The organism is Paracidovorax avenae ATCC 19860 (genome assembly GCF_000176855.2).
Taxonomy (GTDB): domain Bacteria; phylum Pseudomonadota; class Gammaproteobacteria; order Burkholderiales; family Burkholderiaceae_C; genus Paracidovorax; species Paracidovorax avenae.
This window is the reverse complement of the sequence record NC_015138.1, coordinates 4,646,486-4,701,149: the sequence shown is the minus strand read 5'-3', so window position 1 is coordinate 4,701,149 and position 54,664 is coordinate 4,646,486. Positions and strand designations below refer to the sequence as shown.

53 protein-coding genes (1 of these 53 only partly in view) are annotated in these 54,664 nt (G+C 69.4%); 18 read left to right on the top strand and 35 right to left on the bottom strand.

From position 1 onward, the window contains the following. From ACAV_RS20415 to ttcA, 4 genes are all read right to left on the bottom strand, one after another. Positions 1 to 52, bottom strand: the beginning of a protein-coding gene (locus tag ACAV_RS20415) for a DSD1 family PLP-dependent enzyme (RefSeq protein WP_013596479.1). The gene continues 1,130 nt to the left of window position 1, outside the view; the window shows 52 of its 1,182 coding nt (coding positions 1–52); its start codon is at positions 50 to 52; the stop codon falls past the left edge of the window. Further along, positions 36 to 677, bottom strand: a complete 642-nt coding sequence (locus ACAV_RS20410) for a histidine phosphatase family protein (protein WP_013596478.1) — start codon at positions 675 to 677, stop codon at positions 36 to 38. Before ACAV_RS20410 ends, ACAV_RS20415 begins: the two co-directional genes overlap by 17 nt. Before the next feature lie 7 nt (positions 678 to 684). After that, complete coding sequence (locus ACAV_RS20405) at positions 685 to 1,410, bottom strand: DUF4136 domain-containing protein (RefSeq protein ID WP_013596477.1); 726 nt, start codon at positions 1,408 to 1,410, stop codon at positions 685 to 687. 66 nt (positions 1,411 to 1,476) lie between these two features. Then, a complete protein-coding gene (ttcA, locus tag ACAV_RS20400) occupies positions 1,477 to 2,409 on the bottom strand; it encodes a tRNA 2-thiocytidine(32) synthetase TtcA (RefSeq protein WP_013596476.1) in 933 nt (310 codons plus the stop codon). Positions 2,410 to 2,572: 163 nt separating this feature from the next. Between ttcA and ACAV_RS20395 the strand changes: the two genes are divergently transcribed. The 4 genes from ACAV_RS20395 (at position 2,573) to ACAV_RS20380 (ending at position 7,151) form a co-directional block, all read left to right on the top strand. Beyond that, positions 2,573 to 4,009, top strand: coding sequence for a cache domain-containing protein (locus tag ACAV_RS20395; RefSeq protein WP_013596475.1), 1,437 nt, complete (start codon positions 2,573 to 2,575; stop codon positions 4,007 to 4,009). Beyond that, entirely contained in the window at positions 4,006 to 4,665 is a 660-nt protein-coding gene (locus tag ACAV_RS20390; RefSeq protein ID WP_013596474.1) for a response regulator, read from the top strand. The genes ACAV_RS20395 and ACAV_RS20390 overlap by 4 nt, the downstream gene beginning before the upstream one ends. Positions 4,666 to 4,821: 156 nt before the next feature. Next, positions 4,822 to 6,885 (top strand): carbon starvation CstA family protein, encoded by a 2,064-nt coding sequence (locus tag ACAV_RS20385; protein ID WP_013596473.1) that lies wholly within the window; start codon positions 4,822 to 4,824, stop codon positions 6,883 to 6,885. Positions 6,886 to 6,953: 68 nt separating this feature from the next. After that, positions 6,954 to 7,151, top strand: coding sequence for a YbdD/YjiX family protein (locus tag ACAV_RS20380; protein WP_041828234.1), 198 nt, complete (start codon positions 6,954 to 6,956; stop codon positions 7,149 to 7,151). A gap of 17 nt (positions 7,152 to 7,168) precedes the next feature. On the opposite strand, the gene ACAV_RS20375 is transcribed toward ACAV_RS20380, so the two are convergent. Both ACAV_RS20375 and ACAV_RS20370 read right to left on the bottom strand, forming a co-directional pair. After that, entirely contained in the window at positions 7,169 to 7,540 is a 372-nt protein-coding gene (locus ACAV_RS20375) for a dihydroneopterin aldolase (RefSeq protein WP_013596471.1), read from the bottom strand. A gap of 70 nt (positions 7,541 to 7,610) precedes the next feature. Further along, positions 7,611 to 8,396, bottom strand: a complete 786-nt coding sequence (locus ACAV_RS20370) for an SDR family oxidoreductase (RefSeq protein ID WP_041828834.1) — start codon at positions 8,394 to 8,396, stop codon at positions 7,611 to 7,613. On the opposite strand from ACAV_RS20370, the gene ACAV_RS20365 reads away from it, so the two are divergent. Next, positions 8,395 to 9,543 (top strand): class I SAM-dependent methyltransferase, encoded by a 1,149-nt coding sequence (locus ACAV_RS20365; protein WP_013596469.1) that lies wholly within the window; start codon positions 8,395 to 8,397, stop codon positions 9,541 to 9,543. The genes ACAV_RS20370 and ACAV_RS20365 overlap by 2 nt on opposite strands. A gap of 1 nt (position 9,544) precedes the next feature. Here the strand turns inward: ACAV_RS20365 and ACAV_RS20360 are convergent, their stop codons facing one another. From ACAV_RS20360 to ACAV_RS20340, 5 genes are all read right to left on the bottom strand, one after another. Beyond that, the gene (locus tag ACAV_RS20360; protein ID WP_013596468.1) at positions 9,545 to 10,633 is read right to left on the bottom strand and encodes an ABC transporter ATP-binding protein; all 1,089 of its coding nucleotides are present in this window, start codon (positions 10,631 to 10,633) and stop codon (positions 9,545 to 9,547) included. 156 nt (positions 10,634 to 10,789) lie between these two features. Next, positions 10,790 to 11,686, bottom strand: coding sequence for a carbohydrate ABC transporter permease (locus ACAV_RS20355; protein ID WP_013596467.1), 897 nt, complete (start codon positions 11,684 to 11,686; stop codon positions 10,790 to 10,792). After that, positions 11,673 to 12,623, bottom strand: coding sequence for a carbohydrate ABC transporter permease (locus tag ACAV_RS20350; RefSeq protein ID WP_013596466.1), 951 nt, complete (start codon positions 12,621 to 12,623; stop codon positions 11,673 to 11,675). The genes ACAV_RS20355 and ACAV_RS20350 overlap by 14 nt, the downstream gene beginning before the upstream one ends. A gap of 3 nt (positions 12,624 to 12,626) precedes the next feature. Continuing rightward, positions 12,627 to 13,964 carry an ABC transporter substrate-binding protein gene (locus ACAV_RS20345; RefSeq protein ID WP_013596465.1) on the bottom strand — a complete coding sequence of 446 codons (1,338 nt, stop codon included), beginning with the start codon at positions 13,962 to 13,964 and terminating at the stop codon, positions 12,627 to 12,629. A gap of 52 nt (positions 13,965 to 14,016) precedes the next feature. Beyond that, complete coding sequence (locus ACAV_RS20340) at positions 14,017 to 14,973, bottom strand: TauD/TfdA dioxygenase family protein (RefSeq protein ID WP_013596464.1); 957 nt, start codon at positions 14,971 to 14,973, stop codon at positions 14,017 to 14,019. 303 nt (positions 14,974 to 15,276) lie between these two features. Between ACAV_RS20340 and ACAV_RS20335 the strand changes: the two genes are divergently transcribed. From ACAV_RS20335 to ACAV_RS20310, 6 genes are all read left to right on the top strand, one after another. Further along, on the top strand, positions 15,277 to 16,197 hold the full coding sequence (locus ACAV_RS20335; RefSeq protein ID WP_013596463.1) for a TauD/TfdA dioxygenase family protein: 921 nt from the start codon (positions 15,277 to 15,279) through the stop codon (positions 16,195 to 16,197). Between the two features lie 62 nt (positions 16,198 to 16,259). Next, entirely contained in the window at positions 16,260 to 17,321 is a 1,062-nt protein-coding gene (locus ACAV_RS20330; RefSeq protein WP_013596462.1) for an ABC transporter substrate-binding protein, read from the top strand. Between the two features lie 80 nt (positions 17,322 to 17,401). After that, positions 17,402 to 18,415 carry an ABC transporter ATP-binding protein gene (locus ACAV_RS20325; RefSeq protein WP_434799806.1) on the top strand — a complete coding sequence of 338 codons (1,014 nt, stop codon included), beginning with the start codon at positions 17,402 to 17,404 and terminating at the stop codon, positions 18,413 to 18,415. Then, positions 18,412 to 19,335: an ABC transporter permease gene (locus ACAV_RS20320; protein WP_013596460.1), complete on the top strand. Its 924-nt coding sequence runs from the start codon at positions 18,412 to 18,414 to the stop codon at positions 19,333 to 19,335. The genes ACAV_RS20325 and ACAV_RS20320 overlap by 4 nt, the downstream gene beginning before the upstream one ends. A gap of 119 nt (positions 19,336 to 19,454) precedes the next feature. Then, entirely contained in the window at positions 19,455 to 19,649 is a 195-nt protein-coding gene (locus ACAV_RS20315) for a DUF2905 domain-containing protein (protein WP_013596459.1), read from the top strand. A gap of 115 nt (positions 19,650 to 19,764) precedes the next feature. Further along, complete coding sequence (locus ACAV_RS20310) at positions 19,765 to 20,676, top strand: amino acid ABC transporter substrate-binding protein (RefSeq protein ID WP_013596458.1); 912 nt, start codon at positions 19,765 to 19,767, stop codon at positions 20,674 to 20,676. Here ACAV_RS20310 and ACAV_RS23880 read toward each other — a convergent pair. From ACAV_RS23880 to ACAV_RS25150, 8 genes are all read right to left on the bottom strand, one after another. After that, a complete protein-coding gene (locus ACAV_RS23880; RefSeq protein WP_081463143.1) occupies positions 20,664 to 22,130 on the bottom strand; it encodes a pyridoxal phosphate-dependent decarboxylase family protein in 1,467 nt (488 codons plus the stop codon). The genes ACAV_RS20310 and ACAV_RS23880 overlap by 13 nt on opposite strands. After that, the gene (locus tag ACAV_RS23875) at positions 22,127 to 23,536 is read right to left on the bottom strand and encodes a diaminobutyrate--2-oxoglutarate transaminase family protein (protein ID WP_013596456.1); all 1,410 of its coding nucleotides are present in this window, start codon (positions 23,534 to 23,536) and stop codon (positions 22,127 to 22,129) included. Before ACAV_RS23875 ends, ACAV_RS23880 begins: the two co-directional genes overlap by 4 nt. Then, positions 23,533 to 24,906: a lysine N(6)-hydroxylase/L-ornithine N(5)-oxygenase family protein gene (locus tag ACAV_RS20300; RefSeq protein ID WP_013596455.1), complete on the bottom strand. Its 1,374-nt coding sequence runs from the start codon at positions 24,904 to 24,906 to the stop codon at positions 23,533 to 23,535. The genes ACAV_RS23875 and ACAV_RS20300 overlap by 4 nt, the downstream gene beginning before the upstream one ends. 164 nt (positions 24,907 to 25,070) lie before the next feature. Continuing rightward, positions 25,071 to 25,529: a GNAT family N-acetyltransferase gene (locus ACAV_RS20295; protein WP_013596454.1), complete on the bottom strand. Its 459-nt coding sequence runs from the start codon at positions 25,527 to 25,529 to the stop codon at positions 25,071 to 25,073. A 14-nt stretch (positions 25,530 to 25,543) separates the two neighbouring features. Then, positions 25,544 to 25,990, bottom strand: coding sequence for a VOC family protein (locus tag ACAV_RS20290; protein WP_011797231.1), 447 nt, complete (start codon positions 25,988 to 25,990; stop codon positions 25,544 to 25,546). Further along, complete coding sequence (locus ACAV_RS20285) at positions 25,987 to 27,693, bottom strand: non-ribosomal peptide synthetase (RefSeq protein ID WP_013596453.1); 1,707 nt, start codon at positions 27,691 to 27,693, stop codon at positions 25,987 to 25,989. The genes ACAV_RS20290 and ACAV_RS20285 overlap by 4 nt, the downstream gene beginning before the upstream one ends. Then, on the bottom strand, positions 27,690 to 28,661 hold the full coding sequence (locus ACAV_RS20280; RefSeq protein WP_013596452.1) for a 3-oxoacyl-[acyl-carrier-protein] synthase III C-terminal domain-containing protein: 972 nt from the start codon (positions 28,659 to 28,661) through the stop codon (positions 27,690 to 27,692). The genes ACAV_RS20285 and ACAV_RS20280 overlap by 4 nt, the downstream gene beginning before the upstream one ends. Positions 28,662 to 28,686: 25 nt before the next feature. Then, positions 28,687 to 29,154 carry a cupin domain-containing protein gene (locus ACAV_RS25150; protein ID WP_011797228.1) on the bottom strand — a complete coding sequence of 156 codons (468 nt, stop codon included), beginning with the start codon at positions 29,152 to 29,154 and terminating at the stop codon, positions 28,687 to 28,689. A gap of 821 nt (positions 29,155 to 29,975) precedes the next feature. Between ACAV_RS25150 and ACAV_RS20270 the strand changes: the two genes are divergently transcribed. Next, positions 29,976 to 30,911: an ROK family protein gene (locus ACAV_RS20270; protein WP_013596450.1), complete on the top strand. Its 936-nt coding sequence runs from the start codon at positions 29,976 to 29,978 to the stop codon at positions 30,909 to 30,911. 50 nt (positions 30,912 to 30,961) lie between these two features. Here the strand turns inward: ACAV_RS20270 and ACAV_RS20265 are convergent, their stop codons facing one another. From ACAV_RS20265 to otsB, 4 genes are all read right to left on the bottom strand, one after another. After that, a complete protein-coding gene (locus ACAV_RS20265; protein ID WP_013596449.1) occupies positions 30,962 to 31,222 on the bottom strand; it encodes a helix-turn-helix domain-containing protein in 261 nt (86 codons plus the stop codon). 24 nt (positions 31,223 to 31,246) lie between these two features. Beyond that, positions 31,247 to 32,626 carry an alpha,alpha-trehalose-phosphate synthase (UDP-forming) gene (gene otsA / locus ACAV_RS20260; protein WP_013596448.1) on the bottom strand — a complete coding sequence of 460 codons (1,380 nt, stop codon included), beginning with the start codon at positions 32,624 to 32,626 and terminating at the stop codon, positions 31,247 to 31,249. Between the two features lie 36 nt (positions 32,627 to 32,662). Beyond that, a complete protein-coding gene (locus tag ACAV_RS20255; protein WP_049791279.1) occupies positions 32,663 to 34,420 on the bottom strand; it encodes a glycoside hydrolase family 15 protein in 1,758 nt (585 codons plus the stop codon). 182 nt (positions 34,421 to 34,602) lie between these two features. Then, a complete protein-coding gene (otsB, locus tag ACAV_RS20250; RefSeq protein ID WP_013596446.1) occupies positions 34,603 to 35,340 on the bottom strand; it encodes a trehalose-phosphatase in 738 nt (245 codons plus the stop codon). Between the two features lie 123 nt (positions 35,341 to 35,463). Here otsB and trxC point away from each other — a divergent pair, with 123 nt between their 5' ends. Next, positions 35,464 to 35,919: a thioredoxin TrxC gene (gene trxC, locus ACAV_RS20245; protein WP_013596445.1), complete on the top strand. Its 456-nt coding sequence runs from the start codon at positions 35,464 to 35,466 to the stop codon at positions 35,917 to 35,919. Positions 35,920 to 35,946: 27 nt separating this feature from the next. Here the strand turns inward: trxC and ACAV_RS20240 are convergent, their stop codons facing one another. After that, positions 35,947 to 37,206, bottom strand: a complete 1,260-nt coding sequence (locus ACAV_RS20240; RefSeq protein ID WP_013596444.1) for a multifunctional CCA addition/repair protein — start codon at positions 37,204 to 37,206, stop codon at positions 35,947 to 35,949. A gap of 91 nt (positions 37,207 to 37,297) precedes the next feature. On the opposite strand from ACAV_RS20240, the gene ACAV_RS20235 reads away from it, so the two are divergent. Next, positions 37,298 to 37,759, top strand: coding sequence for a hypothetical protein (locus ACAV_RS20235; RefSeq protein WP_013596443.1), 462 nt, complete (start codon positions 37,298 to 37,300; stop codon positions 37,757 to 37,759). Between the two features lie 42 nt (positions 37,760 to 37,801). Here ACAV_RS20235 and ACAV_RS20230 read toward each other — a convergent pair whose 3' ends face one another. Then, the gene (locus ACAV_RS20230; RefSeq protein WP_013596442.1) at positions 37,802 to 38,488 is read right to left on the bottom strand and encodes a glutathione S-transferase family protein; all 687 of its coding nucleotides are present in this window, start codon (positions 38,486 to 38,488) and stop codon (positions 37,802 to 37,804) included. 155 nt (positions 38,489 to 38,643) lie between these two features. On the opposite strand from ACAV_RS20230, the gene ACAV_RS20225 reads away from it, so the two are divergent. Then, a complete protein-coding gene (locus ACAV_RS20225; protein WP_244875493.1) occupies positions 38,644 to 40,428 on the top strand; it encodes a sensor domain-containing diguanylate cyclase in 1,785 nt (594 codons plus the stop codon). A 169-nt stretch (positions 40,429 to 40,597) separates the two neighbouring features. Here ACAV_RS20225 and ACAV_RS20220 read toward each other — a convergent pair whose 3' ends face one another. Continuing rightward, positions 40,598 to 41,173 (bottom strand): 5-formyltetrahydrofolate cyclo-ligase, encoded by a 576-nt coding sequence (locus tag ACAV_RS20220; protein WP_013596440.1) that lies wholly within the window; start codon positions 41,171 to 41,173, stop codon positions 40,598 to 40,600. 14 nt (positions 41,174 to 41,187) lie between these two features. Between ACAV_RS20220 and ACAV_RS20215 the strand changes: the two genes are divergently transcribed. Continuing rightward, positions 41,188 to 43,170: a lytic transglycosylase domain-containing protein gene (locus tag ACAV_RS20215; protein ID WP_013596439.1), complete on the top strand. Its 1,983-nt coding sequence runs from the start codon at positions 41,188 to 41,190 to the stop codon at positions 43,168 to 43,170. Between the two features lie 70 nt (positions 43,171 to 43,240). On the opposite strand, the gene ACAV_RS20210 is transcribed toward ACAV_RS20215, so the two are convergent. Then, complete coding sequence (locus ACAV_RS20210) at positions 43,241 to 44,194, bottom strand: MBL fold metallo-hydrolase (RefSeq protein ID WP_013596438.1); 954 nt, start codon at positions 44,192 to 44,194, stop codon at positions 43,241 to 43,243. A 158-nt stretch (positions 44,195 to 44,352) separates the two neighbouring features. Here ACAV_RS20210 and ACAV_RS20205 point away from each other — a divergent pair, with 158 nt between their 5' ends. Then, positions 44,353 to 44,880 (top strand): DUF6622 family protein, encoded by a 528-nt coding sequence (locus ACAV_RS20205; protein WP_013596437.1) that lies wholly within the window; start codon positions 44,353 to 44,355, stop codon positions 44,878 to 44,880. A gap of 9 nt (positions 44,881 to 44,889) precedes the next feature. Here ACAV_RS20205 and rbsD read toward each other — a convergent pair whose 3' ends face one another. The 7 genes from rbsD to ACAV_RS20170 all read right to left on the bottom strand — a co-directional run bounded on the left by rbsD (position 44,890) and on the right by ACAV_RS20170 (position 52,972). Next, the gene (gene rbsD, locus ACAV_RS20200) at positions 44,890 to 45,282 is read right to left on the bottom strand and encodes a D-ribose pyranase (RefSeq protein ID WP_013596436.1); all 393 of its coding nucleotides are present in this window, start codon (positions 45,280 to 45,282) and stop codon (positions 44,890 to 44,892) included. Next, the gene (gene rbsK, locus ACAV_RS20195) at positions 45,279 to 46,259 is read right to left on the bottom strand and encodes a ribokinase (protein WP_013596435.1); all 981 of its coding nucleotides are present in this window, start codon (positions 46,257 to 46,259) and stop codon (positions 45,279 to 45,281) included. The genes rbsD and rbsK overlap by 4 nt, the downstream gene beginning before the upstream one ends. Next, positions 46,256 to 47,317, bottom strand: coding sequence for a LacI family DNA-binding transcriptional regulator (locus ACAV_RS20190; protein ID WP_013596434.1), 1,062 nt, complete (start codon positions 47,315 to 47,317; stop codon positions 46,256 to 46,258). The genes rbsK and ACAV_RS20190 overlap by 4 nt, the downstream gene beginning before the upstream one ends. A gap of 17 nt (positions 47,318 to 47,334) precedes the next feature. After that, positions 47,335 to 48,324 carry an ABC transporter permease gene (locus tag ACAV_RS20185; protein WP_013596433.1) on the bottom strand — a complete coding sequence of 330 codons (990 nt, stop codon included), beginning with the start codon at positions 48,322 to 48,324 and terminating at the stop codon, positions 47,335 to 47,337. Continuing rightward, positions 48,321 to 49,949: a sugar ABC transporter ATP-binding protein gene (locus ACAV_RS20180; protein WP_013596432.1), complete on the bottom strand. Its 1,629-nt coding sequence runs from the start codon at positions 49,947 to 49,949 to the stop codon at positions 48,321 to 48,323. The genes ACAV_RS20185 and ACAV_RS20180 overlap by 4 nt, the downstream gene beginning before the upstream one ends. 124 nt (positions 49,950 to 50,073) lie before the next feature. Beyond that, entirely contained in the window at positions 50,074 to 51,030 is a 957-nt protein-coding gene (locus ACAV_RS20175) for a sugar ABC transporter substrate-binding protein (RefSeq protein WP_013596431.1), read from the bottom strand. A 253-nt stretch (positions 51,031 to 51,283) separates the two neighbouring features. Further along, the gene (locus ACAV_RS20170; RefSeq protein ID WP_041828833.1) at positions 51,284 to 52,972 is read right to left on the bottom strand and encodes an AMP-binding protein; all 1,689 of its coding nucleotides are present in this window, start codon (positions 52,970 to 52,972) and stop codon (positions 51,284 to 51,286) included. Positions 52,973 to 53,201: 229 nt separating this feature from the next. On the opposite strand from ACAV_RS20170, the gene ACAV_RS20165 reads away from it, so the two are divergent. Beyond that, complete coding sequence (locus tag ACAV_RS20165) at positions 53,202 to 54,122, top strand: esterase/lipase family protein (protein ID WP_041828832.1); 921 nt, start codon at positions 53,202 to 53,204, stop codon at positions 54,120 to 54,122. A 30-nt stretch (positions 54,123 to 54,152) separates the two neighbouring features. Here the strand turns inward: ACAV_RS20165 and ACAV_RS24765 are convergent, their stop codons facing one another. Next, entirely contained in the window at positions 54,153 to 54,539 is a 387-nt protein-coding gene (locus ACAV_RS24765) for a hypothetical protein (RefSeq protein WP_013596428.1), read from the bottom strand. Positions 54,540 to 54,664: the final 125 nt, after the last annotated feature.

Below are 54,664 nucleotides of genomic sequence, written 5' to 3'. Positions count from 1 at the left end.
GCTGGCCGATGGTGGCGAGCAGCGCCGCGGCGGGATCAGGCATGGTTTTCATCGCGGGCGGCATCCTCGAGGTGTTGCGTGTCGGCCCAGCCCACCAGGGTGAGCCCGTCTTCGGTCCAGAGCAGGCGGTTGATGGCAGCGTTCGCCAGGAGCCAGGTGCGCGGCGCCTGCAGTTCCTGGCCGGTGGCGGCGCGGTAGAGCACGTCCATCACCCCTCCGTGCGCCACGAGGGCGATCAGCTCGCCCGGGTGGCGGCGGGCCAGGGCATGGGTGGCCGCGGTGATGCGCTCGCGGAAGGCGATCAGCGATTCGCCGCCTTCGGGCTCGAAATCCGGGTCGCGCTGCCGCCAGCGGCGGGCCTGTTCGGGCAGCTCGGCCTCGATCTCGCGGAAGGTGCGCCCCTCCATGAGGCCGAACGCGCGCTCGCGCAGCCGCACGTCGGTGGCCAGGGGCGCGCCCGTGGCATCGGCCACGGCCTGGGCCGTGGCATGGGCGCGCCGCAGGTCGCTCGCGTAGATCGCGGCCACGGGCTCGTCCGCGAGGGCCCGGCCCAGTTGCCGGGCCTGCCAGAGGCCGGTGTCGTTCAGGGGAATGTCGAGGTGGCCCTGGATGCGCGTGTCCACGTTCCAGGCGGTTTCCCCGTGGCGGATGGCGATGATGCGGGTGGCTTGCTGCATGCGGCGGTCAGGGGGCGCGGCCCGGCTCGGGGGACACGACCACCCCCGGCGTGGCGGGAGCGGAGGCGGCGGGTGCGGCGGAGCCCGGGGAAGGCCCCTGGCCGGCCGGGGCGAAGGTGGTGCGCACCTGGCGCGGCCCGGACGGCGGTGTCGGGAATCCGGTGAGCGCGGCGTCGAACAGGATGCCGAAGATGGCCGGATCGTTCACCCAGACATCTTCATAGACGGCCGAGGTTTCATAGACGATCTTCTGCGTGGCCGCGTCGCGCAGCACCAGGCTGGCCTCGCGGCGGTAGAGCGTGGGCGGGCGGTCCATCATCCAGCCGGTGCCCATGCCCCAGCCCCATCCGCCACGGCCGCCCCAGCCCACGCCCCAGCCCCATCCGGGGTAGGCGGGGCCATAGTAGGGCCAGGAGGCGGGCCAGGTGGTGCTGGCGCTGGCGCCGATCTGAAGCACCAGCCGGGCGTTGGCGTCGTCGCGCTGCAGGCCCACGCGCGCGAGCGATTGCTGGGCCAGGGCCTCGATGGGGGCGAACTGCGCGGCCTGCGCCTGCTGCGAGGGCAGGCGCTCCAGCCGGTAGGTGGGCGGGGAGGGCAGCCCCGGCAGGGTGGAGTAGGTGGACACGGTGCTGTCCACCGTGCGGGTGCTGGCGCAGCCGGCCAGCACGGCGGCGGCCAGCAGCAGCCAGAGGCAGCGGAAGAGCCGGGGCAGTCCGGCGGTGGCGGCGTTCATGGGCGGTCTCCTGGAATCCGGTACGAAGGGGGAGGCTTCACGGGTCGCTCGCAGGGCCGCGGCGTGTCAGGAAATCTGCACCACCTGCAGGCCCGGCAGGGCGGGCGCCGGGGGGAATTCCTCCGCGTCGAAGGCCTTGTCGCCGTCGTCGCTCGGAACGCCCGTGGCCTTCAGATGCTGGAAGTCGTGCAGCGTTCCGTCCAGCAGGTGGGACGGCACGATGTTCTGCAGGGCGTTGAACATGTTGTCCACGCGGCCGGGGAAGCGCTTGTCCCAGTCGCGCAGCATCTCGCCCACCTGCTTGCGCTGCAGGTTCTCCTGGCTGCCGCAGAGGTTGCAGGGAATGATCGGGAACTGCTGCTGCTGCGCCCAGCGGGTGGTGTCCTTCTCGGTCACGTAGGCCAGCGGGCGGATCACCACGTGGCGGCCGTCGTCGCTGACCAGTTTCGGGGGCATGGCCTTCAGCTTGCCGCCGAAGAACATGTTGAGCAGCAGTGTCTGCAGGATGTCGTCGCGGTGGTGGCCCAGCGCGATCTTGGTGCAGCCCAGTTCGTCGGCCACGCGGTAGAGGATGCCGCGGCGCAGGCGGCTGCACAGGCCGCAGGTGGTCTTGCCCTCGGGCACCACCCGCTTGACGATGCTGTAGGTGTCCTGGTTCTCGATGTGGAAGGGCACGCCGGTGGTGGCCAGGTACTCGGGCAGGATGTGCTCCGGGAAGCCCGGCTGCTTCTGGTCGAGGTTCACCGCCACCAGGTCGAAATGGATCGGCGCGCGTTTCTTCAGCTTGATGAGGATGTCCAGCAGGGTGTAGCTGTCCTTGCCGCCGGACATGCACACCATGACCTTGTCGCCCTCCTCGATCATGCGGTAATCGACGATGGCGCGGCCGACCTCGCGGCACAGGCGCTTCTCGAGCTTGTGCGCCTCGCGTTCGATCCGGGCCTGCGCGGGGCGGGCGGCGTCGGCGGTCCAGTCGGTGTCTTGGGGCAGGGCGGTCATGGGAGGGGGGACAATCGGGTCCGCGGAAGCAGGAAGGGCACGGCGCGGCTGCGCGGCGCCTCCCGCTTGCCGCGCGGCGCAGCCGTGCGGCGGCGCCCGTTCAAGGGGCGGGTGACCGCCGATTTTACGGCGGGAACGCATTTCCGGGACGGATGGAAGGCGCATGGGAACAGGCAAGGACGTATTTCGCGGGGCCCCGCCGGACGGCGCGCCCGCGGCCGGCGCGGCGGACCCCGCGGCCCGCCTGCGCACGAAGATCGTGGCGCTGGCGGTGGTGCCGCTGCTCGTCACCCTGGCGCTGGTGACGGCCCTGGTGCGCCACCAGGCACAGGACCTCGCGCGGCGCGAGCGCGCCCTGGTGGAGCAGTCGTACCTGGAGCAGCGCCGCAGCGAGCTGCGCAGCTACGTGGACCTGGCGGTGAGCACCGTGCGGCCGCTCTACGAGGCGGGCGGCGACGACCCGAAGGCGCGGGAGGAGGCCATGCGCCGCCTGGCCGCGCTGGACTACGGCAGCGACGGCTACTTTTTCGTCTATGACCTGCAGGGCCGCTCCCTCATGCACTCGCGCCAGCCGGAACTGGTGGGCCGGATGCTGTGGGACCTGCGCGATCCCCAGGGGCGGCCGACCATCCAGCAGCTCATCGCGCAGGCCCAGGCCGGCGGCGGCTTCGTGGAGTATTCCTGGCCCAAGCCGTCCCTCGGCGGGCAGCTCGCGCCGAAACTGGGCTACGTGATCGCCCTGCCGCACTGGAACTGGATGGTGGGCACGGGGCTGTACCTGGACGACATCGAGGCCACGCAGGCCGGCCTGGAACGGCAGGTGGGCTCCAACGTGGGCACCACGATGTGGTGGATCGCGGGTTTCGCCGCCCTGGGCTTCGCGGCGATCAGCGCCTGCGGGCTGCTGCTCAACCTCAGCGAGCACCGCCTGTCGGAAGCCCGCCTGCGCCTGCTCGCGCGCCGCGTGGTGCAGTCGCAGGAGGAGGAGCGCGGCCACCTGGCGCGCGAACTGCACGACGGCACCAGCCAGACCCTGGTCTCCGCCAAGCTGCTCATCGAGTCGGCAGTGGAGGAGATCGAGCGCGAGCGTCCGGCGCCGGCCACCCTCGGCACCGCGCTCCAGCACCTCAACGAGGCCCTGGGCGAGGTGCGGCGCCTGTCGCACGAGCTGCGCCCGGCGCTGCTGGACACCCTCGGCCTGCCCGCCGCGCTGGAGCACCTGGCCCGCGCCTTCGGCGAACATGGCCCGGTGGCGGCGGCCGCCGACGTGGCCCAGCCGCCGGGGCCCCTGCCGCAGGACGTCACCACCGCGCTGTTCCGCGTCGCCCAGGAAGCGCTCACCAACGTGCGCAAGCATGCCCAGGCGCGGCAGGTGCACGTGACGCTGGAGTGCGTGGGCGGCGGCGTGCAGCTGGAGGTGCGCGACGACGGGCGGGGCTTCGATCCTGCGGCGCTGCAGCACGATCCGCGGCGCGGCATCGGCCTGCGCAACATGCACGAGCGCATGGCGGCCATCGGCGGCCGGCTGCAGGTGCGCTCGGGGGCGGGCGGCACGCGCGTGGTGGCCGAGGTGCCCGCGGATAGGATGGAGCCTGCATGACCGCTGCCGCCAGTGCTCCCCTGGAGCGCCCCGTCCGCCTGTTCCTCGTCGATGACCATGCCCTGGTGCGCGACGGCCTGCGCGCGCGCCTGGGCAGCCTGCCGTGGGTGGCGATCGTGGGCGAAGCCTCCGGCGCGGACGAGGCGGAGCCGCTGATCGCGCGGCTCGCGCCCGGCATCGTCCTCATGGACGTGGGCATGAAGGACGTGAGCGGGCTGGACCTCGCCGCCCGCCTGCTGGCCGGCAGCGGCGCCCCGCGGGTGCTCATGCTCAGCATGTACGACAACCCCGAGTACGTGCAGCGCGCCCTGCAGGTGGGCGCCAGCGGCTACGTGCTCAAGGATGCGCCGGCGTCCGAACTGGTCGCGGCGCTGGAGGCGGTGGCTGCGGGCGGCACCTTCCTCAGCCCGGCTGTGTCGCAGCGGCTCTTCCGCAACCAGGCCCCGAAGCCGCTGCTCACCCCGCGCGAGAGCGAAATCCTGGCGGCGCTGGGCCGTGGCGCGTCCAGCAAGCAGATCGCCTGCGATCTCGGCCTGAGCGTGCGCACGGTGGAGGCGCACCGGCAGAACATCCGCCGGCGGCTGGAGCTGGGCAGCCTGGCGGAGCTGATTCGCTATGCCGTCGAGCACGCGAAGCGCTTCGACACGGGTCGCTGACACCCTGGCGCCTGCCGGCCGTCCCTAGGGTTGTCCCTTACGAAATTCCACCCGGCCCGCCTACGTGGCAGGGCGGATGCGCGCGGCGCCCCTGGCCGGGATACTGGCCTGCCCCCGGACCACCGGGGCCCTTCCCGCATCCAGGAGACAAGTCCCATGCCCCTCATCCGCCGCCACCTGGTGTGGCTCTGCATCGCCGTGCTCGGCGCCTGGGCGCTCGGCACCGTCGCGCTGACGCGCGGCGAGGCCGTCAGCGCGCTCTGGATCGTCGTCGCGGCGGTCTGCGTCTATCTGATCGCCTACCGCTACTACAGCCTGTTCATCGCCCAGCGCGTGCTGGGGCTGGATGCCAAGCGTTCCACGCCGGCCTGGCGCCACAACGACGGGCTGGACTACGTGCCCACCAACAAGCACGTGCTGTTCGGCCACCACTTCGCCGCCATCGCGGGCGCGGGGCCGCTGGTGGGCCCGGTGCTGGCCGCGCAGATGGGCTACGTGCCCGGCCTCTTGTGGCTGCTGGCGGGCGTGGTGTTCGCGGGTGCGGTGCAGGATTTCATCGTGCTCTTCATCTCCACGCGGCGCGACGGCCGCTCGCTGGGCGACCTCGTCAAGCAGGAGATGGGCACCGTGCCGGGGCTGATCGCGCTCTTCGGCACCTTCATGATCATGATCATCATCCTGGCCGTGCTGGCGCTGATCGTGGTGAAGGCGCTGGCCGAATCGCCCTGGGGCGCGTTCACCGTGGCGGCGACCATCCCCGTGGCGCTCTTCATGGGCGTGTACCTGCGCTTCCTGCGCCCGGGCCGCATCGCCGAGGTGTCCGTCATCGGCTTCGTGCTGCTGATGGCAGCGATCTTCGGCGGGCAGGCCGTGGCCGCGCACCCCACCTGGGGGCCGATATTCACCTTCTCGGGCACCACGCTCACCTGGATGCTGATCGGCTATGGCTTCGTCGCCGCCTCGCTGCCGGTGTGGCTGCTGCTCGCGCCGCGCGACTACCTCTCCACCTTCCTGAAGATCGGCACCATCGTGGCGCTGGCCATCGGCATCGTGGTGGTGGCGCCCACGCTGGAGATGCCGGCCATCACGCAGTTCGTGCAGGGCAACGGCCCGGTCTGGGCGGGCAGCCTGTTCCCGTTCCTCTTCATCACCATCGCCTGCGGCGCGGTGTCGGGCTTCCACGCGCTGATCTCCTCGGGCACCACGCCCAAGATGCTCGAGAACGAAACCCACGCGCGCTACATCGGCTACGGCGGCATGCTGGCCGAATCCTTCGTCGCCGTGATGGCGCTGGTGGCCGCCTCGTGCATCAACCCCGGCATCTACTTCGCGATGAACAGCCCCGCGGCGCTCGTGGGCACCACGCCCGAGGCCGTGGCGCAGACGCTCTCCACCTGGGGCTTCGTGATCACGCCCGACATGCTGGTGCAAACCGCCAAGGACGTGGGCGAGCACACCATCCTGGGCCGTGCCGGCGGCGCGCCGACGCTCGCGGTGGGCATGGCGCACATCCTGCACCAGGTGGTGGGCGGGCCGGCCATGATGGCCTTCTGGTACCACTTCGCGATCCTGTTCGAGGCGCTCTTCATCCTGACGGCGGTGGACGCCGGCACGCGTGCGGGCCGCTTCATGCTGCAGGACCTGCTGGGCAGCTTCGTGCCCGCGCTCAAGCGCACCGATTCGCTGCCGGCCAATCTGGTCGCCACCGCGCTGTGCGTGGGTGCCTGGGGCTACTTCCTCTACCAGGGCGTGGTCGATCCGCTGGGCGGCATCAACACGCTGTGGCCGCTGTTCGGCATTTCCAACCAGATGCTGGCCGCCGTGGCGCTGATGCTGGGCACCGTGGTGCTGTTCCGCATGAAGCGCGAGCGCTTCGCCTGGGTGACCATCGCCCCGGCTGCCTGGTTGCTGGCCTGCACGCTCACGGCCGGCTGGCAGAAGATCTTCTCGGCCGACCCGAAGATCGGCTTCCTGTCGCACGCCGCGAAGTACGCCGAAGGCATCGCCCAGGGCACCGTGATCGCGCCGGCCAGGACGGCCGAGGCCATGTCGCGCATCGTGCTCAACGACCGGATCAACGCCGGGCTGTGCGCGCTGTTCATCTTCGTGGTGCTGAGCGTGCTGGTCTACAGCGTGCGGGCCTGCCTGCAGGCCCGCGCCGCGAACCGCCCCACGGCGCAGGAAACGCCGTTCGAGGCCCTGCCGGAGGGTGCTCGGTGAAGCCGGCGGCCGACGGCAGCGGCGCCAGCAGCGCCGCGGGCCGGCCGCTGCAGGCCGCGCGGGGCGCCGTGCAGGCCGTCGCTACGGGCGGGCGCTACCTCGCGCAGTCGCTGCGCCTCATGGTGGGCCTGCCCGACTACGACGCCTATCTGACCCACCGCGAGCGCACGCATCCCGGGGAACCGGTCATGAGCTATGCCGAGTTCTTCCGGGAGCGCCAGGACGCGCGCTACGGTGGCAACGGGCGCATCGGGCGCTGCTGCTGAAGATCAGGCCGCAGGAATCACCACTCCCCGCATTCCATCCGTATCGCCACCTCGCAGTCGTCGAAGATTTCGAGCTTGGCGATCTTCACGCGCACGCCGATCACACCCGGCAACTGCATCAGGCGGCGCGTGAGCTTGCCGATCAGGCTCTCCAGCAGGTTCACGTGCTCGGCCGTGCATTCGTCGATGATGATCTGTCTCACCTTGCGGTAGTCCAGCACGTGGCCGATGTCGTCGTCGTGCGGCAGCAACGGCTGGCGGCCCTGGTTGAGCTCCGCATCCACCTGGATGGGCTGGGGCGCGGTTTTCTCGTGGTCGAGGATGCCCAGGTTGGCATCGAAGCGCAGTCCGGTGAGCGTGAGGATCTGCAGGCCGCCGTCGTGGTGCATGGACATGATGGCTGTGGGAGGAAAGAAGGGAAGGAAAAGGTGGAGCGGGAAAGGAGCGCGCGGGCCGGCGTCACATGAGCGAGAAGTCGCGCTCGAAGCGCATCAGGTGCTGCCCGCCGTCCACGAGCAGCGTGGTGCCGGTGATCGAGCGGTTCTCCAGCGCGAAGCGCACGGCCGCGGCCACGTCCTCGGGCGTGGAGGAGCGGCCCAGGGGGCTCTGCCGGTGCAGTTCGCGGAATTTCTCGTCGGACAGCATGTGGCTGGTGAGCGTGAGGCCGGGCGCCACGCCCACCACGCGCACGCGCGGGGCCAGGGCCTGCGCGAGCAGGGTGGTGGCCGATTCGAGCGCGGCCTTGGAGAGCGTGTAGCTCAGGAAGTCGGGGTTCGGGTTCCAGAGCTTCTGGTCGAGCAGGTTCACGACCACGCCCTGCGGGTGGTCGGCTGGTGCGCCGTCGCGCGAGGCCAGGTGCGCATGCAGCGCCTGCGCCAGCAGGATCGGCGCGGCGGTGTTGCTGCGCAGGTGCTTCTCGAGAGCCGCGAAGCCGAAGCTCTCCACGTCGTCGTGCTCGAAGAGCGAGGCGCTGTTGACCACGGCATCCACCGTGCCGAGCGCCTCGGCCACCCGCGGCAGCAGGGCGCGCACGGCGGCCTCGTCGTGGAAGTCCGCATCGAAGGCGGCGCTGCCCGGAGTGAGCGCGGCGCAGTCGGCGGCCGTGCGCAGGGCGTCTTCGCGCGAGCCGCGGTAATGCACGGCCACGCGCCAGCCCGCCGCGGCGAGCGCCAGGGCGATCTCGCGGCCGAGGCGCCGGGCGGCGCCGGTGACCAGCACGGTACGGGGGGAAGCGGAAGAGGGCATGGGGGACAATCGGGCCGTGACGACGACAGAACAGCACCCCAGTTTATCGAGCGCCCTGGCCCGGCGCATCGCCGATGGTATCGCCGAGGCCGGCGGCTGGATCGGTTTCGACCGGTTCATGGAATGGGCCCTCTACACGCCCGGCCTGGGCTACTACGCCAACGCGCTCCCGAAATTCGGCACCCTGCCGCAGTCGGGCAGCGACTTCGTGACCGCGCCGGAACTCTCGCCCGTGTTCGGCCAGGCGCTGGCACGGCAGGTGCAGGACGCGCTGGACGCCACGGGCACCGACGATGTGTGGGAGTTCGGCGCCGGCTCCGGCGCGCTCGCCGCGCAACTGCTGGAGGCGCTCGGCGACCGCGTGCGGCGCTACACCATCGTGGACCTGTCGGGCAGCCTGCGCGAGCGCCAGCGCGAGCGGCTAGCCCCGTGGGGCGACCGCGTGCAGTGGGCCCAGGCCCTGCCGGAGCGCATCGAGGGCGTGGTGGTGGGCAACGAGGTGCTCGATGCCATGCCGGTGCAACTGCTGGCCCGCCACGGCGGCGCGGAAAGCAGCACGTGGCACGAGCGCGGCGTGGTCGTGGAGCCCGGTGACGGTGGCGAGCCCCGCTTCGCCTGGCGAGATCGCCCCACGCCTCTGCGCCCGCCCGTCGAGCCCGAAGGCCCGCAGGACTACCTCACCGAGATCCACGCGCAGGGCGAGGGCTTCCTGCGCATGCTGGGGCAGCGCCTGGCGCGCGGCGCGGCCTTCCTGATCGATTACGGCTTTCCCGAGGCCGAGTACTACCACCCGCAGCGCCACATGGGCACGCTGGTGTGCCACCGCGCCCACCAGGTCGATTCCGATCCGCTCGTCGACGTGGGGGCGAAGGACATCACCGCGCACGTCAACTTCACCGCCATGGCCGTGGCCGCGCAGGAGGCGGGGCTGGACGTGCTGGGCTACACGACGCAGGCGCACTTCCTCATCAACTGCGGCCTGCTTGCGCTGCTGGAGCCGCTGCCGCAGGCGCAGCGCGCGCAGGCCGCCAAGCTCATGATGGAGCACGAGATGGGCGAGCTGTTCAAGGTGCTGGCCGTGGGCGCGGGCGTGCCGGCCTGGACGCCGATCGGCTTTACGCGCGGGGACCGCACGCACCGCCTTTAGGCTAGTTCAGCCGCGCGCCGCTGGCGGCATCGAACACATGCGCCTGCGCCGCCTGGGGCCGCAGCCAGAGCGGCTCGCCGGGCCGCACCGTGATGCGGTCGCGGAACGCGGCCAGCACGTCGTGGCCGCCGTGGCCCACCGACAGCGTCACCTGCGTCTCGGCACCCGTGGGCTCCACCACCACCACGCGGGCGGGCAGGGCGCCGTCCTCGTCATCTTCGCCGCTCGCCAGCGCGAAGTGCTCGGGCCGCGCGCCGTACAGCACGCGGTCGCCCTGGCGCGCGCGCGGGGCGCGGGGCAGCGGCAACTGCAGGCCGTCGTCGGTCACCACGCGGGGGCTGCCGTCCAGCTCCAGCCGGCCGGGGATGAAGTTCATCGAAGGCGATCCGATGAACCGCGCGACGAAGGCGTTGGCCGGGCGGTCGTACAGCTCCAGCGGCGCGCCGGCCTGCTCCACGCGGCCATCCTTCAGCACCACGATGCGGTCGGCCAGCGTCATCGCCTCGACCTGGTCGTGCGTCACGTAGACCGTGGTGGTGCCCAGGCGCTGGTGCAGCGCCTTGATCTCTGTACGCACCTGCACGCGCAGTTGCGCATCCAGGTTGGAGAGCGGTTCGTCGAACAGGAAGGCGTCGGGCTGGCGCACGATGGCGCGGCCCATGGCCACGCGCTGGCGCTGGCCGCCCGAGAGCTGGCGCGGGGTGCGGCCGAGCAGCGCCTCCAGCCCCAGGATGGCCGCCACCTCGCCCACGCGGCGCCGGATGGCATCGCGCGGCTGGCCCTGCAGCTTGAGCGCGAAGCCGAGGTTCTCGGCGACCGTCATGTGCGGGTAGAGCGCGTAGTTCTGGAACACCATCGCGATGTTGCGGTCGCGCGGCGGTGTGTCGTTGACCAGGCGCCCTCCCAGGCGGATCTCGCCGCCGGTCACGGATTCGAGCCCCGCGATCATGCGCAGCAGCGTGGACTTGCCGCAGCCCGAGGGGCCGACGAGGGCCACGAATTCGCCATCGCGGATGCCGATGTCCACGCCGTGGATGACGGGCGTGTCGCCGTAGTGCTTGGTGATCTGATGCAGCGTGAGCGCAGCCATGGAGGGTTTCTCTCTCTCTCTCTCTTTGCGAAGGAAGGGATTTAGAGCGGCTAACACGACCCAGCGAAGCGGTTCTGGCTAGGCGCCGCATCGCAGGCAGTACGAGTAGTACGACAAGATGCGGCAACAACGCCAGAAGGGTCGTGTTAGCCGCTCTTAGTCCTTGACGCCGCCCGCCGTGAGGCCGCGCACGAGGTACTTGCGCACCAGCACGGTGAACACCACCACCGGGAACATCACCAGCGTGCCGCCCGCGGCGATCTTGGACCACTCCCAGCCCTCGTACTGCAGGAAATTGACGATGGCCACGGGGGCCGTCACCGCCTGCGTGCGGGTGAGGATGAGGGCGTAGAAGAAGTCGTTCCACGCGAAGATGAAGCACAGCACCGCCGTGGCCGCCACGCCCGGCGCGGCCAGCGGCAGGGTGATGCGCCAGAACGCCTGCCACACGCCGCAGCCGTCGATGTAGGCGGCTTCTTCGAGCGCGGTGGGCACCGCTTCGAAGAAGGTCTGCATGAGCCAGATGACGATGGCGAGGTTGAAGGTGAGGTACACCAGCGCAAGGCCGAAAATGGTGTCCTGCAGTCCCAGCCAGCGGTAGGCGAGGAAGAACGGAATGGTGAAGGCGATGGGCGGCGCCATGCGCGTCACCAGAATCCACAGCGCCACGTGCCGGCGCCCCGGGAACTGCCAGCGCGTGAGCGCATAGGCCGCGGGCACGCCGATGGCCAGCGACATCGCCGTGGAGAGCGTGCTCACCGCCAGGCTGTTGAGGAACGACCGCGGGAAATTGCCTTGCAGCAGGGCGCGGAAGCCGTCCAGCGTGGGTACGAACAGCAGGCTGTCCTCGAACAGGTCGGCGGCCGGCTTGAAGGCCAGGTGCACCAGCCAGAGGAACGGGAACAGCGTCAACGCCAGCAGCACCAGCGCGGCGGCGGTGCGGCCGTGGCGGCGCAGCCAGCCCGTGCGCGTGTGCGTGCGCGTGTGTGCATGGTGCTCGGCGGGGGCATCGTCCCGCGCCGCGATCGGCAGGGCTGCGTCAGTGCTTGCCATGGTCGTTCCACCCCAGTCGCCCCACCAGCCAGCTCAGGCCGAACACGCCCGCCAGGATCACGGTGGCGATGGCGCTGGCGTAGCCCCAGTAGGAGAAGTTGAAGGCCTGGATGAAGCCGTAGTAGTTGGTCACCTCGGTCACCGTGCCGGGGCCGCCGTCGGTCAGCACGAAGATCAGCGGAAATGCCTTGAAGCTGTCGATCAGCCGGAACAGGCCGCACACCACCAGCACCGGGCGGATGTGCGGGAACACGATGTAGCGGAACAGCTGCCAGCGGTTGGCGCCGTCGAGGCTCGCGGCCTCCAGCGGGTCGGCGGGCATCATCTGCAGCGCCGCCAGCACCATCAGCATGGTGAAGGGGAACCACTGCCAGGTCTCGGCGAAGGCGATGGCCCAGAGGGCGGTGTCCGGGTTGGCAATGAGGGAGCGCACCGGCCAGCCGGCGGCCTCCAGCGCGCGGTGCAGCGGGCTCACGTCGGGCGTGAACAAAATCTTCCAGATCAGCGCCACCACGATGGGCGGCAGCACCATGGGAATCAGGAAGGCCCCGCGCACGGCGCCCAGCACGCGGGACGGACCGTTCAGCAGCAGAGCCAGCCCCAGGCCCACGGCCAACTGCAGCACCACGCTGGCGGCCGAGAGCTTGAGCTGCGTGGCGATGGAGCCGAGGAAGCGCGCGTCTTCCAGCAGATGCCGGTAGTTGCCCAGCGGATCGCGGAAGTGGAAGGTGCCCGCCGGGTCGGTGAGGCTCAACGGCGTGAGGCTGGCCACCACCAGCGCCGCGGCCGGCACCAGGGTGATGGCCAGCAGCACGACGAGCGCCGGCGCCAGCCCGAACGCGAAGGCGCGCCGGCGCGCGGCCTGCCAGCCCCGGGAAGCGGGCGATGCCTGGGGCCCCGGCGTTGCGGGTGCGGCGAGTGCGTTGGCGGCGCCCATGGCTCAGATCTTCTGGCCCGCGCGGCGCAGCTCGGCGATGGACTGCGCCTGCGCCTGCTGCATCGCCTGCCGCGCATTCGCCTGGCCCGAGGCGATGAGCGCAATGGCCTTGTTGAGCTGCTGGTCCACCTGCGGATAGACCGCCACGGTGCGGTACTTCATGTGGCCGGTGCGCTCGGCCTGGCTGATCGAGTCGAGCGACAGCTGGGCGAGGTCGCTGCCGTTGATGCGCTGGCGGCTGCGGAATTCGGGCGAGTCGATGTCGGAGCGGCGCGCGGGCGAGCCGTAGCCGGCCGCCACGGCGCGCCGCGTGGTCTGTTTGGAGAGCGCCCACTGGATGAAGGCCCAGGCGGCCTCCTTGTTGCGCGACCCGGCGGGAATGCCCAGGCCGTGCACGGCGGTGCCCGGGAACCGCCCGGCGGGGCCCTTCGGCACGAAACCGAATTTCACCGTCTTGAGCGTCTTGCTGGTGGCCGCGTCGCCCAGTTGCGCGAGGTGCAGCTGGCCCGCGTCGGAGAAGTTGACGCGCCCGAGCTTGAGCGCCTGCGTGACCTGGTCCGGCTGGTAGGTGATCGCACCGTCGGGGCCGAACTCGCGGATCAGGTTCGCGTAGTAGTCGGCGGCGGCCACGGCCTCGGGCGTGTCCAGCGTGGGAAAGAGATCGTCGGGCGCCTTGCGGAACACGTCGCCGCCGAAGGCGTGCAGGTAGGGCACGAAGGTCCAGCCGTAGTGGTTGTCGGACACGAAGCCCGCCACGCGCTCCTTCTTGTTCACGGCGCGCAGCACCTTCACGAGGTCGTCGGTGGTGTCGGGGAAGGCCAGGCCCGCCTGCTGCACGAGATCGAACCGCGACGACACCGACAGCAGCGCCTCGGCCGTCCACGGGATGCCGTAGAGCTTGCCGTCGCGGCCCGTCTCCGGCGCGCGCGCTCCGCTCAGGAAGTCGTTCACGTCCCAGTCGTCCGGCGTGTGCTGCGGGCTGGCGATGAATTCGTCCAGCGGCGTGAGCCAGCCGGAATCGATCCAGCGGCTGGAGTAGATGAAGGTCACGTTCACCACGTCGTACGCCGAGCCCTTGGTGGACAGCTCCAGATCGGCGCGCTGGTTGTAGACCGGGAACGAGGGCGCGTCGAAATTCACCTTCGCTCCCGACAGCGCCTCGAACTCCGGCAGCCACTGCTGCAGCAGCTTGGGATAGGCGGCGCTGAACGTGGAGACGTTCAGTGTCGTGCCCTGGAAGCGGCGCGCGCCGCCGGGCTGGGCGTGGGCAGCGAGGCCCGGCAGCAGAAGGGAGGCCCCGATGCCGGTGGCGGCTTGCAGGAGGTGGCGGCGTTGCGTCATGGATGCGGTCGTGGTGGCGGGAGGGGAGGAAGGCCGGGCGAAGGCGCGCGGTTCAGGCGGTGGTCGCGATCAGCGTGTCGATGTGCGCGTCGTTCGTCGCCTCGGGGCGGCGGCGCGTGCGGCTCTTGCGGCCGTCCACCGCCACGGCGGGGTCGCCGTGCACGGTCACCCGGCGCACCACGCGCGGCTGCCGGCCGTAGTCGTTGACGGCGATGTGCTGCGTGGCGCGGTTGTCCCAGATGGCCACGTCGTTCTGCCGCCAGCTCCAGCGCACGGTGTTCTCCAGCCGCGTCACGCGGTTCTGCAGCAGTTCGAAGAGCCGCGCCGATTCGGTGGACGAGAAGCCCTGGATGCGCTGGATGAAGTGGCCCAGCAGCAGCGCGCGCTCGCCCGACACCGGGTGCACGTGCACCAGCGGATGCTCGGCTTCGTACACCTCGGAGGCGAACACGTCGCGGTGGTGGCGCAGGCGCGTTTCGTCGACCACCAGGCGGTCTGCGCCGTAGTCGTAGTTGTTGCTGTGCACGGCCCAGAGGCTGTCGGCCAGGCGCTTGAGGTCTTCGGGCAGGCGCTCGTAGGCCGCGGCGGTGTTGGCCCAGACGGTGTCGCCGCCATAGGCCGGCACGGTGACGGCGCGCAGGATGCCGTACTTGGGGAACGCGTCGAGGAAGGTCACGTCGGTGTGCCAGGAATCGGCGCGGCCGCCGCCCTTGGAGGCATCCAGCTCGAAGATGCGCGTGCCTTCGCGCGCCGGCACCGTAGGGTGCGACACCGTCCGGCCCAGGCGCTCGCCGAACGCCTGGTGGCGCGCATCGTCGAGCTGGTGCTGGCCGCGGAAGAACAGTACCTTGTGGCGCACGAGCGCGGCGGTGAGGTGGCCGATGGTGGCGTCGTCCAGGCCGGCGGACAGCTCCAGGTCCAGCACCTCGCCGCCCAGGGCGCCCGCCACGCGGCGGATGCGCAGGTCGCCGAAAGAGGCATCGATCGATTCGTCGGAAACAAGGCTCACGGAGGGCTCCAGAAAAGAGGGGGTGGATGGATTCTGGAAGCCGGTGTGTGCGGTGCGAAGCGCGTTTTTCGTCAAAGCAAGCGCGCAAAACTTGGCGGCACAAGCTCATGCGTTCGGCATCTGAAGCGACCGGGCAGTCCGCGGCAGGCCAGGCGAAGCGACCATTGCTTAGCTGTTTTGGTAGTAAACAACTGACAAACCATTCGTTCCGGATATGAGCGGTCGTGCATAGAGTGGACACAAGCCCCCCGCCATCCGCCGTCCCGTGTGTTCCCGGCCGGCGCCACCTGGAGATCCCGAGCCATGTCCGCAGTCCTGTCTCGCACCGCCGAAGCCTTCCCGCCTCCACAGAACGACGCGCCGCCGCAAGGCTTCGAAATCCGCCCGCTCCCTGGTGCACCGCTGGGCGCCGAGGTGCTGGGGCTGGACCTGTCTCGCCCGCTCGGCGATGCGGACTTCGCCCGCCTGCACCAGGCGCACCTCGACCACCACGTGGTGGTGTTCCGCGACCAGCGCATCACGCCGCGCCAGCACATCGATTTCAGCCGCCGCTTCGGGCCGCTGCAGATCCACGTGCTGAAGAACTTCCAGCTGGCGGACCATCCGGAAATCCTCGTCGTCTCCAACATCAAGGACGCGAGCGGCCAGCCGATCGGGCTGGGCGATGCCGGCCACTACTGGCATTCGGACCTGTCGTACAAGGAGCGGCCCAGCCTGGGCTCGCTGCTGCACGCGCAGGAGCTGCCCGGCGAGGGCGGCGACACGCTGTTCGCCGACCAGCACGCCGCCTACGACGCGCTGCCCGCGGCCCTGCGGCGCGTGATCGGCCCCCTGCGCGCGGAGCACAGCTACCTGGCCAGGTACGAGGAGCTGCGCGCGCGCAGCCCCTGGCGCCCCGCACTCACGCCCGCGCAGATCGCCGAGGTGGCGCCCGCAGTCCATCCCGTGGTGCGCACGCACCCGGAGACGGGGCGCCGCGCGCTGTTCGTGAACGAGCACTTCACCACCCGCATCGTCGGCCTGCCCGAGGACGAGAGCCGGGCGTTGCTGGCCGAACTCTTTGCCGCGGCCGTCAAGCCGGAGTTCGTCTACCGCCATGTGTGGCAGCCGCACGACCTGGTGTTCTGGGACAACCGCTCCGTGCAGCACCTGGCCGCGGGCACGCCGGACAGCGAGCGCCGCAAGCTCTACCGTACGACCGTGGAGGGGGATCTCCCCTTGTAGAGCGGGAACTCCCCTGTGGCGCTGCGCGCCCTCCCATTTCAGAACCCATCAGAAGACCCCCCATGCCACGTTCCCGTCCCACCGCTGTCTCCCTCCTGCGCCGCGCCTTCGTGCGCAAGGCCGCCACCCTCGCCACGGCGGCCGGCCTGGTGGCCGCGGGTCTGGTGGCGCCCGGCATCGCCCAGGCCGAGGAGGGCAGGCTGCGCATCGCCCAGCAGTTCGGCATCGTCTACCTGCTGCTCAACGTGGCGCAGGACCAGAAGCTGATCGAGAAGCACGGCAAGGCCGCGGGCGTGGACATCCAGGTGGAGTTCCTCCAGCTCTCGGGCGGCTCCGCCGTGAACGATGCGCTGCTCTCGGGCGGCATCGACATCGCAGGGGCCGGCGTGGGCCCGCTCTTCACGCTGTGGGACCGCACCCGCGGGCGCCAGAACGTCAAGGGCGTGGCCTCGCTCGGCAACTTCCCGTACTACCTCGTCAGCAACAACCCGGCCGTGAAGACCATCGCCGATTTCACCGACAAGGACCGCATCGCGCTGCCGGCGGTGGGCGTGTCGGTGCAGTCGCGCGTGCTGCAGTTCGCTTCCGCCAAGCTGTGGGGCGACAAAGAATTCAACCGGCTCGACAAGATCCAGGTCGCCGTGCCGCACCCTGATGCCGCCGCCGCGATCATCAAGGGCGGCACCGAGATCACCGGCCATTTCGGCAACCCGCCGTTCCAGGAGCAGGAACTGGCCGGCAACCCGAATGCCCGGATCGTGCTCAACTCCTACGACGTGCTGGGCGGCCCCGCGTCCGCCACGGTGCTCTACGCCACCGAGAAATTCCGCAAGGAGAGCCCCAAGACCTACCAGGCCTTCCTCGCCGGGCTTCATGACGCGGCCCAGTTCGTCGCCGCCAACCCCGAAAAGGCCGCCGACATCTACCTGAAGGTGACGGGCGCGAAAACCGACCGTGCGCTGCTGCTCAAGATCATCCGGAACCCCGAGGTGCAGTTCAAGGTGCAGCCCGAGAACACGCTCGGCCTGGGCCAGTTCCTGCACCGCGTGGGCGCGATCAAGAACAAGCCCGAAGCGCTCAAGGATTACTTCTTCGACGACGCGCTGACCGCACGCGGCAGCTGACCGGTGGCGATTCCGGGAGACGCAGCATGAAACGCATGGGAAGCTTTTCTTCCGCGCTGCTGGCGCGGGTGCGGGACGAGATGGGTGGCGGCGGCCTCTGGTCCGAGCCCCGAGGAGCGGAAGGCACGCTGGCAGATCCCCCGTCGGCGCCTGCGCCTGTCCGGGCACGTGCGCTCGCGTCGGTGCCCGCTTCCGTGTCCGGCCCCGTGCGCCCGCTCCCCGCCTCCGCGCCGCCGTTGCTGCGGGTGGACGGCGTGAGCATCGACTACCGCACGCCGCAGCGCGCCGTGCGCGCCACGCACCGCGTGGGCTTCGACGTGCACGAGGGCGAGCGGCTGGTGCTGCTCGGCGCCTCGGGCTGCGGCAAGTCCACGCTGCTCAAATCCATCGCGGGCTTCATCGCGCCGAGCGAAGGGCGCATCCTGCTGGACGGAAAAGCGGTGACGAAGCCCGGCCCGGACCGCGTGGTCGTCTTCCAGGAGTTCGACCAGTTGCCGCCCTGGAAGACGGTGCGCGAGAACGTGATGTTCCCGCTGCTCGCCGCGCGCCGCACGGGCCGTGCCGAGGCCGCCGACCGCGCGGCGCTCTACCTGGACAAGGTGGGCCTCTCGAAGTTCGCCGACGTGCACCCGCACCAGCTCTCGGGCGGCATGAAGCAGCGCGTGGCCATCGCCCGCGCCCTCGCCATGCAGCCGCGCGTGCTGCTGATGGACGAGCCCTTCGCCGCGCTGGACGCGCTCACGCGCCGCCGCATGCAGGAAGAGCTGCTGGCGCTGCGGGAGGAGTTCCGCTTCACGCTGATCTTCGTCACCCACTCCATCGAGGAGGCCCTGGTGGTGGGCAGCCGCGTCGCCATCCTCTCGCCCCATCCGGGCCGGCTGCGCGCCGAGATCAACAGCCACCCATTCAATCTGAACAGCCTGGGCGGCGCGGAATTTCAGGCCACGGCGCAGCGCATCCACCGCCTGCTGTTCGACGAACCCGCCCCGGAAGGGGGCGATGCGGCCGCACCCGGACTCGCGGGCGCCCATGCCGCTGCGCCTGCGCGACGGCAGCCCGCCGGCACCCTGCTGCCCTTCCGGATCGCCGTATGACCCAGCCGACCCCTCTCCATCCCGCGGCGGCGCATGCCGTGGCTTCGACGGCCGGTCGCCGCGAGCCGCCCTACCGGCCGGACGTCGAACATGTGCTGCCGCCGCTGGACGGCATCGCCCCCGAACAGCCGCTGCCCTGGGCCACCCGCGTGTGGCAGCAGGGTGCCGTGCGCCGCCTCGCCATCCTGGCGGTGCTGGCCGTGCTGTGGGAACTGGCCGCGCGCTGGCAGGACAACGACCTGCTGCTGCCCACCTTCCTGCAGACCGCACGGGCGCTGGGCGAGGGCCTCGCGTCGGGCGAGCTGGTGGCGAAGACGGCCATCTCGCTGTCTGTGCTGCTCAAGGGCTACCTGGCCGGCATCGCGGGCGCCTTCGTGCTGACTACGCTGGCCGTCTCCACGCAGTTCGGGCGCGATCTGCTGGGCACGCTCACCTCCATGTTCAACCCGCTGCCGGCCGTCGCGCTGCTGCCGCTGGCGCTGCTGTGGTTCGGGCTGGGGCAGGGCAGCCTCGTCTTCGTGCTGGTCCATTCGGTGCTGTGGCCGCTGGCGCTCAACACCTATGCGGGCTTCCAGGCCGTGCCCGAGACGCTGCGCATGGCCGGCCGCAACTATGGCCTGACCGGCATCCGCTACGTGCTGCAGATCCTCGTGCCGGCCGCGCTGCCCGCCATCCTCTCGGGCCTGAAGATCGGCTGGGCCTTCGCCTGGCGCACGCTGATCGCGGCCGAACTGGTGTTCGGCGCCTCGTCGGGCCAGGGCGGCCTGGGCTGGTACATCTTCCAGAACCGCAACGAGCTCTACACCGACAAGGTGTTCGCAGGCCTCGTGCTCGTGATCCTGATCGGCCTGTTGGTGGAAGGACTGGGGTTCCAGACGCTGGAGCGGCTGACGGTGCGGCGCTGGGGTGTGCAGCGGTAGTTGCGAGCGGCCTGCTCGCTGTAGAGCATTCCTGCCCACGGAACGCCCGGCCCCATCCATCCGTTGTCCCGGCGCACCGGGGGGATGCGGCGAACCGGCTCTGCACCTACACTCGCGGCATGCTGCGCTGGCTGATCGTCGTCTTCCTCGCCCTGGTGCTGCTCCAGGGGCTGGCGCCGTTCCTGCAGCGGCTCGGCGTGGGGCGCCTTCCGGGGGATTTCCATTTCCGCCTGTTCGGGCGCGAGTGGCACCTGCCCCTGGCCAGCACCCTGCTGCTCAGCGCGGTGGCCAGCCTGATCGCCCGGTGGATCTGAGCACGGGCAAGGGCGTCACATGCACGGCGTTTTTCCCTGGCACAGTGATTGCCTCGCTTTTTGCCACCGTCCCTTTCCCTTCCCTTTCTCCTCCTCCTCGATCCGGTCCTCTCCCATGATCCGCCGCTCTTTCCGGCTGCTGGCGCTCGCCGCGGCCTTTTCCGCCCTTTCCGCTCCCGCCCTGGCCCAGGCGCCTGCCGACACGATGGCCCGCATCCAGCAGACCCGCACCATCACCCTGGGGGTGCGCGAATCGGCCTGGCCCTTCTCGTTCGTGGACGCCCAGAACGGCGGCAAGGCGGCCGGCTATTCGGTGGACCTCTGCCAGGCGGTGGTCGAGGACATCAAGAACACGCTCAAGCTCAAGGACCTGGAGGTCAAGTACCGCCCGGTGAGCGCCGCCGAGCGCATCCCGAAGCTGGAAGCGGGGGAGATCGACCTGGAATGCGGTTCCACCACCAACACCAAGGCGCGGCAGGAGCGGGTGGCCTTCGGCCCCACCATGTTCGTGGCGGGCATCCGCGTGCTCGTGCCCAAGGGCACCAAGGCCGACACGGTGCAGGACCTCGCCGGCATGACGGTGGCCGTGAGCAAGGGCTCCACCTCCGAGAAACTGCTCACCCAGCTCACGGCGAACGAGGTGAAGGCCACGGTCAAGGTCTTCGACAACAACGACGAGGCGTTCAAGGCCCTGCGCGCCGGGACGGTGAAGGCGTTCGCCCAGGATGACTCGCTGCTGCTCGGCCTGGTGGCCCGCAACAAGGCGCAGGATGCCCTGGCGCTCAGCAACTTCGTGCTGTCCGTGGAGCCCTACGCCATCATGGTGCGCAAGAGCGACACCGCGCTCATGGCCGTGGTGGACCGCACGCTCGGCAAGCTCTACACCAGCCGCGAGATCGATCCCATCTACAAGAAGTGGTTCCTGAACGACCAGATCTCCATCCCGGTGGGCCGCCTGACGCGCGAGAGTTTCAGCCGCCCCAACAAGGAGGCGGGTGTGGCGATGATGCTCGGCTACTCGCTGTAGACGCGGGCTGCGAAGGCGGCAATGTTGTCCAGGAGGCTGTCGAAGTCCTCCGCGGCAAGGCAGGGGTTCAGCAGAGTCAGCTTCAGCGCAGCGCGCTGCTGGACAGTCGTCTCCCCCAGTACGGCTATGCCGTGCTTGAGAAGTCCGGCGCGAAGCCTGCGGTTGAAAGCGTCGATATCAGTACCGGGCATGGGGCCGGTGTACCTGAAAAGAATGGTTGTCAGGCTCGGCTCGGCCAGAAGCTCGAACATCCTGCGGCGTCGGATGGCCTCGGCAACCTCGCGCGCCTGTCCAAGCAGGTGGTCGATCATCTCTCCCAGCACTTCGGTGCCGACCGCCCGTAGCATCATGTAGACCTTCAAGGCGTCGAAGCGTCTCGTCGTGGAGATCGTCTTGTCCACGAGGTTGGGAAGATCATCGGTCTCGCGGTTCAGGTATTCAGCCTGGTAGAGCAGGTGCCTGAAGCGTTCCCCTTCGCGGAACAGCAGGGCCCCGCAACTCACGGGCTGAAACCACAGCTTGTGGAAATCGGCCACCATCGAATCGGCCTGCTCGATACCGGCGAGCCGGTGCCTGTGGCGGCCCAGCACCAGGGCAGAGCCGTAGGCGCCATCCACATGGAACCATAAGCCGTGCGCCCGGGAGATTTCGCCGATGCGCTGCAGATCGTCGATGGCGCCATGGTCCGTGGTGCCCGCCGTTCCCACCACGGCGAAGGGGATCAGACCCTCCTGCCGCAGAGACTCGACCGTTGATGCCAGCTCCTCCATGTCCATGGCACCGTCGTTTCCGGTCCGCACCTTCACCACGCCGCGCTGTCCCAGCCCCATGATGAAGGCTGCCTTGTCCACCGTGAAGTGGCTCTTGGCCGAGGCGATGATCCTCAGCCTGGGGAAAAAATCGGGCATGCCGTCACGCCTGGCCCGGTGCCCGTGGTGCGTCCACAGGAACCAGTCCCGTGCCGTGAGCAGGGCCATGATGTTGCCCTGGGTGCCTCCGCTGGTAAACACACCGTCCGCCTCGGGGAGATATCCGAACAGTGTGCAGAGGTGGTCCACGACCCGCTGCTCGACAAAAGTGGCGGAGCCCGATTGGTCCCAAGAATCCATCGAAAGGTTCTGTGCCGCGATGAAGCTTTCCGCAGCGATGCCGCTCAGGAGTGGTGGCGTGTGCAGGTGGGCGATGCAATGCGGGTGCTGGACGATGATTGCATGCGCAGCGATGTCCTGGCGTACTTCCCGGATCACCTGCTGCAGCGGTGCTACCGCTTGCACTCCGAGGTCACGCAGGAAGACCTGCTCGCGCAGATCGGACGGCTCCCTGCCCGAATAGGGGCGCACCGCAGTCTCGAAAAGACTCGACAGTTCCTCCACGCAGGACTCCATCACGGCACGATAACGATCAGCACCTCCGCAGCCCGTCCGGATGAAGTGCTCTTTCCACGATTCCGTCACCGTGCCTGCTCCGTGGCCTGCATGGCGTGTGTGAAGGCCCGGGCCGCGAAATCGATCTGATCATCCGTGATGTTCAAGGGGGGGAGAAAGCGCAAGACCGCGCCATGCCGTCCACCCTTCTCTATCATCAGGCCATGCCGCAAGGCCGCGGCCTGAATCCGGGCCGCGCGCTGCCCGTCGGCAAGCGGTTGACCCAGCGCATCCACGCGTTTCGGGTCAACGATTTCAATGCCCAGCATCAAACCCTTGCCGCGGATTTCCGCAATACATGGATGGTCCTGCCGTAGCGCTGCCAGCCTGCCGCTCAAGCTGGCTCCCATGCGGTCCGCATTCAGGGCCAAGCCATCGCGCTGGATGATCTGCAATGTTCTGGTGCCGGCAACCATGGCCCACTGGGTGCCCCGGAAGGTGCCCGCGTGCTCCCCCGGGGTCCAGTTGTCGAACCGCTTCTTGAACACCAGGCACGAAAGGGGGAGCCCGCCCCCGACAGCCTTCGACAGCACGAGGATGTCCGGTTCCACGCCTGCGTGTTCGAAAGCGAAGTGGCGTCCGGAGCGAGCTACTCCGCACTGGATTTCGTCGAAGACGAGGACGATACCCAGTTCGGATGTGATGCGTCGGATCTCCCGCAACCAATAGTCCGAGGCCGGTAGAACCCCTCCTTCGCCCTGAATGGGTTCCAGAATCATGGCGGCGGGCTTGACCATACCGCTTTCCTGGTCGTGCAGCACGGATTCGATGTACCTGATCGATGCCCGTTCACCGGCCTCTCCGCCGAGGCCGAACTTGCAGCGCAGGCCGTAGGGAAATGGGAAGAAATGCACATCGGGCATCAGCCCGGTGCGCCGCTGCTTCGCACCCAGGTTGCCCATCAGGGCCTGCGCACCGTTCGTCATGCCATGGTAGGCGCCATGGAACGCGGCGATGTTGTGGCGTCCCGTGCATTGCTTCGCCAGTTTGATGGCAGCCTCCACGGCGTCCGATCCCGACGGACCGCAGAACTGAATGCAGGAGTCCTGGGCGAAGCTGGCAGGAAGAAATCCCATAATTTCCTGTATGAGCGCGTCCTTGGAAGGTGTCGCCACGTCAAGTGCCTGCTGGGGAATGCCCGACTGGATCGCCGCCACCACCGCTCCTGTCACCTCGGGGTGGTTGTGCCCGAGTGCCAGTGCTCCGGCTCCGGCCAGGCAATCCAGATAGCGCTGGCCCAGCGTGTCTTCAACGATGGCTCCCTGGGCCCTGCGGATTGCCATGGGAAAGCGCCGCGGGTAGGACCGCACCTCCGATTCCAGACGCTCCTGGTTCCTCAGTTCCACTCCCTGCTGGAACCGGCGCTGAGGAGTGGGTTCAAGGGGACCGCCGATGTCCTGCGGTGCCGGGAGGGTGAAATCGAGAGGTTTGTTCATGATGCTGTGCCTGCCATGGTGGGCTGCCGGCTGGATGCTTCGTCCTTCCAGCGATCTTCGATGCCGAAGGTCTGGAAGGCGGTCTTGCGGGATGTGGGGTAGCGCGGGAACCCCAGCAGGCCGTTGACGATGGCGGCATTGCGATGGGCTCCGAGTCCGAGATCCGGAGCGGCGATACCGTGGGTGTGCATTTCAGCGTTCTGGACGAAGATCCGGCCGGAACCGGTCCACCTGGCCTCCAGCGTGTAGTCGCGCCGAACGGCCGGGCGGCCTTGCCCGTCGAAGGCGAGCAAGGGCTTGAGGCTGTCCATGCAGGGGGGGAACACATACCGGTAGCCCGACCCCAGCACCACGGCCTCGGTATGGAGCTCGAAATTTTCCTGGAGATCGAGGTGCCGGAATGAAAGCTTCCAGCCGTTGCGGGTGCCGGATGCTGCGAGAAGCTCGCTCCGGGCCTGCAGGACAGTGCCTGTTTCCGCGCCGTCCGCCGATCGCTCGTACATGCGGTCGTAGATGGCCGCGATGGTGCTGAACGAGATGCCCTTGTACCAGTGGCCCTGCTTCGAGAGTATTTCCTTGCGCTTCGCCTCGTGCAGTCCGAAAAAATGCTCGATGTAGTCCGGCGAGAAATGCTCCAGTCCCAGCTTCGAGTACTCCATCGGGAGAAAGCCGCTGCCACGGGTGAGCCAGTTCAGTTCGTATCCGAACTGCTTCTGGCCTTCCAGCAGGTCCAGGAAGCATTCTGCGGCGCTTTGCCCGCCCCCTATGACCGTGATGCTCCGCTTCGCATGCAGATGGGGCTTGGCGAAGGCGTACTGCGACGAGTGGATGAAATCCGTACCGTTCAGCAGGGCCGAAAGTGCATCCGGCGTCGAAGGGACCGTGCCTACGCCCAGGACGATGTTCTTCGCGAGATGCCTCGAGAGTGCCCGGGTCGCCGTGTTCCTTACCGTCACGCGGAACAGCGAATCCCGTGCCTCGATGTCCACGACTTCCATCGAGAACCGCAGGCTGCAGAGCTGTTCGGCAACCCATCGGCAGTACCTGCTGTACTCCGTGCGGGCGATGTGGAACCTCTCGTAGAAGTAGAACTGGTAGAGGCGCCCGTGCTCCTTCAGGTAGTTGAGAAAGCTGAAGGGGCTGGTGGGATCGACCATGGTGACCAGGTCCGCCATGAAAGGAACCTGGAGGTAGCAGTTATCCAGCAGCAGTCCTTCATGCCAGACGAATGTGTCCCTGGTGTCAAAAAATCGCGCCTTCACGGCATCGATGGGGTGCAGCAGCGCTGCCAGACCCAGATTGAACGGACCTATACCGATCCCGATGAGGTCGAGTATGTCTTCGGCTTCTTGCCCATCGCTCGTATTCATGGCACTTCCTGCGCATCTGCAATTCGTGTTCGATTGCCGCCGGCTCGCGCAATAACCTGCACTGGCCGCTGGCTGAAGGGCCGGCGAATCCTCGCCGTCTTCTCATCTGGCTTTACCTGCTGGAGCACGGGAGGCAACCAGCGCCCCTTGCGGGTGCGGAATGCTTACGCGGCCGGGCGCTTGAGCATCTGGTGATAGGTGATGTAGACCTCCTCCCGCTCATATCCCAAGGATTCATAAAGGCGCTGGGCGATCTGGTTGGTCGTGGCGGTGTCCAGCGTCAATCGCTGGGCGCCTTCGCGCGCGAAGTGGTCGGTGATGTAGTTCATCAGGTATCGCGCGTACCCTTGCTGCCGCGCGGCCTTGGCGATGTAGAGATCCGAAAGGTAGTAATAGGGCCGCATGGCCAGAGAGCATGTGGCCGGATAGAGCTGCGAGAAGCCGACGGGATTGCGGTCCCCGTCGAGCAGCAGAAAGATCTTCGAGCGTTCTTTCTCGAGGTTGGACTGGATGAAGGAACGAGAGGCCGCGAGGTCGTCTTCCTGTTCGTAGAAGATCCGGTAGTCGTTGAACAGGCCTGCCAGAACGTCGAGTTGTTCCAGGGTGCATTGGATGACTTGCATGTTGATTCCGTGCGTTAGTGGACTTGTCCGATTTCGACCTGGACACCATTGAGGTCCCGGAAGAAAAATGCCTTGTAGCCTCCCAGCTCGTGGGCCGTGTAGGGCTCCGGCGTGGTGGGGTCGATGCCCAGCGCCTTCACCCGTTGGAAAACGCCTTCGATGTCCTCGACCATGAACGCGAGATGGATGCCGCAGACGTCGCTGTGGGATGCCAGGAGATGCCGCCCCTTGGAGGAGTGGTGTTCGATGAGTTCGAAATTGCGCTGGCCTATGCGGGCCATGCACGAGTGGTAATCCGGCTTCTCGACCCGAATGATCTGCCCCACTCCGTCGCCGCTGATGTGGACCGGCTCCTCGTAGATTTCGACCGTGGTGATCTGTCGATAGAAGGCAATCGTGTCCGCGATGCTGTGGACTGTCAGGCCAATGTGGTTCAGCTGGGGGAGCAGGGGCGTTGTCATGGATGAGGTATCGCGTTGTACAGAAAATGGGGCGTGGGGTTATCGAGGAACTCCGAGAACCGGATGCGCACTCCGAAGCGTTCCTCGATGGCGCTCAGCAGGCGGATCGCCTTGATGGAGGTCCCGCCGGCCTCCTGGAAGTCGGAATGGGCATCCAGCGAACCCTGCGGGAGATCCAGGATTTCCTCCCAGAGGGACAGGATGGGTTCGCAGGGCCGGCTGGAAGCACCCGCCGCAAGCCGTGGCGTGGTGGCTGGCAGGGCATCGAAATCTACTTTGCCGCTGGCCTTGAGGGGAAGCTGCTGTATCGGTATGAAGCACTGCGGGACCTTGTAGTCGCTCAAATACTGGGCAAGCTGCTGGCGCAGTGCGTCCAGCCCTATCTGCGGCGGCAGCACGACATAGGCGACCAGCTGCCCGTCCGGCGACAGCCTGACCGCCGCCTGCAGACACCCCGACTGCACCAGGGCGCCTTCGACTTCCTCGAGTTCCACGCGAAATCCTCGGACCTTCACCTGCCGGTCCAGACGTCCCAGGAAATGAAGATCGCCGCAGGCATCCCGTTCGACGATATCTCCGGTTTTGTAGAGGCGGCCTTCATCCACTTCGGGGCAAAGGACGAACTTCCGCGTGGTCGCCAGAGAGTCGCCCATGTACCCCTGTGACACCATCGGGCCGGCGACGTGCAGTTCTCCCCGAACTGCCGGCTGCATCTGTTCATCCAGGACATGCAACCGTGCGCCGTCGATAGCCTGCCCGATGTTGGTCCGCGCCTGACATGCCTCCATGCGCTTGAACGCCACGAGGACAGTGCACTCCGTGGGGCCGTAGAGGTTGTAGAACCGCCGCTCCGCCGCCCACGCCTGGATTACCGCAGGACTGCAGGCTTCTCCGCCCGTGAGCAGGGTCTCCAGGGTCGGGAACTGCTGCGGGTCGAGCACGGAGAGCATGGCCGGCGGCAGGAACGCCTGATGGATCCTGTGGCGCGCGCAGAACTCCGCGAGCCCGGTGGCGGACAGCCGCTGGTCGTCGCGGGGAATGCAGAGGGTGGCACCTGCCAGGAGCGCAGGGAAGATGTCCAGTACCGAGGCGTCGAAGTTGATCGTGGAGTACTGCAGTACCCGATGGGATTCCTTCAGCGCTATCTCGCGGAGCATCCAGTCGACGAGGTGCAGTACGCCGTCGTGCCGGATTTGCACGCCTTTCGGGCGCCCGGTGGATCCGGACGTGAAGATGGTGTAGCAGCGGTCCTGCCCCGTTGCACGACATGGGAATGCCCACGCTGCGGACTGCGATGGATGGCTGTCGGCGGCTTCGCCAGGCGGGGCAACGCATACCCCGGAGACCGGGAGCCGGGTGTCGGGCGCCGCCAGAACCAGCCTGCATCTGCAGGTCTCCAGGATGTGCGCCTGCAATTGCGCAGGGAGCAAGGGATCGACAGGAACATAGCTCGCGCCTGTGGCGAGGATGGCCAGGATCGACGCATAGAGATCGGTGCTTTTTCCCATGCAGATGCCGATGGCGTCGCTGCTGCCCGCTTCGCGGCCGAGGTGCGTCAGGAACCAGATGTCGATCGATCGGGCGATTTCTGCAATGCGCACGCCCAGGTCCTGGTAGCTGACCGTTTGTGCATCGGAGATGAGCGCTGCAGCTCGAGGCTGCCGACGCACGATTTCCGAAAGCCGGTGCATCACATTGGTCATGCACCCTCCCCGAAAACGTTGGTTCTTTCGAGGACGCAGGCGCCCCACTGGAACGGGCCGGCACTGAAAAGCATGGTTTTCTGGCCTGTGCCGACCGTTGTCAGGCGACCGGCGTGATGGAGGTTGATGAGGTTGTCCGAGCCGAAACAATGCGCGTGGCTGCCGATGGTGTGCGTGAATGCCTTCGCATAGTCCAGCCCGGCGATCTGGCAGTAGAGGCGGCTGATGTCGAGCGAATAGTTGTTGGAGATGAGCAGGTCTATCTCGTCGGCACGCATCGCCGCGCTTTCGAGGGTATCTTCGATAAGGCGGGCAATGCAGCGGATTTCTTCTTTGAAGGACGTCCGGATGGCTTGTCGTCCATCCCACTTGTTGATGATGCGCCCGACCAGTCGGTAATCCAGTGATGCCGGAGAACTGCTGAAGATGCATGCTGCGGCCGCATCGCCGGTGAGGTAGGGGAAGTCCGGGTTCTCCGCGTAGAGGCGTTGCAATCCGTCCTGTGCCTTGTCGAAACTGGCGACAAGAATGTGATCGCACTGTCCCGATTCGATCAGGCCCGTTGCGAGCTTCGCGGCCCAGTGAAAGCCCGCGCATCCAGCCATGCCCAACTGGTAGTGCGGAGCATGGCAAAGGTCCAGGCGGGCATCCAGGACGCCCAGCCAGCTTCCATCCAGGTTGTCCCGGGCGTCCAGCCCGTTGGATGTGAGGAAGACGGCGTCGATTTGCGATGCCTGCCGGCCGGCCGATGTCAAGCACTGAGTGATGGCAGATTCCGCCAGATCGGCGATGTCGTGGTCCCACTGGGGGAACGTGTCTGAACCGTGGTTCGGATTGCGCAGCCTGGCCCGCATGGCCTCGTCGCTGATCGCTTCTTCGAGAGGCACCAGCGGTCCCGCCGCGTAGCAGGCCGCTCCGATATGGACGGGTCTGCGTGGGACGGCGTTGTGTGAACGAGCCACCGTCATGCTGCTGTTTCCTGGCAGGGCACCTTCATTCCTTCCAATACAGCGGCTGCCGTACGGCGACCTTGAGGAGCTTCCGGGTCTGCCTCCACGTACCCTTGAATCCTTGAGGCAGCACGATGATGTCTCCGGCCGAGTAGGTCTTGCCCAAGCCATCTGTTCCGGTGACGGTCACCATGCCCTGAATGATGTGGATCACCTCTGTTTCCGGCCACGACAGGATTTCCAGATCCACTGGCTCGATTTCGCAGACCTCGATGGCTGCCACCTGGCCCGGAAGGGTGTAGGGAACGTGGCACCTGTATGTGAAGTGCGTGCCGTTTCGGGTGATGTAGTGCGGATCCCTGTCTGAAGCCTTGACGGCACGAGCCGTGGCGGGGACGGACTTCGAAACCAGTACCACCGGGCGTAAATCCGGTGCCGCTGCCGGGGAGAATGCGGGCGCTGCCTTGGCTCCTACGGCCAAGCGGACCGGTATCCCGGAATTCGCGGCCATGGCCGCGGGCGATCCCGCCAGGGATGAGCAAACAAGAAACAGGTACGTCACCGTGGCAAGGCGGGATTGAATTAAATGCATGTGCGGTAGGTTTTGAGGGGTCGCCAGGCAATGGGGGAAATCCGAGAAATAACTGCCAAAGCTTTTGATGTCGGGTATCGGGGTGAGTGGAGGTTTCCCCGGCAGATAGCGTCGGCGTGTGTCAGTGAGCTGCGGATTCAGGATGCGCGACTGCAGTATCCCTGGCTGGAGCGTCTGTCGAATCAGGAGGTGGAATGATTTTTTGACAACACATGGTGCGTATCACGGCGAGTCGAGTCGAAATGCCGGAGTGGCCGGTAGATGCGGTTCACAAGAAAAACACCTCGCGGACCGATAGCACGCACATGCATCGATTCGGAGGCGTGGATTTTCAGTCAATGCCCATTGGTATTTTTTGATTTTTCTGGTAATGCATCGTGGATTCGCTGCCATTTCTTGCAGCCAGAGAATACAACGGAATTATTAATCTGTCGCCTTGGTGACAATGGCAATAATATTGATTAAGTATAAAAATGATTATAAACGAAATATTGGGTGCGGCATGCAAGGACTGCCTGATTGCACGGGGGACTCGCAGGAAACTGGGGCAGGACCGGCCTGTGGCTGGCAGTCCGCGTGATCTCCGGGCAGGCCTTGCGCTGCGATGGCGGCCGCATTCCGCACCTGCGACGCCCCCGGCCTACACTGCAGACACGCCGGTTGCCTCCATACTGCCGGCTCGATGTTTCGCGGCGGGCGCCGGCATGGCGCGCCGCCTTTTCCGATCGACCGAGGTGGCGATGAGAGCTTGTATCGACATAGGGGGAACGAAGGTCGCGGTGGCGCTGGCGCCCGCGGGAACGGACCGGGCAACGCTCGTGGCGCGCCGCACCGAGCCGACCGTGAAGGAGGGGCCGCCCGACGCGCTGGCGCGCCAGTGCCTGCGCATGGTGGACGAGGCCTGTGCCGAGGCCGGCATATCGCGCGCGCAGCTGCAGTCCACCGGCGTGGCGAGCTGCGGGCCCTTCGTCCTGCAGGACGGCATGGTCGAGGTCTCCACCCCCAACATCTGCGGCGGCCTGCCGGGCGCCGACCGCAGCCTGCTGCCCAACGACTGGACGCGCATCCCGCTGCAGGCCCCGCTGGCCGAGGTGCTGCAGAACGTGAACGTGCAGAACGATGCGGTGGCCGCGCTCGTGGCCGAGCGCCGCTGGGGCGCACTGCAGGGGCTGGACCACTGCGCTTATGTCACCTGGAGCACGGGTGTCGGCGTGGGCCTGTGCGTGGATGGCATCGTGCTGCGCGGCAAGAACGGCAATGCGGGCCACGCGGGGCACAGCTTTTCCAGCGATGGCCCGCAGGACGCAACCTGCGGCTGCGGTAACGTGGCCGACGTGGAATCGCTGGTCGCGGGCAACGCGATTCCCCGGCGCTGGGGCCGCGATGCGGGTGGCCTGATCGGCGCCGCGCGCGAAGGCGATGCCGCCGCCGCCGAGGCCGTGTCGCAGATGTGCCGCGTGCTCGGCCGCATGCTCTACAACCTCGTCGCCATCCTGGACCTGCAGCGCATCAGCATCGGCGGGAGCGTGTTCCTGCACCACCAGGATTTCCTGCTGCCCCGGCTGCAGGCCGAAGTGTCGGGACACCTGCCCGCGCTCACGGGCGGCGTGCTGGTGGTGCCGGCCGGACTGGGGCACCAGATCGGGGATTACGCGGCGCTCGCCATGGCCGGCTGAGCGCAAGCCAGGGGCTGCCTGGCCGCAGCGGGCACCGTCCGCAGCCGCGGTCAGGGCCTGGCGGACGGGGTGCTGGCGGCCACGGCGACGCCGTAGAGCGCCAGCAGGCCCATGACGTGCCCGATGGCGACACCGGGCTCGCCCGATTCGATCCGGCCGATCGTCTGCACATGCACTCCGAGCCGCGCCGCGGCCGCGGCCTGGCCGTCGCCTGCCGCCAGTCGCGCCTGCTTCGCCGCCGCGCCCAGGGCGCGGATCACCTGCAGGGCGTCCTCGGAGATGTCAACGGAGATGCGTTTGCCTTGGGCCATGCGCGCATTGTGCCCGTGCCGGCTCTAGTCCTGGGCTTTTTCCAGGGCGTCCAGGAAGGTGCGCCGCCACCAGTGGATGTCGTGCCGGCGGATGCGGTCCATCAGGGCCTGGTGGCGCTGCTGGCGCTCCGCGAGCGGCATGCGCAGCGCGGTCTGGATGCAGTCGGCCATGCCCTGGGTGTCGTACGGGTTCACCAGCAGTGCTTCCTTCATCTGCTCCGCCGCGCCTGCGAAGCGCGAGAGCACGAGCACGCCGGGGTCTTCCGGGTCCTGCGCCGCCACGTATTCCTTGGCCACGAGGTTCATGCCGTCGCGCAGCGGCGTGACCAGCCCCACGGCCGAGGCCCGGCACAGCCCGGGCACGCGCTTGCGGGCCACGGTGCGGTGGATGTAGCGCACGGGCATCCAGTCCAGGTCGCCGTGGTCGCCGTTGATGGCCCCGCACAGTCCCTCGAGTTCGTGCCGCAGGTCGGCATAGGCGTTCACGCTGTCGCGCGTCGGGGACGCGATCATGATGAGCGTGGCGCTGTGCTGGTTCTCGGGATAGCGCGCCAGCAGTTCGCGGAAGGCCCGCACCCGTTGCGGAATGCCCTTGGAGTAATCCAGCCGGTCGATGCCCATCAGCAGGCGCCGCCGCGAATACTCGTCCTTCATCGCCTCGTAGGTCTGCACCGCGTCCGGCGCGGCGGTGAGGCGCGCGAACTCGTCCACGTCGATGCCGATCGGGAAGGCACCCACCTGCACCGTGCCGCCGAAGGCGCGCAGCCGCTGCGGGCCCACGCTCTCGGCGCCGCCCTCGTTGCTCAGGTACTGCGTGAAGTGGGACACGTCGGCCTCGCTCTGCAGGCCCACGAGGTCGTAGGCGAACAGCGAGCGCATCAGCCACTCGTGCTGCGGAATGGCCGCCATGATGAGCGGCGGCGGCACGGGAATGTGCAGGAAGAAGCCGATGCGCTGCTTGCAGCCGAGTGCGCGCAGCTCGGCCGCCAGCGGGATCAGGTGGTAGTCGTGCACCCAGAGGATGTCGTCCTCCTTCAGCAGCGGCAGCAGCTTGCGCGCGAACATCTGGTTCACGCGCCGGTAGCCCGCGATGTAGCCCGCATTGAAATCGGCCAGGTCCAGCCGGTAGTGGAACACCGGCCACAGCACGCTGTTGCTGTAGCCCGCGTAGTAGCTGTCGTGGTCCTCCTGGCACAGGTCCACCGTGGCCAGCGTCACGCCGCCGGCCTGCCGCGTCTGCAGCTTGCCCTCGCCGGGCACGCCGTCCTCGGTGATGGTGCCGCTCCAGCCGAACCACATGCCGCCCGTGCGGCTCAGCGTCTCGCCCAGGGCCACGGCCAGTCCCCCTGCGGCGGGTTTGCGGGGATCGGCGATGCGGTTGGAAATGACGACGAGTCGGCTCATGGGAATTCCTTGTTGTTCAATCCAGGCGGGGTGCCGTCAGATCACGCTGTCCCAGGGCGCCGACAGGCGCATGGCGGCATTGATGATGCCCACCATGGAATAGGTCTGCGGGAAGTTGCCCCACATCTCGCCCGTCTGCGCGTGCGTGTCTTCCGACAGCAGGCCCAGAGGGTTGCGGGCGGCGAGCATGGCCTCGAAGATCTCCCGGGCCTGGCTGCGGCGGCCGATGCGGGCCAGCGCGTCGATGCGCCAGAACGTGCAGATGTTGAAGGCCGTGTCGGGCTTGCCGAAGTCGTCCGCCGCCTCGTAGCGGCGCATGTAGGGGCCGTCGCAGAGCGTCTGCTCCATGGCGTCCACGGTGCTCACGAAGCGCGGGTCGCGCGGGTCGATCAGGCCCACCTCGGCCATGAGCAGCACGCTGGCGTCCAGCTCGCTGCCGCCGAAGCTTTCGGCAAAAGCCTGGCGCTTGTCGCTCCAGGACTTCTCCAGGATCTCGTCCTTCATGCGCCGTGCGTGGCCGTGCCAGTAGCCGGCGCGGTCGGTCAGCTGCAGCGAGTCGGCGATCTTGGCCAGGCGGTCGCACGCGGCCCAGCTCATGAGCGCGGAAGAGGTATGCACCCGCGCGCGCGTACGCAGCTCCCACATGCCGGCGTCGGGCGTGCCGTACACCTTCACCGCCAGCTCGCCGATCTGCTCCATGCGCGCGAACTCCGCCGGCCCGGCCGGATGCAGCAGGCGCCGGTCGTGGAAGGCCTGGGCGGCGCCGAGCACGATGTTGCCGTACACGTCGTGCTGGAAGTGCTCCGCCGCCTGGTTGCCCACGCGCACCGGGCCCATGCCGCGGTAGCCGGCCAGTTGCGGCACGAAATACTCGGGCAGCTCGCGCTCCAGCCCGATGCCGTAGAGCGGCTGGATGTGGCCGCTGCTGGTCTCCACCACCACGTTGCTCAGCCAGCGCAGGTAGTCCTCCATCGTGGCCGTCTCGGACAGGCTGTTGAGCGCGCGCACCACGAAGAATGCGTCGCGCAGCCAGCAGTAGCGGTAGTCCCAGTTGCGGCCGCTGTGGGCGGACTCGGGGATGCTCGTGGTCATGGCCGCAACGATCGCGCCCGTGTCCTCGTAGAGCGAGAGCTTGAGCGTGATCGCCGCGCGGATCACGGCGTCCTGCCATTCCAGCGGCACCGCCAGGCGCTGCGTCCATTGGCGCCAGTAGGCGACGGTTTCCTGCTCGTAGGAGCGGGCGGTGTCCGCGATGCCGTAGGGCAGCGATTCGTCCGCCCCCAGCAGGAAGTTGTACTCGCGCGATAGGACGAACGGCTGGCCGGAGAGCACGTGCGAGAGCGGGGCATCGGTGTTCAGCCGCAGCGTCTGGTCCGCGCCCACGAAGCGCACGTGGTTGCTGCCGCGCGTGATGGCGGGCTTCTCGCTGCCCCAGCCGAAGCGCACGTTCGCCGTCACGCGGATGCGCGGCGAGCCTTGCACGGGGCGTATGCGGCGCACCAGCAGCATCGGGCGGAAGAAGCGCGAGCGCGCTTGGAAGCGCGGCGCGAAATCGGTCACCTCGATGCTGTTGCCGGATCGATCGGTGAGGCGCGTGCGCAGCACCGCGGTATTGGGCTCGTACCACTGGCGGCTCTCGACCTGGTCTTCCAGTTCGATCGCGAAGCGGCTGCCCTGTTCGCCGGGCTGGATGAGGGCGTTGAACACCGGATCGCCGTCGAAGCGCGGCAGGCAGCACCACACGATGTGGGCGTTGGCGTCCACCAGCGCGCTGACCGAGCAGTTGCCCACCATGCCGAGCGACAGCGAGGCCTCCCCGGGCGCAGTGAAGCCCGGCGGGCGCGGCAGCGGGTCGTGCGACAGCCCGAGGTTGCCGTCGGCGAAGGGCGGTGCGCTGGCCGCGGCGGCGGCCGCAGCGCCGGCGGCGGCGGATGCCGGGGGCGGGGAGGATGCAGGCGGTGTCGGGGTGGGAGAGGTCATGCGGGAAACCCTTCCGGCGATGCCATCTGGAACAGCCATTCGCGCAGTTCCGTGGTGTCGTCGCAGCGCGCCAGCGCACGGGTGTCGCCGGCTCCGATCTTGATGCCGATGCCGCCGAGCGCCTGTGCGGCATCGAAGCCGTATTCATCGGTCACGTCGTCTCCCGCGAACACGGGGATGCGGCCCGCGAAGGGCGCCTGGCGCATGAAATCCGCGATCGCCCGGCCCTTGTTCGGCCCGGAGGGCTTGATCTCCAGCACGCACTTGCCCTGCATGATTTCCAGCCCGGGCGCCTGCGCCAGCGCATGCTCGAGCGCCGCGCGGCACAGCGGCTCCAGCTCCACCGCCTGGCGGTAGTGCAGGGCCATGCCCGCGCTCTTGCGCTCCAGCACCAGCGCGGGATAGCGGTCCAGCAGCGGCTGTACGGCGCGCACCACGGGGGCGAGGTCGGGCGCCGGCACGCCGCCGGTGACGCCGTTGCCCATCCGGTACTGGGCTCCGTGTTCGCAGGCCAGCGGCAGCTGCAGGGGGCTGAGGAAGTGGTCGATATCGGCCTGCGTGCGGCCCGTGGCGATGGCCAGGGCGCCATCCAGGCGTTCGTGCAGGACCCGCAGGGCCGGCACCACGCCAGGATGTACCTGCACCGCATCGGGGTGCGGTGCAATGTCGGCAAGCGTGCCGTCGAAGTCGAGAAACAGCGCATGGCGCGCGGTCAGCAACGGTGGCTTTTGCATTGGCACATACCTTACCAGATGGCATTGCCGAGCCTGTAGGCGGCGAGGCAGGCGCCCTGTAGGCGTGCCGCAGCCGCTGCGGGCGTGGCTTGAAAACACGCGTGTCGCCGCGCATCTGCCGCCATGTCCGAATCCCCGCACATCGTCTGCCCGCACTGCCACACCACCAACCGCATCGCGGCCGAGCGCCTGGCCGCGCCGCCCGGCACGGTCGAGGCGGACTGCGGGCAATGCCACCAGCCCCTTTTCACGGGCGAGCCCGCGGTGCTCGATGATGCGTCCTTCGGGCGCCATACCGGACGCAGCCATATTCCGGTGGTGGTGGATTTCTGGGCGCCCTGGTGCGGGCCCTGCCGCACCATGGCCCCGGCCTTCGCGCAGGCGGCACGGACGCTCGGGCCGGGCGTGCAGCTCGCCAAGCTCGATACCGAGGCGCATCCCGCCATCGGCGCGCGCCTGGGCATCCGCAGCATCCCGACGATGGTGATGTTCCGCCAGGGGCGGGAGGTCGCGCGCATCTCCGGCGCGCTGGGTGCCAACGACATCGTGCGCTGGGTGCGGACGGCCGGCGGCGCCTGAGGCCGCGGCGCCGATGGAAGGGGCCCGTCAGGCTCCGGCCGCCGGCGGCTGCGCCGCCATCCACTCCTGCACCGCGTCGCCGCGCGCCCGGCGGATCCATTCGCCCACCTGCGGGCCGGACGCGCCGCGGCCCTGGGCCCGCGCGGCCACGGCCGCGGTATCGACGGAGCGTGCCGCCTGCAGTGCGCCCAGCAGGCGCTCGCGCTGCGGATAGGGTGTTTCCTCGAACCCCAGCCGGCCGCGCGCGTCGCATTCGCAGGCCAGCAGCACATCGGCGAAACGGGCGGGCTTGCGCAGCGCGTCGCAGCGCTCCAGCAGCCGCACCAGGGCCGCTGCGCCCAGTTCGGCGCTACGGTGGATGTTGCCGTGCTCGCGCGCCACCACGTCCGCGGTCTCGCGGCATTCCACCGGCACCCGCAGGCGCTCGCACACATCGGCCAGCAGGGTGGCGCTGCGCTGCTCGTGCCCGATATGGCGCGGCAACACGCCGGCCGGCGTCGTGCCCTTGCCCAGGTCGTGGACCAGGCAGGCGAAACGCACCGGCAACGCCGCCTGCAGCCGCGCGGCCATGTCCAGCACCATCATCACGTGCACGCCGGTATCCACCTCGGGGTGGTATTCGGCGCGCTGCGGCACGCCCCAGAGCCGGTAGAGTTCGGGCAGCAGCACCGCCAGGGCGCCGCAGCCGCGCAGCACCTCGAACATGCGCGACGGAGCGGCTTCCATCAGGCCCCGCGCGATCTCCTGCCAGACACGCTCGGGCACGAGGTCGGCGGCCTCGCCGGCCTCGACCATCTCCCGCATGAGTTCCATCGTCTCGGGGGCGACCGAGAAATCGGTGAAGCGCGCGGCGAAGCGCGCCACGCGCAGGATGCGCACCGGGTCTTCGCGGAAGGCGTCGGTCACGTGGCGCAGCAGCTTCGCCTGCAGGTCGCGTGCGCCGCCGTAGGGATCGACCAGTTCCCATGCCGCAGGATCCTCGCCGCGTACCGCCATCGCGTTGATGGTGAGGTCGCGGCGCGACAGGTCCTGCTCCAGCGTCACGTCCGGGGCCGTGTCCACGACGAAGCCGCGGTAGCCGCGCCCGCTCTTGCGCTCGGTGCGCGCCAGCGCGTATTCCTCGCGCGTCTCGGGGTGGAGGAAGACGGGAAAATCCCGCCCCACGGGCAGGAAGCCGCGCGCGGCCAGGTCGTCGGGCGTGGCGCCTACCACCACCCAGTCGCGGTCGTTCACCGGGCGGCCCAGAAGCCGGTCGCGCACGGCGCCGCCCACCATGTAGATCTGCATGCGGGCAGTGTACGGCGGCGGGCGGCGCCCCCGCGTGCGCTGCGCGGGCACCGGCCGGTATATTCGCGGCGATCCTTCCTGCCTGTCCGCCATGTCTCTTTCTTCCTCCCTCACCATCGCCCAGATGAACCCCGATGGCAGCGTGCCCGTGCCCGAATCGTCGGATGCGGCCGCCAACGCCGCCGTGGAGGCGCTGCGGCGCGAGGAAGAGGCCGAGGCCTTGAAGCAGCGGCTGGAATCGCTGCAGGAAGTGCTGGACAAGCCGCTCAGCGAGATCCTGGCCGAGCGCGACCGGTTCAAGGAGACGGCCGCGGCCTGGGACGCCTTCGCCGCGATGTGGGTGCTGTCGCAGCGCGCCATGCGCAGCGTGGCGATGGAGCTCGCCGCGGCGCAGGGCGTGCCCGAGCAGGAGGTGGTGGCCCGCGCGCTGGCCTGCGCGAACCGGGTGCTCAATACCGAGGACGAGGACCTGGGCGGCTCCATCGCGCCGGCGCAGATGGCGCACATCGCGCGGCACCGGGCCTTCCTGCGCAAGCAGTTCCGCCAGGGCTGACTCCGGGCGGGAGCGGCCGGGACCGCGACGGCCCGGGGGCGTTCAGCGCCCGAGCCGGTAGGGTTCCTCGAAGTCCAGGAAGTCCTGTTCGGCCAGCGCCGCGTCGATCCACGCCTTCACGCCCGGCCGCGAGGCCACGTGCTCCACATACGCGGCGATCGGCTCCGGCACCGGCAGGGCATAGGTGCGCAGGCGCATGCAGACGGGTGCGAAGAAGGCATCCGCGATGGTGAACCGGTCCCCGAAGAGCAGCGGGCCGCCGTGCTCGCGCAGCAGGGCGCCCCACATCTCCACGAGGCGCTGCACGTCGGCACGCACGCCGGGGCGGTCGCGCCAGAGCAGGGCGCCCGTTTCGGGCAGGTGGGCCTCGATGTTCATGGGGCAGGCGCTGCGCAGCGCGCCGAAGCCGCTGTGCATCTCTGCGGCCACGCTGCGCGCCTGTGCACGGGCCGCCGCGTCCTGCGGCCACAGATGCTTGTCGGGATGGCGTTCCGCGAGGTATTCGGCGATGGCCAGCGTGTCCCACACGGTGATGTCGCCATCGACGAGCACGGGCACCTTGCCGGTGGGGCTCACGTCCTGCAGGGCCTGCTTGAAGCGCGAGCCGGGCTCGAAGCTGTCGAAGCGCACGGCCACTTCCTCGAAGGGAATGCCGGCCTCGCGCAGCAGCACCCAGGGGCGCATGGACCAGGAGGAGTAGTTCTTGTTGCCGATGTAGAGCTGGAGCATGGACCGCACTCGCAGGGGTGGAAAGGGAAGGCCGATGCTAGGGCCATGCGCCGCCCCTGCCAATGCCGTATGTCCCGCCGATTGATACATGCCGCGCATCAATGCGGCACCGGGCGGCCTGCGGCACAATCCGCCCCCAGCTTTTTTCGCGATCCGTGCCGGTCTTCCCGTTCTTCCGCCTGCTGCTGTTGCGCGCCGTCCTGGCCTGGCTCTGCCTGGCGCTGGTGCACCCGGCCGCGCGTGCGGGTACTGTCGAGCCGGCAGTGCTCGCTGCGCGCGAGGGCGGTGTCTCGCTCGTGCCCCACATGGAGGTGCTGGAAGACCCGGGGCGCCGCCTCGGCATCGGCGATGTGCTCGCGCCGGAGAACGCGGCGCGCTTCGTCCATCCCGACGATCCCCTGCGGGGCGCCGAGGCCGACCGGGTGCTCTGGTTCCGCGTGCAACTGCGCCTGGCCGACCCGGGGGACGCGCAACGCGAATGGCTGCTGGTCGTGCCCACGGTGTCCACCCACGAGCTGCGCTTCTATGGGCCCTACGGCCCGGATGGCCGCGCGCTGGCGCCGCCGGTGGTGACGGGCATGCGCCATCCGTGGGCCACGCGGCCTGCGGGATCGGAGCAGATGGCCTGGCGCTTCCGGCTGCCGGATGCGCAGACCTACACGGCGTATTTTCGGGTGGAATCGACCTTCGCGCGCTTCTACGCGGTCACGGCCTGGGACCTGGCCGACTATCTGCAGGCCACCCAGGACAAGCGCATGTTCGACGGTGCCTGCTATGGCCTGCTGCTGGGCCTGCTGGCCTTCAGCCTCGCGATGCTGCTGGTGTTCCGCGAGGGCATCTATGCCTGGTATTCGCTCTCGTGCGCCTGCGCCCTGCTGGCGCTGGCCAGCCTGAACGGGCATGCGCTGCGCTACCCGTTCGCGCACTGGCCGGCGGCGGCGGGGCTGTTCTACACCCTCGCGCCCCCGCTCTGGGCCATGTCCAAGCTGCTGTTCGGGCGCAGCCTGCTGCGCCTCTCGCGCTATGCGCCGCGCATCGACCGCCTGGTGCTCGTCCTGGTCGCGGTGCTGGGCGCGGCCACCGTGTACGGGCTTTTCGGTCCCCATCCGCTCTGGTTGTTCCGGGCCGTGCAGGCGTCGGTAATGGTGTCCACCGTGGTGCTGGCCGCCGGGGCGCTGATCGCGGTGCGCCGGCGCTACTGGCCCGCCGTGCTCTACAGCGCCGGCGTGCTGCTGCTGTTGCTGGGCATCTGCGCCATCATCGTCGCGAGCTGGGGCTGGGTGGCCTGGACGCCGGGCCAGATGGACCTGACCCAGGCCGCACTCGTGGCGGAAGCCGTCATCTTCGCCGCCGCCATGGCATCGCGCCTGCGCCTGCTGCGCATGTCCGAACAGGCGCTCGGCCGGCGCACCCGCGAGCTGGTGGAGGTGCTGGGCACGGACGCCCTCACGGGCGCGGCCAACCGCGCCGGGCTGGCGCGCCGGGCCGAAGCGGCGCTGGAGGCCGGCGAACCGTTCACGCTCATGCTGCTGGACCTGGACGGCTTCAAGGCCGTGAACGACACCCACGGCCACGCGGCGGGCGACGCCGTGCTGGTGGCCCTGGTGCCGCGCCTGCGGGCCCTGCTGCGCGAAGGAGACCTGGTCGCACGCCTGGGCGGCGACGAATTCGCCGTGCTCCTGGTCGGGGCGCCGCCCTGCACGGCCCTCGCGGACAAGGCCCGCGCCATGGCCCGGGCCGTGGCAGTCCCTCTCGGCTTCGAAGGCCGGAACCTGTCCGTGGGCCTCAGCGTGGGCATCGCCAGCCATCCCGGCGACGGCCAGACCCTGGAATCCCTGCTGCGCGCCGCCGACGCCGCCATGTACGCCAGCAAGCGCCGCGGCCGGAACGGCGGCGCAGAATGCTTCGCCTTCGCGAGCGACCTGGCCCCGCCGCCCTGACTTCCAAGCCCCATCCTTTGCCCAAAAGCACAGCCTTGGAACCGCACGGCCTCACCCGTCAGAAGGCCGCGGAGCAGGCCATGCCAGCAGGCGCCGCGGAACCGGCTTTGCCGGGCCGCTGGCGTCGTCCCCCCGGGGGGAAGGCGCCGAAGGCGACTCAGGGGGGAGCCTATTTCATCGGCCAGACGACTCCGTTGTCGTTCAGGATGGCGTCGAGCGGCAGGTCGTGCGGCTCCGGCTCGAAATCCTCCAGGAAGCCGTGGGTGAACCCCAGGCCCACGGTGGTGGGCACCGGGTACAGCGTGGCCAGGGTCCGGTCGTAGAAGCCACCGCCATACCCCAGGCGGTAGCCGCCGGGGCCGTAGCCCACGCAGGGCACGAACAGGAGGGTGGGCACGATGATCTCGGTGTCCTTGGGCTTCGGGATGCCGTAGGCATCCTCTTCCATCGGGCAGCCGGGATACCATGCATGGAAGGTAAGCGTCTTGTGTTCCTTGTTCACCACCGGCAGGCCGATGCGGCGGCGCTGCGGCTCGTCCAGCAGTTCGCCGTCCTCCTTCCAGCGGTGCAGCGCGGGCAGGGGATCGAACTCGCCCTTGATGGGCCAGTAGGCGCCGATCACGGTGTCCGGGCGGTCCACCAGCCAGATGCGCATCACGCGCTGCAAAAGGTCCGCACGCTGTAGGCGGTCCGGCAGGTTCAGGCGTTCCTCGATCAATGCGCGTCGCAGGGCTGCTTTGTCCATCACATAATTCCCCAATGCAATTGCTCACGATTCTGACACCGCTCCTGGCCGCCGCGGCCTTCGCTACCGCCGCGGCGCCTGTCCAGGCTCAAAACCGGGGCGACGAGGCGCTGTTACAAATGCAGCAGGCCTACCGCAAGGGCGACCGCGCGCGGCTCACGCAGTTGCTGCCGGACCTGCGCGGGCACGTGCTGGAACCGTGGGGAGCGTACTGGGAACTGCGCGCCCGCCTCGACCAGGCCACGCCGCAGGAGGTGGCGGGCTTCCTGCAGCGCTTTGCCGGCACCTACCAGGAGGACCGCCTGCGCAACGACTGGCTGCTGCTCGTCGGCCAGCGGCGCGACTGGGCGCAGTTCAGCGAGCTGCACGCCCTCTACCGCATGAACGACGACCGCGAGGTGCGCTGCTACGCGCTGCTGGTGGACCAGATCAAGGGTTCCGCGGCCTCCGGCGCGGCCGACGAGGTGCTGCGCAACTGGTATGCGCTGCGCGAGGCCGACGACGGCTGCACGCACGCGGCGGCCGAGTTCTATTCCGACAAGCGCATCGCGGCCCTGGACGTGTGGCGCAAGGCCCGGCTGGCGGCCGAGGCCAACCGGGCGCGCGCCACGCGCAACGCGGTCGAGATCGTCGCGCCCGAGGCGCTGCCGATGCTGCGCGAGGTGTTCGACGCCCCCGCCAAGTTCCTCGCGAGCCGTGCCACGGCACCGGGCCGCATGCGGCAGGAACTGGTGGTGCTGTCGCTCATCAAGATGGCGATGTCCGACACAGGCACTGCGGCCCGGCTGCTGGACTCCAAATGGGGCCCGCTGCTCACTCCGGAGGAGCGCAACTGGGTCTGGGGCGTGATCGGCAAGCAGTCCGCCGTGGCGCTGTCGCCGGATGCGCTGGGCTATTACGGAAACGTCTCCAAGGATGCCGACCTGACCGACGACATGCTCGGCTGGAAGGTGCGCGCAGCCCTGCGTGCAGGGCAGTGGAAGCAGGTGGCCCGCGCCATCGACGCGATGAGCCCGGCCGGGCGGCAGGATCCTGCCTGGACCTACTGGCGCGCGCGGGCCTGGCTGTCCAACCGCCCGGGCGACGAGGACCGGGCGAAGGCGCGCGAACTGCTCGAGCGCATCGCGGGCCCCGGCGGCTTCTATGAGCAGCTGGCGCTGGAAGAGCTCGGCCAGCGCGTGGTCCCGCCCGCGCCGCCGCTGCCGCCCACGCCCGAGGAAAAGGCCGCCGCGCGCGCCAATCCGGGCTTCGTGCGCAGCCTATATGCCATCGGCCTGGGGCTGCGGCACGAAGGCGTGCGAGAGTGGAACTACACCACCAACCTGCACTCGCCGGGCGGCATGGGCGACCGCGAGCTACTGGCCGCCGCCGACCTCGCCTGCCAGCGCGAGATCTGGGACCGCTGCATCAACACCAGCGAGCGCACCAAGTCCTTCACGGACGTGGGCCAGCGCTTCCCGATGCCGTTCCGCAACAACGTCGTGGCGCGCGCACAGTCCATCGGGCTCGATCCCGCCTACGTCTATGGCCTCATCCGCCAGGAAAGCCGCTTCATCATGGATGCGCGCTCGGGGGTCGGCGCGTCGGGCCTGATGCAGGTCATGCCCGCCACCGCGCGCTGGACGGCCCGCAAGATCGGCATGGCGGATTTCACGCCCGACCAGATCAACGACCGCGACACCAACATCGCTATCGGCACGGCCTACCTCAAGCTCGCGCTCGACGACTTCGACGGCTCCATGCCCATGGCCGCGGCTGCCTACAACGCCGGCCCCGGCCGGCCGCGCAACTGGCGCAACGGACCGGTGCTCGAGGCCGCGATCTGGGCCGAGAACATCCCCTTCTCGGAAACGCGCGACTACGTGAAGAAGGTGCTCTCCAACACCACGATGTATGCCGCGATCCTGACGGGCCAGCCCCAGTCGCTCAAGGGCCGGCTCGGCAACGTGGGCCCGCGCGACGCCGCCACGCCGGACCCGAGCCGCGAGCTGCCCTGACCGGGCACGGACGCGGGCGCCACGCGCGCTGCGTCCTGCGGCAGCGCCGGGCCGGCCGCTGCCGCTCCCTTCAGGCGTTGTGCAGTGTCTCCCCGTCCAGCCGGGCGGCGCCGCTGCGCACCAGTTCATGCACCAGTGCCTCCTGCCACGCCGCGCGGGGCTGGTCCGCGAAATGGCCGGCATGGAGCAGGCCGAAATACGGCGTCGCACCGGCCCAGGCATGCAGCCGGGCGAGCGGCACGCTCTGCCATTCGAGCAGCTTGTACTTGAGCAGCACCATGGCGGCGTAGAGCGCGTGCCGCTCCGGGGCGCGCACGAAGCCGTCGAGCCGGCGCCGGGCCGCATCGAGCGCGGCCGCCACGTCCGTGAACACGGAGCCGTGCCCCGGCACGACGGTGCGCGGAGCCAGCCCGGCGATCAGGTCCAGCGTGGCCGCCACGTCCGCGAAGGCGTGCTCGCCTTCCAGCTCGGGGAAGACCACGCCGAAACCGTTCTGCCAGAGGGCATCGGCCGAAAGCAGCACCCGGTGCCGGGGCTCGAACAGCACCACCGAATGGGTGTCGTGCCCGGGTGCGGCATGGATCTGCCATTCGTGCGCGCCCAGGTGCACCGTGCCTCCCGGCTCCAGCAACCCGCCCATGCGGAAGGGCGGGCAGTCCTGCCCCGTGGGCGTATAGCTCAGGGCCTGCGGATTCCAGTCGCGCACGTGTTCGGCCTGCCCGGGCGGCACCAGGATGCGGGCCTCCGGCCAGGCCTGCTGCAGCGCCGCGTTGCCGCCGCAGTGGTCGCTGTGCAGGTGGGTGTTGGCGATGAGCGCGAGGGGCCGCCCCTCCAGGGCCGCCGCCACCAGGGACACCGTCTGGCCGGCATGCACACAGTAGCCCGTGTCCACGACTGCCGCCGCGTCGTCGCCCACGCAGACGATGTTGTTGGCCGAAAGCCATCCGCGTTCGAGCACCGTGGTGCCGGGCGGCAGGAGCGGCGGGGTGCCGCCGATGGGGGCCTGGGGCGTGGGGGTTTGCATGGAAAGAGCCTCTGCGGGAAAGTATGGCACCGGCCCTGCCGTTCATCCATCCGGCGCAACCCTTCGCGCCGCCCCGGCGCAGGCCGTCGCACCGCGCTCGCCCGTGCGGCACGGAGGCCCGACAGTGCGTCATCGCCGTACCGCTGCCGAGGAATCCGATGACTTTCATTGCCCACATGCTCCAGGCGACGCCCGCCTGGGTTTTCGCGCTGCTGGCTGCCCTGTCCGCGCTGGGTGTGCGCCAGATGCGCCCGTCCCGCAGGACCGTCGGGCGCGCCCTGCTGCTGCCGGCCGCCATGGCGGCGTTCTCGCTGTACGGCATGGTGGCGGCGCGCCATGCGCAGCCGGCCGCCTGGGCCGCATGGGGTGTGGCGGCACTGGCCGCGGCGGCCTTCGTCGCGTCGCGCCCGGCGCCGGCGGGCACACGCTTCGACCCCGTGGATGCGGTTTTTCACCTGCCCGGCAGCATCCGCCCGCCCCTGCTGATGCTCGGCATCTTCTGCACCAAGTACACCGTGGCGGTGGCGCTCGCCCTGCATCCGGCGCTGTCGGGCGATCCGTTGTTCGCCGGTGCGGTCAGCCTGCTCTATGGCGTCTTCACTGGCGCCAGCGCGGGGCGGGCGCTGCGCCTGCTGGGCCTGTGGCGGGCCGCGCGGGAGGGCGTGCCGCCGCTGCGCCGCACCTGACGGAGCCGGTCAGAACGTCACGCCCGCGCAGAGGATGACGTTCGCGTAGGGCGTGCATTCCCCCGTCCGCACCACGGCGCGCGCATCGCGCGTGAGGCGCTTGAATTCCTCGTGGGACAGGGTCTGCGGGGCCACGGGCAGCGCTCCGGCCCAGCCGGGCACGGCCCCGCCCGCGCGCTCCATCGCCTCGGTGGCGATCAGGGCGCGCTCCACCTGCATTTCGGAGAGCACGGCGCCCAGCACGTCGGCCACCGAAGGCAGTCCCGGGGTCACGGCCAGGTCGATGCGCAGGGGGCCGGGCGGAATCGGCAGGCCGGCATCGCCGATGACGATCATGTCGCCATGGCCGAGGGCGGCGATGGCGCGGGACAGGTCGGCGTGCAGCAGGGCGGTGCGTTTCATGCGATGCGGCTCCATTCAGGGGGCAGGGGGGATGCGGCCACTTCGGCGCGCGTGGGGATCGATGGCTGCGCGCCCGGGCGGGTCACGCACAGCGCCGCGGCGCGGACGCCGGTCTGCACCGCCAGGTCGAGCGATTCGCCGCGTGCCAGCGCGACGGTCAGGGCGCCCAGGAAGGTGTCGCCCGCGGCCGTGGTGTCCACGGCATCCACGCGCAGGCCCAGGTGGTGCCGGCAGCCGTTGCCGTCGCAGGCCACGGCGCCCGCCGCGCCCAGCGTCACCACCACCTGCCGCGGGCCCCGTGCCCGCAGCAGGCGTGCGGCATGGGCAGCATCTTCGGGTGTTTCCACGTCGCAGTCGGCGAACAGCGCGGCTTCCACCTCGTTGGCCACCAGGGTGTCCACCAGCGGCCAGAGGGCATCGGGGATCGGCTGCATGGGCGACGGGTTGAGCACCACGGGACAGCCCCGCTGGTGCGCCTGCCTGGCGGCGGCCATCACCTGCGGCATCGGCACTTCGAACTGCAGCAGCAGGCTGCTGGCTCCCTGCAGCGCCGCGCCCAGGGCCTGCGCGTCGATCTCGAAGCGGGCGTTCGCCCCGCCGACGACGACGATACGGTTCTGCGCGGTGGATTCCACCGTGATGCAGGCGATGCCCGTAGGGGCCTCGGCGTCCGTCTGCACGCCGGCATGGTCGATAGCGTCGGCATCCAGCGCGGCGCGCAGGGCCGCTCCGTGCGCATCGTGACCGACGCGGCCCAGCAGGTGCACATGGGCTCCCTGGCGCGCACAGGCCACTGCCTGGTTGCCCCCCTTGCCTCCCGGAATGTGGTGCAGTGAATCGGCCATCACGGTCTCGCCTGCGCCGGGGGCCCGGGGCACGCGCAGGACGATGTCCATGTTGAGGCTGCCCACCACGGCGATGCGCGGCGGGGCGGAACGGGAAGGGATCTCCGGGGCGGGGCGGGAAGAGGCGGTCATTCGGGGTTGCCGGAAGGAAAACGGCCGTGCGGAGCGGCAGTGGAAGCGGTGCCCGGGGGCAGGGCCGCGGTCGAGGCGCGCAGCCGCAGTTCCGGCTGCAGCAGCAGCTGGCGTGGTTCGCGCCGCGCGCCGTCGATGCGCTCCAGCAGCATGTCCACGGCGGCCACGCCGATCTGCCGCTTGGGCTGGGCCACGGTGGTGAGCGGAGGGCTGGTGAACGCCGCGAGCGCGATATCGTCGAAACCCACGATCGACATGGCCTCCGGCACGCGCAGCCCGCGCTCGTGGACCGCGCAGAGCGCGCCGATGGCCATCAGGTCATTGCCCACGAACACCGCCGTGGGCGGGCGCGGCGAGGCCAGCACCGACTGCATGGCTTCGTAGCCGCTCTGGCTGGTGAAATCGCCGTGCCACAGCAGGCCGCCGTCGTCCACGACCGCCTCGGCCAGCGCGTCGCGCCAGCCCTCGACGCGCTGCGTGCTGGGGGCCAGGTCCTGGGGGCCGCCGATGCAGGCGATGCGGCGATGGCCCAGCCAAAGCAGGTGTCGCGTGGCCATCCGGCCGCCTTCGCGGTGCGCGGTCTCCACCAGGTCGCAGGGTTGCCGGTGGACCTCGATCTCGCGGTCCACCAGCACGGTGGGCACGCCCAGCCCCTCGAGCTGGCGCGCGAGCGCCGCGTCCTGGCCCGTGGAGACCACGATCAGTCCGTCGATGCGCCGTTCGGCCAGCACCTGCAGGTACGAGCTTTGCCGCTGGGCCTCGTCGTGCGTATTGCACAGGATGAGGTTGTAGCCCGCGCCGAAGCAGCGGTTCTCCACGCTGTGCACGACTTCGGCGAAGTAGGGGTTGGAGCTGTTGGGTATCAGCATCCCCAGCGTGCGCGTGTGGTTGCTCTTGAGGCTGCGCGCGATCGCGCTGGGCACGTAGCCCAGCTGGCGGATGGCGGTCTCCACGCGGGCACGCCCATCGTCGCTCACATGCCGCGTGCCGTTGAGCACGTGCGAGACGGTGGTTACCGACACCCCGGCTTCGCGCGCGACGTCCTTGATGGTTGCCATGTCTTCCCGCGCCGGCCTCAGACCGCCGCGCGGCGCTGCCGCAGCGTGTCGATGATGACGGCCGCCACGATCACGCAGCCGGTGATGATGCGCTTGCTCGGCTCGCTCGCGCCGATCTGCGCCAGGCCCGCCTCCAGCACCGCGATGATGAGCACGCCGAAGGCCGTGGTCACCACCGATCCACGCCCGCCCATCAGGCTGGTGCCGCCGATCACCACGGCCGCGATCACCTGCAGCTCCATGCCGGCGCCGGCATTCGGGTCGGCCGCCTCCAGGCGTGCCGACTGCATCAGGCCCGCCAGCCCGGCCAGCAGGCCGGTGAGCGCGAACACGGCGATGCGGATGGGCCGCGGATCGACGCCGGCCAGCCGCATGGCTTCCTCATTGGTGCCGATGCCCACCATGCAGCGGCCGAACACCGTGCGCGACAGCACGAGCTGGGCCACCACCACGATGAGCAGCGCGATGCCGAAAGCCACCGAGACGCCGGCCGCCACGGGTGCGGCGAGCCAGGAGATCGCATCGCCCACGTACTGCGTGCGCGAATCCGTCACCAGGTAGGCGCTGCCGCGCACCGCCTCCAGCATGCCCAGCGACACGATGAACGACGGCAGCCGCCAGGCCACCGACACGGCGCCGGTGATGGTGCCGCACACCAGGCCGGTGGCCAGCGCCAGGGCCGCCGCGGCCGGCACGCTCCAGCCCCATTGCAGGATGGCCGCTGCCGACGTCGCCGCGGACAGCGCCATCACCGAGCCGACCGAGAGGTCGATGCCCGCGATGATGAGCACGAACGTCATGCCCACCGCCATCACGGCCAGCGCGGGAATCTCGTTGGCGATGGTGACGAAGGTCTCGGCGCTCCAGAAGAAGTCGGACAGCCAGGAAAACAGCGCGACCATGCCCACCAGCACGGCGGCCAGGCCCAGATAGGTACCCAGCTGCGTGCGCCAGAGCGGCACCGACGGCGCGGCGGATGCGGAGGAGGGGGACGTGGTGGCGTTCATGCGGAAGCGGGAGAAAGGGGGGATGCGGAACCGGCGCCTTCGGCGCGCGGGCGGTCTTCGGCCTCGGAGAAGGCGGCGGCCAGCAGCGACTGCTCGGTCCATTCGCCGCGCTCGAACACGGCGACCAGGCGGCCGCCGCTCATCACGCCGATGCGGTCGGCCATGGCCATCAGCTCGCGCAGGTCGGACGACACCATGAGCAGTGCGCGGCCCTCGGCGGCCATGCGGTCGAGCTCGGCGTACAGGTCGGCGCGCGCGCCCACGTCCACGCCGCGCGTGGGCTCGTCCAGCAGCAGCACGCGGCCGTCGCGGTGCAGCCACCGCGCGAACACCACCTTCTGCTGGTTGCCGCCCGACAGCTGCTCCACGGGCTGCTCCGGCCCGCGGCAGCGCACCCGCAGCGTGCGGATGAATCCCTGCACCACCGCGTTCTCGTGCGCGCGGCGCAGCCAGCCCGCGCGCGACACGGCGGACAGGTCCGACAGCGTGGCGTTCACCCGGATCGGCTGGCTGAGCAGCAGGCCCTGCGACTTGCGGTCTTCGCTCACGAGCCCGATGCCCGCGGCGATCGCCGCCAGCGGCGAGCGGAAGCCACGCTCGTGGGTGCGCTCCGCGGCGTCGCCGGAAGCCGTGCTCCCTGCAGCCAGCGTCACGCTGCCGCGGTCGGCGCGGTCTGCTCCGAACAGCAGGCGCAGCAGTTCGGTACGGCCCGAGCCCACGAGGCCCGCGATGCCGAACACCTCGCCGGCCCGCAGCGCCAGGCTCACGTCCTGCACTGCGGTGCCCCGGCCGATGCCGTCCACCCGCATCACTACGGGTCCGGCCGTCCGGCGGGGGCGGTGCTCCAGGTCGTTCACCGCGCGCCCCACCATGCGCTGCACGAGGTCTGCTTCGGACAGCCCTGCCATCGGGCGGGCGTCCACCAGCGCGCCGTCGCGCAGCACGGCCACGCGGTCGGCGATGCGCCGCAACTCCTCCAGCCGGTGGGAGACGTAGATGATGGCCACGCCGCGGGCCGTGAGCCGGGCGATCTGCTCGAACAGGTAATTGGTCTCGCGCGGCGTCAGCATCGCCGTCGGCTCGTCGAGCACCAGGATGCGCGTGTCGTCCTGCAGGTTGCGGGCGATCTCCACCATCTGCTGCTGGCCGATACCCAGGCGGGACACGGGCGTTGCCGGGTCGATGCCCGTGAGGCCGATCTTGGCGAGCTGCGCGCGCGCCGCATCGTGCAGCGCGCGCCGGCGCAGCCAGCCCATCCGGTGCGGAAGCCGGCCCATCAGCAGGTTCTCGGCCACGGTGAGCGTCGGCACGAGGCCCAGCTCCTGCATGACCATGCGCACGCCCTGGCGCTCGGCGTCGCGCCGGGAGGACGGCGCATAGGGCTGCCCTGCCAGGCGCAGGCTGCCGCGCGTGGCGGGCTCCAGCCCGCAGAGGATCTTCGACAGCGTGCTCTTGCCCGCGCCGTTCTCGCCGGTGAGCGCTAGCACTTCGCCGGCATGCAGCGACAGCGTGACGCCGTGCAGCACGGTGGTGGGGCCGTAGTCCTTGCCCACGCCCAGCATTTCCAGCAGGGGCACGGAGGCGGGCGCCGGTGCGGCGGCGATGGGGGAGGAATGGTCGGCCACGGTGTGCGAACCCGGAAAAAAGGAGGAATGCCGCGCGGGTTGCGCGCGGCGTCGGCCATGCGGTGCGCGGAAAGTCAGCGCGGCGCCCTGCGGCGCCGCGTCGCTCGCGCGCGTCGCCGCAGTGTTACTTGCCGGTGCCCTTGGTCACCAGCACCACCTCGGTCTTGACCTCGGCGGGCAGCTGGGCCTGCGGGGTCTTGGCCGACAGCGCCTTCAGCGCCATCTCGATGCCGAACACCGCCTGCTTGGCGGCGTACTGGTCTGCCGTGGCCAGCACGCGGCCATCGGCCAGCATGGGCTTGATGGCGTTGATGTTGTCGTAACCCACCACCTGCACCTTGCCGGCCTTGCCGGCGGCCTTCACCGCGGCCACGGCGCCCAGCGCCATGCTGTCGTTGCCGGCCAGCAGTGCCACCAGGTCCGGATGCTCGCGCAGCATGCCGGCGGCCACGGTGTTGCCCTTCTCGATTTCCCACTGGCCGGACTGCACGCCCACCACGTTGATGTTGGCGGCCTTCATCGCGTCCTGGAAGCCCAGCGTGCGCTGCTGCGCGTTGAAGGTGGTCGAGACGCCCTCGATGATGCCGACCTTGTCGCCGGCCTTCAGCTGCTTGGCCAGGTAATCGCCCACCAGCTTGGCGCCGGCACGGTTGTCCGGGCCGACGAAGGGCACGTTCAGGCTCTTTTCCTTGAGCGCGTCGGCATCCAGGCGGTTGTCGATGTTGACCACGAGGATGCCCTTGTCCACCGCGGCCTTCACGGCCGGCACCAGGGCCTTGGAATCGGCGGGCGCGAGCACGATGGCGTTCACCTTCTGCGCCACGGCCTGCTCGATCATCTTGATCTGCGCGGCAGTGTCGGTCTCGTTCTTGATGCCGTTGGCCACCAGCGTGTATTCCGAGGCATGCGCCTTCTGGTGCGCCTTGGCGCCGTCCTCCATGGTGCGGAAGAACTCGTTGGCGAGCGACTTCATCACCAGCGCCACCTTGGGCTTGTCCTGCGCGAAGGCAGGCTGCGCGAACAGGCCACCGGCGAGGGCCAGCACGGCGGCGGTCTGGAGGGTGCGGCGGTTCAAGGGCATGGAAGTCTCCTGGTTGTGGGCGAAAAGAGAATAGTCGGGCGCAGGCCTTCTGCCGTTCGCGGCGGGAGGACCTGCGGGGGTGCTATGGTAGCGAAAGAAAACGTTTGCGCAAACGTTTGCGCTCATCCATTCTGCAGGAGCGCCGCACACCGTTTTCCTGGAGGGGGCTCGGAATTGTTTACATCCGGATGCAAAAAACCCGGCGGTGGCCGGGTTCGCGACGGGATTTGGGTCCGGCGCCTGCCGGACGGTTTCAGGGCGCCGGCGCCCGCAGTTCGCGCCGCAGGATCTTGCCCACGTTCGTCTTGGGCAGCGCATCCCGGAACTCGATGTGGCGCGGGCACTTGTACCCGGTCAGGTGCTCGTGGCAGTACCGCGCCACGGCGTCCTCGGTGAGAGCCGGGTCGCTGCGCACCACGAAGACCTTGATCGCCTCGCCCTGCTTCTCGTCGGGCACGCCGACGGCCGCGCACTCGAGCACACCCGGGCACAGGGCGATGACCTGTTCCAGTTCGTTGGGGAACACGTTGAAGCCGGAGACCAGGATCATGTCCTTCTTGCGGTCGATGATGCGCGTGTAGCCCTCTGCGTCCATCACGCCGATGTCGCCCGTGCGCAGGAAGCCGTCGGCCGTGAAGGCGCGGGCGTTCTCCTCAGGCTGCTGGTAGTAGCCCGCCATCACGTTCGGGCCGCGGATGCAGATCTCGCCGGATTGCCCCACCGGCAGGCTCAGGCCCGCGTCGTCCTTGATCGCGATGTCGATGCCGGGCAGCGGCAGGCCGATGGTGCCGGTGAACTCCCTGTTGTCCACGGGATTGTTGGTGCCGATGGCGCAGGTCTCGCTCATTCCCCAGCCTTCGATCATGGTGTTGCCCGTCACCTTCTGCCATTGCCGCGCGGTGCTCTCCGAGGCGGCCATGCCGCCCGCCTGCGAGACGCACAGGTGCGAGAAATCGAGTGCGCGGAACTCCGCGTTCTGCAGCAGCGCGTTGAACAGCGTGTTCACCGCGGGCATCAGGTGGAAGGGCCTTTTTTTCAGCACCGCCACGAACTTGGGGATGTCCCGGGGGTTCGGGATCAGCGTGAGGTGCGAGCCCTGGCGGATGGCCAGCAGGCACAGCGTGAGCGCGAAGATATGGTAGAGCGGCAGGGCCGCGATGCTGTTGGCCTGTCGCACGTCGCCGATGCGGGAGAGCGCCGGCGTGAACCAGGCCTCCGCCTGCAGCGTGGCCGCCACGATATTGCGGTGCGTGAGCACCGCGCCCTTCGACAGCCCCGTCGTGCCGCCCGTGTATTGCAGGAACGCGGCGGAATCGAGCGTCGCGGTGCTGGGTGCGAGCGTGTGCCGCGCGCCCTCGGCCAGCGCCGCGGGCAGCGTCGTCACGCGGCGGCCGTCCGACAGGGGCAGGTCGAAGGCCGGCACCATCCTCGCCAGGTGCCGCACCGCGAAGGTGATCCAGCGGCCCCGCACGGGCCCGAGCAGGTCGCCGAGCGCGGTGAGCACCACGTGCTTAACGGCCGTGCGCTCCACCACCTCGGAGAACGTGCGCGCGAAATTCTCGAGGATGACGATCGCCTCCGCGCCGGAGTCGCGCAGCTGGTGTTCCAGCTCGCGAGGCGTGTAGAGCGGGTTCACGTTCACGCAGGTGTAGCCGGCGCGCAGCACCGCGGCCATGGCCACGGCGAACTGCGGCACGTTGGGCAGCATGATCGCCACGCGCGCGCCCTGCGCCAGTCCCTGGGCCTGCAGCCAGGCACCCAGCCGGGTGCTCAGGCGGTCCAGCTCGGCATAGTCCATCCATTGCTCCATGCAGACCGAGAAAGGATGGCCGGCATGGCGGCGCAGCGATTCCTCCAGCAGGTGCGCCACCGAGCGGTAGCTTTCGGGATCCACTTCGTGCGGTACGCCGGGGGGATAGTTTTTCAGCCAGATCCGGTCCATGGATTCGTCTTCCTTTCGCGCTCCGCCGGGCGGCGGGCGGTTGATGCGGCATTGCAGGGGCGCAAGGGCCGATTGGCGGGGGCTGGAGGCGATTGTGGAAACGCCTGCGCGCCTGTCCATCGGGTCAGTCCCGGGGCCGGGGGGCTCGTGCATGGCTTCGCGTCTCCGGTGTGACAGGATCCGGGCTGTGCGGGGGCACGATCGGCCCCGGGACCGGAAAGGAAACGATGTGACGAATGCAAGGTGGCAGCGGTGGATGGTGGTGGCGCAGTTCGCGCTGGCCGCGGGCTGGCTGGCCTGGCTCTGGCCCCGGTCGCCCGCGTGGGCGCTGGCTGGTGCCGCCCTCTGGCTGGTGGGGCCCCGTCTCTGGCTGGGGTTGCAGTTCCTGGTCATGCTGCATGCCAACCGGGGCGATCCGGTGCCTGCCCCTCCCGCGGGGCGCGTGCTGCGTGCCTGGTGGGCGGAAACCCGGTGGGCGAGCTGGGTGTTCGGCTGGTGGCAGCCCTTTCGCCATGCGGCCGTGCCGGACTGGCTTCCTCCGCCCGCGGCTGGCGGCACCACCGCGGCGCCGCGCGGGGTCGTGCTGGTGCATGGCTTCCTGTGCAACCGTGGCTTCTGGATGCCCTGGTTCGCGCTGTTGCGCCGCCGCGGCCATGCGTTCGTGGCCGTGACGCTGGAGCCGCCCTTCGGCCCGATCGACGGCTACGCCGCCACCATCGACGCGGCCGTGCGGCGGGTGGCCGACGCCACGGGACGGCCCCCGCTCGTGATCGGCCACAGCATGGGCGGCCTCGCGGTCCGGGCCTGGCTGCGAGCCTGCGGCGAGCCGGGCATCGGCCGGGTGCACCGCGTGGTCACGCTCGGCACGCCGCATGGCGGCACGGAGGCGGCCCGGCTCAGCCGTTCGGACAACGGCCGGCAAATGGTGCCCGGCCATCCATGGCTGCAGGCCCTGGATGCCTCCGAGCCGCCATCCCTGCGCGCGCGCTTCACCTGCTTCCACTCGGACTGCGACAACGTGGTCTATCCCGCGAGCACGGCCCTGCTGGCCGGGGCGGACAACCGCTTCGTGGCGGGCGCGGGGCACGTGCACATGGCATTCCATCCGGACGTGGTGCGTGCCTGCCTGGAGATCGCCGGGCAGCCCTGACGGACGGCCTGTTTCCGGAGCGGGCGCGTTTCAGGCCGCGAGGGGCTGCCGGTGCAGCAGCGTGCCGGAGCGTGCCGCCAGCAGCGCCTCCGCCGCCGGGCGCGGGCTCCACAGCGGCGTGCCATGGGTGGCCTGCCGCGCGGCCCGGGCCTGCCCCCCGGCGCTGAACTGCGGCGGCAGCCGGCCATGCCGGGCGAACCCCTCCGGCCCGGTCAGCAGGCCGGCGGCGGCGCGGGGTGCCATCGAGGCGGCCGACGACGTGCGGCGCGCGATGCCCGGTACGGTGGGCTCGGGCGCGGGAGAAGGAAAGCGCCGGACAAGCGGCGCGACGGGTGCGACGCGGCCTTCCAGGGACGCCGATGAAAGACCTGGCGGCGGACGCAACAGGTTGGATGTGATGCCGGAGACACGGGTCATGGATGCCATCCTCGCCGCGCCGCGGCGCGCCTGCCCCGCACCACCCGAAACCTCTTGCCGGCGCGCGAAGGGCGTCCCGCAGGGCCATGCCCTGCAAGCCGGCCCGTGTACCCACCCTCCGCGGC

Bases quoted from the DNA above. Each gene is read 5' to 3' on its own strand.
- ACAV_RS20410 (WP_013596478.1), bottom strand. From the start codon at position 677: ATGCAGCAAGCCACCCGCATCATCGCCATCCGCCACGGGGAAACCGCC.
- ACAV_RS20405 (WP_013596477.1), bottom strand. From the start codon at position 1,410: ATGAACGCCGCCACCGCCGGACTGCCCCGGCTCTTCCGCTGCCTCTGG.
- ttcA (WP_013596476.1), bottom strand. From the start codon at position 2,409: ATGACCGCCCTGCCCCAAGACACCGACTGGACCGCCGACGCCGCCCGC.
- ACAV_RS20395 (WP_013596475.1), top strand. From the start codon at position 2,573: ATGGGAACAGGCAAGGACGTATTTCGCGGGGCCCCGCCGGACGGCGCG.
- ACAV_RS20390 (WP_013596474.1), top strand. From the start codon at position 4,006: ATGACCGCTGCCGCCAGTGCTCCCCTGGAGCGCCCCGTCCGCCTGTTC.
- ACAV_RS20385 (WP_013596473.1), top strand. From the start codon at position 4,822: ATGCCCCTCATCCGCCGCCACCTGGTGTGGCTCTGCATCGCCGTGCTC.
- ACAV_RS20375 (WP_013596471.1), bottom strand. From the start codon at position 7,540: ATGCACCACGACGGCGGCCTGCAGATCCTCACGCTCACCGGACTGCGC.
- ACAV_RS20365 (WP_013596469.1), top strand. From the start codon at position 8,395: ATGGGGGACAATCGGGCCGTGACGACGACAGAACAGCACCCCAGTTTA.
- ACAV_RS20370 (WP_041828834.1), bottom strand. From the start codon at position 8,396: ATGCCCTCTTCCGCTTCCCCCCGTACCGTGCTGGTCACCGGCGCCGCC.
- ACAV_RS20360 (WP_013596468.1), bottom strand. From the start codon at position 10,633: ATGGCTGCGCTCACGCTGCATCAGATCACCAAGCACTACGGCGACACG.
- ACAV_RS20355 (WP_013596467.1), bottom strand. From the start codon at position 11,686: ATGGCAAGCACTGACGCAGCCCTGCCGATCGCGGCGCGGGACGATGCC.
- ACAV_RS20350 (WP_013596466.1), bottom strand. From the start codon at position 12,623: ATGGGCGCCGCCAACGCACTCGCCGCACCCGCAACGCCGGGGCCCCAG.
- ACAV_RS20345 (WP_013596465.1), bottom strand. From the start codon at position 13,964: ATGACGCAACGCCGCCACCTCCTGCAAGCCGCCACCGGCATCGGGGCC.
- ACAV_RS20335 (WP_013596463.1), top strand. From the start codon at position 15,277: ATGTCCGCAGTCCTGTCTCGCACCGCCGAAGCCTTCCCGCCTCCACAG.
- ACAV_RS20330 (WP_013596462.1), top strand. From the start codon at position 16,260: ATGCCACGTTCCCGTCCCACCGCTGTCTCCCTCCTGCGCCGCGCCTTC.
- ACAV_RS20325 (WP_434799806.1), top strand. From the start codon at position 17,402: ATGGGTGGCGGCGGCCTCTGGTCCGAGCCCCGAGGAGCGGAAGGCACG.
- ACAV_RS20320 (WP_013596460.1), top strand. From the start codon at position 18,412: ATGACCCAGCCGACCCCTCTCCATCCCGCGGCGGCGCATGCCGTGGCT.
- ACAV_RS20315 (WP_013596459.1), top strand. From the start codon at position 19,455: ATGCTGCGCTGGCTGATCGTCGTCTTCCTCGCCCTGGTGCTGCTCCAG.
- ACAV_RS20310 (WP_013596458.1), top strand. From the start codon at position 19,765: ATGATCCGCCGCTCTTTCCGGCTGCTGGCGCTCGCCGCGGCCTTTTCC.
- ACAV_RS23875 (WP_013596456.1), bottom strand. From the start codon at position 23,536: ATGAACAAACCTCTCGATTTCACCCTCCCGGCACCGCAGGACATCGGC.
- ACAV_RS20300 (WP_013596455.1), bottom strand. From the start codon at position 24,906: ATGAATACGAGCGATGGGCAAGAAGCCGAAGACATACTCGACCTCATC.
- ACAV_RS20295 (WP_013596454.1), bottom strand. From the start codon at position 25,529: ATGCAAGTCATCCAATGCACCCTGGAACAACTCGACGTTCTGGCAGGC.
- ACAV_RS20290 (WP_011797231.1), bottom strand. From the start codon at position 25,990: ATGACAACGCCCCTGCTCCCCCAGCTGAACCACATTGGCCTGACAGTC.
- ACAV_RS20285 (WP_013596453.1), bottom strand. From the start codon at position 27,693: ATGACCAATGTGATGCACCGGCTTTCGGAAATCGTGCGTCGGCAGCCT.
- ACAV_RS20280 (WP_013596452.1), bottom strand. From the start codon at position 28,661: ATGACGGTGGCTCGTTCACACAACGCCGTCCCACGCAGACCCGTCCAT.
- ACAV_RS25150 (WP_011797228.1), bottom strand. From the start codon at position 29,154: ATGGCCGCGAATTCCGGGATACCGGTCCGCTTGGCCGTAGGAGCCAAG.
- ACAV_RS20270 (WP_013596450.1), top strand. From the start codon at position 29,976: ATGAGAGCTTGTATCGACATAGGGGGAACGAAGGTCGCGGTGGCGCTG.
- ACAV_RS20265 (WP_013596449.1), bottom strand. From the start codon at position 31,222: ATGGCCCAAGGCAAACGCATCTCCGTTGACATCTCCGAGGACGCCCTG.
- otsA (WP_013596448.1), bottom strand. From the start codon at position 32,626: ATGAGCCGACTCGTCGTCATTTCCAACCGCATCGCCGATCCCCGCAAA.
- ACAV_RS20255 (WP_049791279.1), bottom strand. From the start codon at position 34,420: ATGGTGGGCAACTGCTCGGTCAGCGCGCTGGTGGACGCCAACGCCCAC.
- otsB (WP_013596446.1), bottom strand. From the start codon at position 35,340: ATGCAAAAGCCACCGTTGCTGACCGCGCGCCATGCGCTGTTTCTCGAC.
- trxC (WP_013596445.1), top strand. From the start codon at position 35,464: ATGTCCGAATCCCCGCACATCGTCTGCCCGCACTGCCACACCACCAAC.
- ACAV_RS20240 (WP_013596444.1), bottom strand. From the start codon at position 37,206: ATGCAGATCTACATGGTGGGCGGCGCCGTGCGCGACCGGCTTCTGGGC.
- ACAV_RS20235 (WP_013596443.1), top strand. From the start codon at position 37,298: ATGTCTCTTTCTTCCTCCCTCACCATCGCCCAGATGAACCCCGATGGC.
- ACAV_RS20230 (WP_013596442.1), bottom strand. From the start codon at position 38,488: ATGCTCCAGCTCTACATCGGCAACAAGAACTACTCCTCCTGGTCCATG.
- ACAV_RS20220 (WP_013596440.1), bottom strand. From the start codon at position 41,173: ATGGACAAAGCAGCCCTGCGACGCGCATTGATCGAGGAACGCCTGAAC.
- ACAV_RS20215 (WP_013596439.1), top strand. From the start codon at position 41,188: ATGCAATTGCTCACGATTCTGACACCGCTCCTGGCCGCCGCGGCCTTC.
- ACAV_RS20210 (WP_013596438.1), bottom strand. From the start codon at position 44,194: ATGCAAACCCCCACGCCCCAGGCCCCCATCGGCGGCACCCCGCCGCTC.
- ACAV_RS20205 (WP_013596437.1), top strand. From the start codon at position 44,353: ATGACTTTCATTGCCCACATGCTCCAGGCGACGCCCGCCTGGGTTTTC.
- rbsD (WP_013596436.1), bottom strand. From the start codon at position 45,282: ATGAAACGCACCGCCCTGCTGCACGCCGACCTGTCCCGCGCCATCGCC.
- rbsK (WP_013596435.1), bottom strand. From the start codon at position 46,259: ATGACCGCCTCTTCCCGCCCCGCCCCGGAGATCCCTTCCCGTTCCGCC.
- ACAV_RS20190 (WP_013596434.1), bottom strand. From the start codon at position 47,317: ATGGCAACCATCAAGGACGTCGCGCGCGAAGCCGGGGTGTCGGTAACC.
- ACAV_RS20185 (WP_013596433.1), bottom strand. From the start codon at position 48,324: ATGAACGCCACCACGTCCCCCTCCTCCGCATCCGCCGCGCCGTCGGTG.
- ACAV_RS20175 (WP_013596431.1), bottom strand. From the start codon at position 51,030: ATGCCCTTGAACCGCCGCACCCTCCAGACCGCCGCCGTGCTGGCCCTC.
- ACAV_RS20170 (WP_041828833.1), bottom strand. From the start codon at position 52,972: ATGGACCGGATCTGGCTGAAAAACTATCCCCCCGGCGTACCGCACGAA.
- ACAV_RS24765 (WP_013596428.1), bottom strand. From the start codon at position 54,539: ATGACCCGTGTCTCCGGCATCACATCCAACCTGTTGCGTCCGCCGCCA.